This window comes from Shewanella intestini, from assembly GCF_018221465.1.
Taxonomy (GTDB): Bacteria; Pseudomonadota; Gammaproteobacteria; order Enterobacterales; family Shewanellaceae; genus Shewanella; species Shewanella intestini.
In genome coordinates this window covers 576,716-634,386 of sequence record NZ_JAAIKR010000001.1, presented here as the reverse complement: position 1 = coordinate 634,386, position 57,671 = coordinate 576,716, and the positions used below count along the sequence as shown (strand labels likewise).

The window sequence follows — 57,671 nt, the reverse complement described above, 5'->3', positions numbered from 1 at the left end:
CCAGCAGTCCCTTGCTTTTTGGTTGGCCTTAATGCCAGCAAAAAGTCTACCTTTTAGTAATAAATAGTCATCAATTACTGCTATTTGTTGCATGTTAAAGTGTTGGATATAATCCAACCCAGCTTGATATTGACCAGATAACCATAAATATTGACTACACGCTAACGCCTTATTATTAAATGAACTCGGCGGCTGCTGCTGACAATATCCAGCAAAGTCATATGCCTTGATGTTACCCAGTAAAAATTGATAGTCCCCAAATAACGGTTTTGTTGCTTTTGATTGTGCTAATAAACCTGCAATGACGTTTGCTGATACCGCTTTAGAATTATTATTTAAGCCTAAGTTACTTCTAGCTAATATTTGCCATGCAGTTTGATTAATAGGATCGATACTTAGCCATTGCTGGGCACTGTGTTTAGCTTGTGCCCATTTTTCAAGATCAAGTTGACTATAAGTAATTAATTGCCACCATTGGCTACTAATATGTTGAGCTGAAATTGATGCTTTGGTCAGTAATAAATCAATAACCTTAGAGTATTGATCAAGTTGATAATAAGCATATGCCTGCATATATTTTATTTGATTACGCTGCTCTAAAGTGAGCTGAGATAATGATAATAATTGGCCTAATGTATCGTGCACCTTATGGTATTGAGCTAATTCAATTTGAGAGTTAGCTAAATTCAATCCAATATCATAATGGTCAGGATACAAATCAAAGCCTTTTTGCCAGCAGCTCAATGCTTCGTTTTCTTGTTTATTACGCTCTAATGTTGTGCAGCCATATTGAAATACCAGTTCATGTGGGTGTTTTTTATTTAGTAATGGCGTCACGATTTTTAAAGCTGAGGTCACCTTGTCTTGCTCAAGGAATTGCGCGACGCGTTTTAATTGCTTTTTGTCAAAATTATTCATTCCTTGAGCAACACTTAGCTGCGACAAGCATGATAAAACGAGCAATATACCTAACTTAAATTTTGATAGTCTCATCTTGATTAATTCACTTTAAAGCTAATTGGTACATCAACATAAACTTGTACCGTTTCTCCAGAAAGCACTGCGGGTTTAAAACGCCATTTTCTGGCTGCTACCATCGCTGCATTATCAAAAATGGCTTTAGGTGTGGACTTCAATACTTCAGCGTGACTGACTGAACCATTTGCTTCGATAATCAGTCGTAATAAGACTTTGCCGCCTTGTTTATATTTACGACCTGCAGTGGGCATTTTCGGCTGAATGTATTTAACGATTTCAGGTGGTTGGTCAACGTCTTTGACACTGGCAATAACAGATCCTATCTGTGGTAATGCCATTGAATTGAGCTTTGGTGCTGGCGTTAATGGCAAATCAAATGCAATGTCGGCCAATTGATTTATTGGCGGCATTTTTACGCTAACAACAGCCAAAGGTTTTTGTGGTGATTGGCTTTTTTCGCTGCTATTAGAGTGTGTCACTTCGGTTTTTTTTACCACTTTGGGCATCGGCAATGTCATTTGCTCTGTTTTAGCTTGTTGCTGGTAATTAATTTTACTGTCATTTAGCCAACGCGGTAGATAGAAACAACATAAAACAGTAAATGCTATAGATATAACAATGCGAAGTGACCATATAGCAACTTGCTTAACAGAAATCTTAACCATTACTCTTTCTCAGTTGCCACTGAGCTAAACTCAATACCAGCTTGCTTGGCAATATCGAGAACTTTGATGGTGACACCTGTAGGACAATCAGTATCGGCAAGAATTAATAACTTAGCTTTAGGCATTTGTATTGCCATTTGCCGCAATTTTTCAGGTAAGTAATATATGTCTATTTCTTCTTTTTCTAGATATAACCGACCGGTTGTATCTAAAGTAATTATTATTGGAGTGCCATCGACGGCTCTTGCAGTATTCGATTGGGGTCTATTAATTTCCACAGCTGATTGCTGAATAAAATTAGTCGAAACAATAAAAAATATTAATAAAATAAACACCACATCGAGCATTGGCGTCATATTTATTTCAGGTTCTTTTTCCTGTCTAAAACGATCACTTAACATGTTTGATTCCAGTCGATTGTGAACATATCAACTCAATATCTGCTTTGTTTAATTTACGTTGCCAAACAAACCCCATCAAGGCACCACTTAAGCCGACAATCAAACCCGTTTGGGTCGTTACCATGGCTTTAGAGATCCCTGTAGAAATTAATGCTTGATCATGAAATCCCACACTCGCACCAACTTCAAACATATCTATCATGCCATTTACCGTACCCAATAAGCCTAACAATGGTGCAATTGTCGCCAACATTTTTACACATTGTAAATTAGCATATTGACGTTGCTGACAGTTTCTGAGTTCTAATTTAAATACCCTCTGCCCTAACCATTTATATTTAGGGTGATCAGTAATCAGTTTTTTGAATAGCGTTGAGTTAGGTAATTGCTGGTATCTATCAGCAAATATCGTTTGCGTTAACAGCCAAACCATCCACAGACTACAAGCAAACAATGGCCACATAACCAAGCCACCTTGCTCCGCAAACTGTAAAATCTGCTGCAGCCATTGCTTGATATATAATGCGATTGCATCAGTCGACATTTAACTCACCTTGGTCCAAATGTTGAGCTAATAACAACGAAGCTTGTCGCTCCATATCAAGGGATAATTTTTGCGCGCGGCGTTTTAATGGATAATGCAGTAGTAACAAAGGTAATGCCACAATTAACCCCGCTTGAGTGGTAATGAGCGCTTTACTTATGCCTTCCGATAATAATTTAGGATCGCTATTACCAAACTGTGTCAGGGATTGGAATGTTTCAATCATCCCAGAAACGGTACCTAACAACCCTAACATTGGCGCCATTGCCGCAAGTAAGGCAATAAAACCCAGACCGCGTTCAAATGCAGACATTTGTTTGAGCATTGCATTTTGTAGACGCTGATCCATTGACTCAATGTTACTGCTATTTGCAATTGCATCTGCGAGTGCTTTGGCCGATGGTGTACGTTTAATATTCTTAAGTTGTTGTTTTACTTGTGTTAGATTATTTTCATTTGCCATTGATGCTTGATTTGCAAGATATTCAGGCATCGGCCGCCAATAAAACAATAACGCCCCTCGCCAAATAATGATGATAAGCCCAAGTGCAGCAAGAATTAAGATAGGCCATAAAACTTCACCGCCCTTTTCAATCCATTGTGCTAACGTTTGTTGATGACCAACTGCCGACAACATTTCACCTTGACTTAAGTCCATAGGTAACAATGATGATGTTTGTTTAATCCATTGCGCCAGTTGTTTTGAGGTGGCACTTTTAGCAGGTATTACCGCTAAAGGCGTTGTCTCGCTCAGTTCAAGATAACCATAAGGTTTATCAGCAAGCACGGCCATTAAACCACCAACGACACTCACATTACGATTGCTAACAGAGCCATCAGCGGTAGCGACAACTGTATCATTGTTGGTTATTTTACCTGTTAGTTGCATATCATTAATGGCAAATTTTACGAGCTTATCCAACACGGGCACACTAGGGAAATCTTTATCAGCTATTGCCGCTAATAAAGCATCATTGCGTTTATCATTAACTAACCTTGTTGGTGCATGTTGCCATTGCGCAGATAGTGTCGTTAACCCTTTTTGGTAAGTGCCTTTAACGAGCTCTAAGTCATCAACAGCAGCCTTATATTGGACAGTTAAGTGCTGCTTTTTAGCTGTGAATTCAGTAATACTGGCATTTAACTGTTGTAACTGCTTCTGCTTGTCCTTTAAACGCCTTGCTAACTGGGCTTCATCGTTTTTTACCTGTGAAATTTCATTATGTAAACGCTCACGCCATTGCTTATTTTCAAGATTTAATTGCTTGGCATTGGCGGCAACCGTTTTATCAACTTGTTGATATTTTAAATCTTCTTTAGCTGCAGCTTGATTATTTGTCAGTTGTGTACTTGCAACAACAACACTTGAGCTACAGAGTAAAAAAAGCATCAATAAAGTTCGCATTATTTTTGCCCTTTTATAGGAAGGTTAACAATTTCAGCAATTTTTTTATTGGCAGAAATTGCTATTGCTTTGTCAAGATCGCCGCGCTCAGTTGCAGATAATGTGTGCCAAGTACGTGATCTTGTATCAAACCAGCCCTGACGTTTATTGTCAGGAGTCATGTAAAACCATCCTAATCGCCCTAAACGGAGTAAATTAACTTGTAGTACTTCACCATCAACCGTAATCACGTCCTGAGATACCTGCTTACCGTATCCGTAAGCGACTTCAATAAGCATCACATCCATCAATCTAGTAAATTTTTCAGCAACCGTTAGTTCACTGTTATCCATTGCGCTACGCAAAAAACCTAAGCGGCGCTTGCGTTCTTGATAATCAAATGGAATATCCTGAGCAATCTGATTTTCAATTGCTGCGTACCAAATTTCTAATTGTGGCTCTAACTGCATGGATAAGTTGTTAAGCGTTGCAATATCTTGATTGAGCTGAGCAACATCTTTTTTTAATGAAGCTAAATAACGTTGCTGCTTTTGAATTTGATATTCAGTCCAATATAGCTCACCAAGATCTTGCTGTTGTTTTGATAATGATTGGGCTTTTTGCTGTTGCCATTTGGCTGCTTGCTCACCTAATTCAACAGATTTGATAATAGGCGAGTCAATTTTCTGCAGCCAAGTTTGTGCTAATTTATCGACATGGTTGCCCTGTTTCTGCGTTTCATCAGCAACTGCCGTCACAGAGAAAACGCTACACACAACAAGGGCGATAACTGAAGTGGATTTGAACTTAAAGTCCATTAGCGCGTTCCTTTTTTGCGATTGCGATGCCAAAAAAAGTAAATTTGAAATAGTAAAGTCAAAATTAGCGCTACATAACAAATATAGAAATAGTTAACTATCGGATTATGCACGGCAATTATCTGCGCTTTAACCCCCTTTGACTCTTCGCCAAATCCAACGCTAAAGTCTGTCACCATAACGTAGAGGTTATCCACATTAAATGGCGCCATAAACTTGGCATTACCATGATAAGTCTTATCGTTAACCGTCACTGATAATTCAATATCATTATGCCTTGGGTCAAACTCTTTAAGATCGCGATGGGTAATACGCTTAAGCTTAGATTTACCATCTGCATTTGCGGTGATGTATGCCACATCATCACGGTAATTTATACGTGTTAAAGTAATCTTGTATTGGCCACTTTGAAAACTTTCACCTTCATGTAACATCACTTTGTCGTGTCCATGAATAAACACTAAATCAACGCCATGGAATAAGAACACCAACAAGGTCAATACGTGAATTGGCATCATCACAATGCGCGGGCTACGCCAACGTTTTTGCCGCCAAACGGGCATTAAATCACGCCAAATACACAACACGGTATTTACCGCTAACATGGCCATTAAACCAAATAAAACCAACAACCATAAACCCACAATAGGTGTGTTTATCAGCGTATCGCCCCATTGGGCCATCGGCAATTCATTTAAGGCACTAAACGCATTTCTAGATACTTGATAGTTATTAAGTAAAACCCCTACCCCAAACCATAATGACACTGAAGCGATTAATACAAATGCTAAACGCATTGAGTAAAGCCAATTTGTTTTCATGAAAATTTATACCCCAAAATCAAGAGGCAAATAAAACCGAGTAACACAGCTTTGCCCAAAGCTAAACGGCTAGCACTGTTAAACCAGGCTTTTGGTAAATGAAAAACTAAAACAAGTAACAAATAAGTCAAAGCAGAGACATAGAAATGTCCTGTCCAACCCCAACTTTTGCCCCAGCCTAAAAAGGCCCAAAAGTTACCCGCTACTTCTCCCACCAAAAATGCAGTACCTGCAAGCAGAGATAACATATGGCAATGATTATCTAAGTGATAATCTTTATTGCGTGATTGCAGTAAGTATCCGACACAAGCTGCGATTCCAAATCCCACAGCAACAGGGCGAGATAAGAAAAATAATTGCGACCAAATCGGTAATAGCATGGCGCTATTGCTTGTAGGAATATCGAATGTGTATTGATAACCCAAAAATACTGCAACGATGAAGCAAATAATTAGGGCAAATTTGAGCTGATATTGATCAGTAATTTTAAAAGGTAATAGGCTTAACAACATCATCAGTGATGATGAAAGTAAAAACATACTGTTGCTACTACCTTGAAATAATACATTGTTAACGTTAATTATCATTATTTGCGAAACACACGCACACAATAATCCCACAATCAATAATGATCCAAGCCAAAAATGCTTTGGCGGATTAGTGTTTTTTACTTGGGTTGAATCCATAACACGATTTCGCTTTCATGAGTTTTTATAATTAGACTACCCAGTTTATTGGGTAACAAAGTTCAGTAGTTTTTGTTGAATATCTTCATCTCTGCAGTCGATAACAAGTGGCTTATTAAGAGACCAATGACGGCAAACTTGGGTGACTAAATTAGGCCGAACCACCCAAATATGCCGCGTATTATCAACAGCGAGCAGCGGCGCAATAAGAGTGCCGAAGCCTTTGGCACCAAGTTCCATTGGCCCAATTTCATCAATAATGCAAACATCACCATCGGTATATTCTTCAGGCGCTAGTGCTTTATTACCTAATGCCATACCCTCTTTAGTGAATGTAAAGCGGGTACTTGTGTAACTATCTAATTTGTCGATGCGCTTACTAAACTCACAGCGTTCTTGTGTCGCAATATTAATAATCTCGCTGCTGCTACGTAGCCCATCTTTTATTTTTCCTGGGCACAAAATGCCTTTTGGTTTGATATTGATATCTAAACAGTGTTGGATTAATTCAGTTATTGCCGTTGTTTTACCAGAACCACTCTCACCAGTAACAATCGCAATTTTACTGTTTGAGTTCGTCAATATATTTTGCGGCATAAACATTTGTTGTTGCTCAATAGGATGAGCTGTAATTGGCAGACCATACAAACGACTGATATTTTCAGCCGTCATGACATCTTGTTTGCAACCAAAATCCAGCAGTTTGCCATGTTCCAACAACAAAACTTTATCAGCATAAATTTGTGCTAGATTGGGGTCATGCAAAATGGCAACGACCGCAGTATTAGATTCAGTACAGCTGCGTTTGACTTGCGATAAAATTTGAAAGCGGTTGCGATAATCAAGATGGTTTGTTGGCTCATCAAGCAATAGCAACTTTTGACTTTGCAGCAAGGCTCGCGCTAACAACACTAATTGCCGCTCGCCTCCCGATAAATGGTTATAATCACTTTTTGCTAAGCCCCCAATATCCAAGATTTTCATGACATTTCTGGCATCTTCAATATCTTGTGCTGATGGCGAATCAAAAGTTGACAAATATGGCGTCTTGCCCATAACCACCATTTCTAAAGCGCTAAAAGCAAAAGCGGTTTCTTGTTGCTGAGGAACTAAGGCCATTTGCTGGGCAATTTCAATCCGATTCATGGATTTTATATTGTGTTTACCAAGCAAAACTTCGCCACTATCTGGTTTATTTAATCCAGCGAGGCAGTGCATAAGCGTGGTTTTACCTGCGCCATTAGCACCTAAAATAGCCAAAAATTCTCCCGGATGAAGCTCAAAGCTAAGATCCTTAATTAGCTGTTTGGTGCCAACGCTATAACAAAGGTTTTTAACTGATAGCATTAGTAATGACCCCCCTGTCTAAAGCGAAAGAGTAAAAATGCAAACAATGGCGCACCGACTAAAGAAGTAACGATGCCGATAGGAATTTCAATAGAAAGACTTGCTCTAGCCACAGAGTCGGCTAATAGTAAAAATAACGCCCCTATAATGGTTGCAAGTGGTACTAATTTTATATTGTTTGCGCCTGTGAAAGTGCGCACCATGTGAGGAACAACAAGACCTATCCACGCAACTTGGCCTACGGTAGCCACACAAGAAGCGACAATAAATGAGCTGATAATAATTAGGATTAACCGTAATTTTTCGGGTTCAATGCCCAAACTTTGGCTTTGCTGATCGCCAAGACAGAGCACATTGAGACGATATCGTAATGAATGAATGACTCCATACCCCAGTAGAACTGGAACACTTAATTGAAATACCGTACTCCAACTACTGGTAGACATTGATCCCATAAGCCAAAATATAATTGCAGGAAGCTCACCATATGGATCAGCGAGTGCCTTCATCATCGTCAGCCCTGCACTAAATAATGAACCAACAATAATCCCTGTCATGATCATGAGTAAAAGACTATTACTACCAAAGCGTTTGGCCATCAACATAGCTGCGGTTGCCGCTGACAAACCAAAAATAAATGCCAGCGCTTGCACCATGAACCAGCCACTACCAGGTAAAAGTAATCCCAATGCAGCACCAAACATACAACCTGACGCAACACCTAAAATATCAGGTGAAACCAAAGGATTACGAAATACGCCCTGATAAACAGCACCGGAAACAGCAAGCCCTGCCCCAACTAAAAGTGCCGTTAATAGACGCGGAAAGCGGATTAAGATTAACACCCGCTCAGCTTGGTTAAGTTCATCTGTAACCGTGCCGTTTTTAATTAAGCCATACAGTACGCTTGGCAGTTTTTGAAAAGCACTAAGCACATCGGTAACTGAAATAGAAAAACGTCCCGCAAATACTCCCACGGTGATGACAATAAACACCATGATCAACCAGCCGATAGTTGTATAAAGCTTTTTAGCTTGCATATTTGGCGCTTTGACGGTGTTAACAGCTAGGGACATGTTGCTGACTCTTGCATTGGGGACAAACAAGCATTGCCAAAGGCAACACGATAGTAATTGGCTGTTTCAGCATCAACGTCTATATCCTTAAAACGCTCAGGATAAGCATGTGCCGCAATATATAAGGCACCAATAGTTGCCATTGGTGATGGCATATCCCAAAAACTCCCTGCAGGCAGGCGAATTTGTGGTAATGATGATAGTGAAGACACTAAGGTGTCAGCTAATTGTTCATCCACCTTGGTCGAATTATTCGTTTCACGTATTAATAGCTGAGGTTGCCAAAGCATTAATTGTTCAGAGTTTATTTTTGGATAAAAACCAGCAATATCTTTTGCAACATTATCCACTCCAGCTAAGGTCATTAACTCATGTTGAAACATTTGTTTACTGGCTGTGCGATATAAATCTGAACTATTAACGTAATAAGCTTTAATCCGCTCAGCTTTTGTTAAGCCTGCTAACCTTGATTCAATTATTTTCTTAATGCGCGCATTTTCAGTTTGAATAACCTTGGCTTTCGCTTGAGTTCCCGTCGCTTTAGCAATCAATTGCAGGACTTGATCGGCTTCGGCAAACGATTCAGGCTGCATAACAATACAAGGTATGCCTAACCCAGCTAAGCGATCTGCTAAGCGATAACCATCTTTTTTACCATGAATTAAAACTAGATCAGGCTGTAAGCCTATGATGGACTCAAGATTATTACCTGCTGAGCGACTGCCAACAAAAACAGGTTTTTGATTTTCAAGCATTTTAACTAAAAAAGGCGAAAACTGAACGTTGCCGCCAACACCAACTAACTTATCTGCAAGACCAAGACTTAATGAAAATAAGTTTGCAGGGGTAAAGGTCGTCACAATACGCTCAGCTGGCTTTGGCAGCACAACTGAGCGACCTTGCCCATCAACTAAGTGTATTGGACTCGCCAATACACTTGTCGATAAACACAGCACAATGACAACAGTTTTAATAAGACTGTTTAGCATTGTTGCCCCTTAGAAACGATATTTTAATCCAACTTCATATGAACGACCTTCATTAGGCTGACCATAGCCTTGATAGAAAGACTCATCAAGTAAGTTATTAAGATTGAAATATGCGCTTAATTCAGGTGTAAAGTTCTTTTTCAAGCCAATATCGACAGTTAACATCTCAGATTCCCACTCGTCATCATCAACATTAATCAACACATCTGTGCGATAGCGCACACGAAGGTTACTGTCCATATCTAACCAAGGTTGATACCAATTTAAGATACCTGTTAATGAATTTTCTGGCGTATCACGGAAATAATCAGACTCACGGCCATCACTCTTATTACGGGCATGGGTATAACTATAATTCATTGAGAAACTTACATTTTCTGACAGTTGGCTAGAAGTGCTTAACTCAATACCATACATTGCACTTTTACCAATATTTTGGTTAAGCTGAATTTTTCCGTGTGGATCAGTGGGATCAGGAATATAAACTTCTTCAATTCTATCAGTAACATCATGATAGAAAACACTGATATCGACATTATTAAGTAAATCAATATCTAAATCATTTTTCCAACCTAATGTATAGCTAGTATTGCGTTCTGGTTTTAGATCATGTCTTGCGCCAGTATCGTCATACATTTCAGAGAAGGTTGCAAAACGGGTTTTTTGGGCAATCGAACTGTAAAGCATACCTGCATTATCGAAGATGTAGCTCACACCAACCATTGGATCTAATGTATCAGAACCATCTCTACCTGTTTTAAGTTTATCTTTTGCATCTTCTTTAACCGTTTGGTCATGATAAGCAATGCCAGCGACCACATTCAAACCACCAAAGGTCATGGTGTTTTCAGCAGCAAAACTTAACGTATTAAGTTCTGAACGTTTGTAAGGATATGAATCACTAGAATCAAAGTAAGCGACATTTTTCTTCTTATGGACATCATTTTTATAACTAACAGATAAACTTAAACTGTTCCAATCAGCTAGTGTCATGTCTGTAAATACAGTTCCACCAGTGGTGTAATCGTTAAATGAGCTTACAGCCAATTTTTCGTTTTTTTCTGGTGTATCAAATGATTCATAACTGTCTTTATGCATATGGTGATACGCTAAAGCTCTAAATTGCAGCCAATCGTTAACTTTATGGCGACCGCTTAAATCGATACCACTATCTTTATATTCTGAAATGTTTGCAAAACTTGAGAAATCATCGAATACCTTGTTATTGCGAGTATTGTAAGGTAGTCCTCTTTCTGTATCTAAATTAAACACACTGGCAAAGAATTCTGAGTTCTCATTGGTATAACCACCACGTAACCAGACATTGGTAGATTCATAAGATGAGTTGTTACGATCGCCGCCATCTTCTACAACAAGATGTTTTGGAAGATGACCATGGTGGTCTTTTACATATGACTCTACAGGTTCAAAATCGTTAGACATTCTGTATGAATCACGTTTTTGGTGTTCAACTGAACCCAGCAAACTAAATCCATTTTTGCCCATACTTATTGAAGCAGATTGATGACTTTTACCATTTTGACCAATAGAAGCATTGACTTCACCGCCTATGCCCTCTTGACCTTTTTTAGTAATAATATTGACCACACCACCCATACCATTAGGACCATAAAGCACTGACGACGCGCCTTTAGTCACATCAATGCGTGAAATGATATTGGCTGGAATTTGGTTTAAATCGAGCTGACCATAGTTGGTTTCATAATATGGCACACCATCAAGCAAAATAAGCACTTTATCTTGCTCAAAACCTTGAATGGTTATAAATTTCTCGCCTTTACTTGACTGAGCAACATGCACGCCAGGAACATAGTCAAGTGCATCCGCCACTGTCTTTGCCCCAATCATGGCAATTTTTTCAGCAGAAATTGAGTTGTTCATTGAAATATCTTTAACGCCTGTGTCGTCAGATACTACGATTTCACCGAGTTTAAACACATCATCGGCCGCAAAGGCACTGTGACAAGACATTACGCCATATATGATTACAGCAAGTTTTGTTTTCGTTAATTTAACCATTTGACCCTCAACATGGGCAGCACATTTATCGCACAAGATGCAATAGACTTATATTAGTGCTGCATATATTACTGAAATCAATAAAGTCAGCGATCAATAACGAATTAACTTTAGATAAGGCTCAAAAAAATAATTTTATGGGAAACATGCAATACTGCAATTGGCGTTAATTTCAGCATCATAGGACATTTTGTCCAACTGCAGTGCCTAAACAATGTTTTTTCGGTGTTATACAAGTGCTATTTACGTTAACAGCCCTTATATATTATTCGCTATCATTAAAGTAGATAAATTGTTTTTATATTCGATTAAGCCAGATTCTTTAGCAATAAAACGATAATCAAGTCCGTGTTGAGGTGCGTATGGTCAGTCGCGATCATTTTCCAGTGATGGGCGCCATGGCAAATGTTGCGCCAATGCACGTTCGTTTTCAGCAACAACGTCAATTACTACAATGGCAACAGTCACCGAAATATTGGCAACAAAATATCGCGCCGCATTATCAACAGTTGTATGTCCTTGGTGGATTTGGTTCACGCGGCATTAGCTCTGCACCATTAGTCGCTGAGTCATTAGCCGCCATGATGACAGGCGAATTATCACCTTTAGGAATGACGTTACAAACGCTATTAAGCCCGAATAGAATGTGGATGCGTAAGCTGCTTAAAGGCAAAGCTATCTAGCAACCTTAATCGTTTAGAGGGGTTAGCAAACTAAAACCGCAGCAAAAAATATTGCTGCGGTTTGGTATTTAAGTCGCACAGTTAGTTCAACAAATTAGTTTTGCTCTAGCAATGCAATCAATTCTTTTTTAAAGCTATCACCCAATTTAGGGTCATGCAGTCCGTATTCGACAAAGGCTTTCATATAACCCATTTTGTCGCCACAATCGTGTGACTTTCCGGTCATATTAAAGGCTTCAACTTCATCAGATTCAATCAGCATATCAATAGCATCTGTAAGCTGAATTTCATCTCCAGCACCGGGCATGGTCTTAGCTAATAAGTCCCACACTTTGGCCGATAAGACATAACGCCCTACCACAGCGAGATTTGAAGGCGCATCTTCCACTTTTGGCTTTTCAACCATTTTAACAATTTTCGTTGAATGCCCTGGTAGTAAATCTTCACCCGCGCAATCAGCAATACCGTATTTATTCACCTCTTCTTGGGCCACAGGTGCTACCATAATTTGACTTGCTTGAGCGGCTTTATATCTGCTGATCATGGACGCTAAGTTTTCAGTGCGTTGATCGGCGCTATAACTGTCTAATATCACGTCTGGCAACACCACCGCAAACGGACTATCACCAATACAAGGTTTGGCACACAATACCGCATGGCCTAACCCTTTTGCTTCACCTTGACGCACATGCATGATGGTGACATTTTTAGGGCAAATAGATTTTACTTCATGCAGTAATTGCCGTTTTACCCGTTTTTCAAGGGTGGTTTCTAGTTCATAAGACACATCAAAGTGGTTTTCAATGGCATTTTTACTGGCATGAGTTACTAACACTATTTCAGTCACTCCCGCACTCACACATTCATCAACAATGTATTGAATAAGCGGTTTGTCCACTAATGGCAGCATCTCTTTAGGAATGGCTTTTGTAGCAGGTAACATCCTTGTACCTAATCCGGCGACGGGAATAACTACTTTCATGTCGTGTCCTTTACTCTGTTATTTATTCAAAATATTAATTAAAGGAAGCATAGCATAGCCATTTTAAAAGTGACGATAACCACCACCCAAAAGCGTTAGAAACCAATCACTAGCTCAATTTTTTACTTATTTTCCTTGACATCTCGGTAGATTAAAACCTTCAAATTTCACGATTGTCACAAGTTGATTAATCAACTTGTGCGGCCGTTGTTGAATTTAATCAAACCAGTGCTTGCTCAATATCTGCAATAATATCGTTGATATCTTCAAGTCCCACTGAAATTCTTAACAGATTATCACTTATGCCAGCCTCCGCGCGTGCTTGTGGCGTATATGGCGAATGTGTCATCGATGCGGGATGTTGGATAAGCGTTTCAGCATCACCTAGACTCACTGCAATAGTGAGTAAGGTTAAACGGTTAACAAAATCAATTGCATGCTGTAAATCACCTATTAATTCAAATGCTAATACGCCGCCAGCCCGTTTCATTTGGCGGCCAATAAACCGATGCCCCTGATGAGAGCTCAACGCAGGATAAAACACCTTAGCAATCGCTTGGTTGGCTTGTAAATATTGTGCGAGCTGTTCGGCGTTATCGCAGTGACGTTGTAAACGCACATCTAAGGTCTTCATCCCGCGCAGAATTAACCATGCATCGTGGGGCGAAATCACCCCGCCAAAGTCCTTCAATATTTCATATTTTAAGCGGGTCATATGCTCGCGATTACCGCAAACGATGCCTGCGATGACATCACCGTGGCCATTTAGATACTTAGTTGCACTGTGAATCACCATGTCAACGCCTAAAGCTAATGGCTGTTGCAGTAATGGCGTCATAAAGGTGTTATCAACAATAGACACAAGATCATATTGCTTTGCTATTGCGACAATCGCGCGGATATCAAATACATCAAGGTGAGGATTAACCGGGGTTTCACAAAAGATCACCTTGGTTGTTGGCTCAATTGCAGCAGTAACGGCTGGCATATTATTAAAGTCAACCAAGGTGCTGCGGATCCCAAGTCTATTTAATTGGGTGGTTATTAATGCAAAACTGCAGCCGTAAATCGCGTTTGACGCCACAATATGGTCGCCTGCTTGCAAATGAGTCAGCAAAGCACTTGATACCGCTGCCATACCAGATGCAGTAGCGGCGGCGTCTTCTGCGCCTTCAAGCAATGCCATTTTACGTTCTAACTCTGCGGTGGTGGGATTCCCTAAGCGGGTGTAAATATAACCTGGCTGATCGCCGGCAAAACGCGCACCACCTTGCTCAGCATTATCAAATGCAAAGGTGGCACTTTGATGCAAAGGTGTCACTAATGCGCCATGCTCATTGGCTTGGTGCCCACCATGAATGGCTAATGTTGACGCGTGTAACTTGTTATAGACAGGTAATTCAGCGTGTTCGGCTGCAGACGACGGTAGTGTTTTAGATTCCATGCTCATTGGATTGACTCAACTTAATCTTGTTATTTTACGTTGTGTAAACAACATACCGTTGCAGTGCCAATAACCAAGTTTTCGTGGTTAAATAATCACCCCTCTATTTGTAAAAACATTGTTACAATCATTTTGTTACCGCCAGATACGTCACCATTACATTAACGTTGCAGGCTAAAACCACTCACCCACTCATACCAAAAACGTAAAAAATCGTTAACCACGCATCGTACAAATCAGCGTAGTAGCGTGTTGCTTCACAAGCTTATTGCGCCTGAAAACTTAGCGTATGCAATACATGCCCTGGCAAGAGTGGTGTGTGCTGCTGTTTAACATATTGCTCAAAACCACTGCGATAAAAATCCGATAACGGATGCCCAGACTGTCCGCCTGGTAAAGTTAAAATGGCGTTTTTTTCTAATCCTGGTTGCACAATAAAACGCTGCGACGCACCGAAACTTTTGCCCTGTACCGCTGGCATAAATGTATCGCCAAAACCTGCTTGGGTGGGCATGTCTAACCAATGGCTTAATAGCGGCATCGACTTTGAAAACGGATGTTGCACCGTCAACGCGTTAACTTTACCCCACGCTAAGTCGCGTAATTGTCCGTTACTACTATGTTGCTTGAGTAACTTGGTTTTACTTGCTTGATAAGCATTTAAGCTAAGTTGCTCCCAACTGCTAACATCATTGGGAAGCCAATCTTGTGGCTGCTGTGCTAACAACTGCCAAATCGCAGGCTCTAAATAGCGCATCACTGGCGACAAACTCAGTTGGTGGGCTTGCAATGCCGTTTCAAGCGGTGCAAACACTTGTTCAAGTAACGTTTGTCTAAAGTGGCGCACTAAGGTGTAACCAACGGAATCGGCACAAGCACATTGTTGCCATTGGCGTAAATAACGTAAGTCTTCTCTCATCGTGTCACTATGTTGTTCAAGCTGAGTCACTAAAAACCGATGCCATGGCAATAGAAATGTGGCTTGATTGTCTAGTTGCAGTTGATAAAAATCGTGTTCGTTAAAACGCTGCTGGCTAAACATCGCTTGCTGTATTTGCTGCGCCCTTGCCCCTAAAGCATACCCACCATCACCCAAGCGTTGATTATCTTGTGTCGACACTACTCGCGAGTTTGCCGTCCAAATGCGCTGTGAACTGGGGTTTATTTGATAAGGGATATGTGTGGTTAACTGTTGCCAATCTTGTTGCTGGTATTGTTTAAGATCCACGGCAATGTCGCTAGGGTCATCTCGGCGACTTATCGCCCCAGCCAGTGTCCACATAATGGCACCAGACTTATCCGCGGCGACAATATTTTGAACTGGCATACCAAATTCACTCACCCATTGTTTTACTTGTTGCACATCTTTTGCCTGCTCAAGCTTTAACAGTGACATATCCACGGCATAATCTTGATGGCCAACCCAAGATAACGCGTACTTATGACCATCAATTTGGCGCACAGGCCCAACAGCGGACATTTCTAACTCATAAATATATGTCGTGGTTTTGGCGTTAATCGGCTCTTTTATGATGGTTGTCGCTTCACCGTCAACATTCACCCAGTCTGCAGTATCAATATAAGCGTTGGTGAATCCCCATGCGACATAGTTATTACTGCCAACCACAATGGCGGGCGTACCGGGCAAACTCACCCCCGTAACTTGGACATGGTTTGTTGAGGACGTGGTATTGGTTAGGGAGTCGCTGAGGTAATTTAACTGAGCTCGGTACCAAATAATGGGCACCGAAAAGGATAAATGCATGTCATCTGACACCATCGCATGACCGTTATGGGTTAATTTGTCAGTTACCGCCCAATTATTACTACCCACTTCTTGAGGCATTTTGATAGTACTCACTTTAGCTTGAGCAATTTGCGATGCAGTTAAAGCCGGAATGGCATGCGGTTGTAACTCAAACTCACTGCCATCAAGTGCCGCTTGGTATGGGCTTGGCTGCAGAATAAAATTCACCATTGGCTGACCAAACTCAAGCTGCAATTGAGTTAAGGTTAAGTCTCGCTTTAAGGTATTCCCTTGCAGGTCTAAGTACATGCTGTAAATCACCAACAAACTGTCATCCAGTTGCCACGGTTGCGGGCGATTGTTGGTAAATAAATATTCAAACGAAGGGAGTATTTGTGCTTGTAACGCCGCATTCACGCCGTTGCGATAGTGAACGAGTATGGCTTTATCAGCTGCTGGAAGCGTGTCTACGATGGCTTTAGCACGTTGACGTAACTGGTGGAATCGACGTGATTTATCCAGCTCAAGTGCTTTGTCACCAAACAGTTCAGATAATTCCCCAGCCGCATTACGGCGCAGCAAATCCATCTGAAAAAATCGATCTTGTCCGTGGGCATAACCTAAACCATAAGCGGCATCTAAACGATTTTCGGCACTGATGATTGCCGTGCCTAACTGGTCACGTTCAATGCGCATATCTTTACTAATAGCGTTGGTTTTATAGTGTGCGCTGAGCTTGGGCAAACTTAAACTAATGCTGACGTACAGTCCAATTAACCCAACGATAACTAAACTACAACTGAGGATAAGGCTGCGCTTACCCCATTTGGCAATGTTTTTCAGGCTCATTAGACAAGCTCTTATTATTTAATAGGCGCTTTATCATAGCGTTTGTTACTAAAAGGTTAAACACCTTATTATCAAACGCCGTTTAATGAACTGTCGCAAGTTAATTTAACTGACATGCAGTCTTATCATTAACATAAGGCTGTGGTTTTGTTTGGGAATTAAAAGACTATTCGCTTGCTTGCAATGACTTAGCAAGCCTCTCCATCCCCTGTTCTATTGATACAATAGCTTGGTATCCAAAATCGGTTTTGGCAGCGCTGATATTAAAATAATGGCTAGTTGATAATTGCTTAGCCACAAAGCGCGTCATAATGGGCTCTTGTTGTTTACCTGCTAAACGATACACAGTTTCAAGCAGACTACCGACAGCGTAAGCCAACTTAGCCGGCACACGTTTATTCACTTGCGGCAAACCTTTACAAGCAAGAATGCGGTTGAGCATCTGCGCCATAGTAATCGGCTCATCATTACTTAAAAAGTAGGCTTTACCGGCACATTTTGCCTGTTGCGTTAACTCAAGTGCAGCTTGAAGGTGACCAAAAGCGGCATTATCAACATAAATGGTATCAACCAATTTATCTTGTTTTCCTACCAACTTAAGCCTACCAGCCTGAGCTCTGGCAATCACTCTTGGGACTAAATGCGGATCGTTTGGCCCCCAGATTAAATGGGGACGCAGCGCCGTGACTTTTAACGTGTCGTTATTGGCCTTAAGCATCAGTTGCTCTGCAATGGCTTTTGACTCGGCGTAATAGTTTAAATATTCACTGGCATAAGGCGCTGATTCATCAATGCCATTTTCATCTACACCGGCAAAGGTCACGCTTGGGGTGCTGGTATAAACTAAATACTCAACGCCCAATGTTTTACACGCAGCGATGATATTTTTAGCGCCATCAACATTAGGTGAGTAATAGCTTTGTTTCGAGCCCCAGACACCGGCTTTAGAAGCCACATGGAACACCGCATCACAACCTATCATGGCCTGCTCAACATCGGCTAGCTGACTAATATCACCTTGGTGCATCTCAACACCTAACTGCGTCAATTGCGGATAATGCCCCCGTGCTAAACCAACAACATCAATGCCAGCAGCTAATAAGCGCTCACAAATGGCTTTACCTAAAAAACCGCCCGCACCTGTTACTAGCACTTTTGATAGCTTTTGCTTAAGCGCAATTAAGGTTTGTTGCTCAAGCGCAGTCATTTGGTTCAGTGTTATCTGCTGCATTAACATTCTTTCCATTGTTTTTGGGCCCACACAGCGAGTTTCTCACGGAAGATTTTAGCGTTATGTCTTACATCTACCGGAAAGTCTGGATGAATTAAAAAGCGCTCAATGCCCGTGGTAATGTCATGTGCTTGGCCAAGGGCAATAAGTTGTTGGTACAAGCTTTTCGCATCGCGGCAACTGTTAGGGTGAGTTAATTCAATACACACTAATGGCAGGGTTTGACCATTAACGTTAACGCCCACTAATGCCGAGCGTTTAACTTGCGGATGGGTATTATAAATTCGTTCACAAGGGATTGAAAAAAAGCGCTTACTCACTTGCTTTTGTGTACCGCCTTGGGCTGTGGTGACAAGGCCATCCACTAAATGGCCTTTACGGCCGCACATCCATAATCTGCCAATGTCATCTATATAACCCACATCACCCATACGATGACGCATAATATCGCCGTCAGCAATTTTTGCCATTTCAGTGGCTTTAGGACGCTGATAATAGGCTTGGCTTGCCATTGGACTGCTGACAACAATCTCACCAATTTCGCCTTGAGCCAGCGTCTTTGCCTTTGACCATGTGTTAACTTGGCCATCATCAATGGCAATGATATCAACCTTTACACCGGCAATGGGTTGCCCCACACAAATGCCTGCACCACTGTCAGTTAATGACACGGTATCCATTAAGGCATTACTGCCAATCATACTAATGGGTAATGACTCTGTTGCGCCATAAGAGTTAAACACTTCAACATCTTGATTAAGCATTTGGCTAAATAACTCAATTGATGCGATGGTTGCCGGTGCACCAGCTGAAATGACCCGTTTAATTGAGGTTAATTTATGCCCTGCCTGCGCGCCATTAACCCCAGCTTGGCCTAAACGGTCAAGCAATGCTGGGTTAACAAACATATTGCTACATTGATACTTTTCAATGGCGGCAAATAAGTGCTCAGGTTTTGCAGTAATCGGTTTACTGGCATCCATGTCAGGCACAATAGATGCCATACCTAATGCTGGGCCAAACAATGAAAATAACGGGAACGTGGCTAAATCGCGCTCGCCGGGTTTAATCGCGTAGTCTTCGCGTAAGGCATTAATTTGCCCTTCAAACATACTATGACTATAAACCACGCCTTTGGGTGTACCCGTGCTGCCGCTGGTAAATAAAATCGCTGCCATTTGCTGAGCCGCTAAATAAGTCATCGGGTAGCTTGGTTCATTCGCGTCAATCTCAACCTGTGCTAGCACTGCCTCACCTAATGCCACTATCGATTCTAAACTGATCGCGCCGCTTAACCAGCGCTGCACAGCACCACCACCGACATTTATCACTTTAGTGACACTGCCTTTACCCCAGCCTAATATGCGCCGAGCAATATGTGCTTTAGGAATGCCAATAAAGGCATCGGGCTCTGATTCGGCAAAGCATTGCTTGAGATTTTTGATCCCCATACCAGGGTCAACTAAGATCGGTACAATGCCGGCTTTAAACAATGCAAACGTTAACGAAAAAAACGCAATGCTTGGCGTGACCATCAGCACCGCTTTCATGCCTTTGTGAATCCCAAATTGGTTTAATCCATGGGCGATTACATTTGATTGATGCTCTAATTGGGCAAAATCTAATTCATGGTATTGATAGTCGCCTTGAGTTGTTGCTTGCTGCACCGCAACGGCTAACTCGTGGGGATGGTGAATAGCGGCATGGGTTAAATGACGACAAATATTGGCATCTAACACCGCTTGGGTAGGATTGTTGGTTAATGTCATATGAGATTCACTTTGTTGGCGGTTATCCATTACTTGGACAAGCAATCAATACGGCAATATAAAATTTGGCTTAAATAAAAAGGCTCCTAAGAGCCTTAATTATTGTGTCATGCTGCCCTTATGGGTGCTTACTGATAAACGTTTTAATCAACCCAATAACGTCATCACTAGCATCTTCAAGAATATAGTGACCGCAATCAGGGAATTCGTGAAATTCAGCATAAGGCATTTTATCTTTCCACTGTGCGTAAAAATGCTCATCAAACACAAAGTCTTGTAAACCAAAACACACCATGGTGGGTGTTTGTTGAAACTTGGCCAAACTGGCTGATATTTCAGTGACTAAATCGTAGTTACGATGCGCCGGTTTTAATGGAATATCTTGCACAAAACGCAGGGTAGAAATACGGTTAGCCCAATTATTAAATGGCGCAACGTATGCTTTGCGGGTGGCTTTATCCATGGGTTTGCGTTTTACGCCCACATAAGAGGCCGCTGAAGCAAACGCATTGAATCCGCGTACTAAAATCGTGCCAAGTAACGTGTCACGGCATATCCATAATGCCCAAGGAAATGGCTTAGATTTTGGTAAATGAAACGCTGCGGTGTTTAAAAACACTAAACGTTTAATTCGCTCAGGATAACGCGCGGCAAACCCTGTACCAATCATCCCGCCCCAATCATGAACCACTAAAGTAATATTTTCGGTCACGCCTAAGCTATCTAGCAGGGTTTCAAGGTCATCAATGCGTTGCTTTAAGGTGTAATCGTAATTAGCATCATTGGGTTTATCAGACATGCCACAGCCAATATGATCAGGCACAATACATTGATGGTTGCCGGCTAATGCACTTACAAGGTTACGGTAATAAAAGCTCCAACTAGGGTTACCGTGAACCATGACCACCGGCTCACCTTCGCCTTCATTGAGGTAATGCATTTTATTGCCATTCAAATCTAAATAATGCTGCTCAAATGGCATTAACTTTTCTAACATGATGTCCCTAAATTCTTCTCATTATTTTGTAAAGACACGCTCTACTCAAGCGCTAACAATTACCACTTAATACCCAGCATCATGCAGTTTAAGCCACTGCCTATACCTAAAAAGCTCACCTGATCACCTGCGTGAATAAAGCCATTATCGTGAGCTAATGCTGCAGTAACAGGCAGCGAAACCGTACCCATATTGCCAAGTGATTCATAGGTTGGATATTCTTTTTCATGAGGAATATTTAACGCATTGAGCACTTGCTTACGATTAGATGAGCCTACTTGATGACAAATAACTTTATCAACTTGTTCAACGACCCAATCGCGCTGAGTTAAGAAGTGTTGCCAAGTATGCTTAGCTAAATCCACCCCCTCTTTAAGCAATGTCACCGCATCAGTGCGCATAAATTCGCGATACAACATGTGACCGGCTTCTTGTAGGCCCCATTGACACAGCTGATGATGTTCAGGAGCAGAAAGGTGACTTGCTCCTAGTAATTGATGTTGGCGTTGGGTGGTTAACGGTAAGCTGCCATCGGTTAAAATCACTGCCACTGCACCAGAACCACCTGTAAGTGTGGCTAATGACTGAGCAAAGTTTTGCATTGTCGGTTCAGCCAACATGTGCTCAATCGTGGCATCGACAATGTCGCGCGCAGACTCACATGAGACAACCATTCCAGCTTTGATTTGGCCCAATTCTATGCGATTAGCAATATCTAACATACCTGACAATACGCCCAAGCATGCGTTGCTTATATCGTATATCGCGGTATCTTTTGATACACCCAGCTCAGCTGCTATGCGGCATGCTGTTGCAGGTTCATGTTGATCACGACATACGCCGGTATAAACAACCGCGCCAAGTTCGCTAACATTAATACCGGTTTCTGCTACAGCCTTTTTTGCTGCCGCAATTGCGCCGTCAGACAAACGATGCCCTTTAGGCCACCAACGGCGTTCTTTTATTCCTGTTAATGCAGCAAGTTGCCCCATTGGAATACGAAATTTTTGATACAGCGGTGCTAAACGATTTTCAAGATCACTGCTCGACACTACTTGCGGTGCTAGCTCATACGCTAGGCTATTAATAAAGACGCGGGAATATTTCATTAAACCGTATTTTTCGCTTAACTGAAGCCACAATTACATGGCATTTCATAGTGGAATTTCAATAACCCGCCATTTGAACAAGATTAGCCTCAAGATTCAATCAAAAACCGAGGAAAACCCAAGAGATTTGTCATATTTTTTAACTCACGGCATGAATACAACTGAATATAGACAGTTGATTTAGACTGCAATGGACAAAATAAAATAAATGAAACAATAACTTAATAACAAATCATCAACAAATGCCGGTTTATTTGCGTTTTGTCGCCTGAATAAGGCTATTGCGCGGCGTAATGTTAGGCGAACAAAAATCATACACCTGCACCTGATAGCCATGCTCAATTAAATAACACACTCTATCGAGCACTAACCAATGCTCTAGCATGCGCCGGAAAACATGTGCAACGAGGTCAATTCGTCGAGTCAGCCGTTGTCGAACTAGCCCCTGTTCAAGGTAATCATGCCAGTCAATATCAGCAGTTAACACCAAGCCTTTACAGTTAGCTGCCCAATGGCAAAAGTCACTAAACTCACCACTTAATTGGCTACGTTTAACACTCGGAATCGGTAAATAATGCGGATTATCGCTAATATCTCGTTGTAGGCTGTCAAAACCTAAACGCCAAGCAATTTCTTGATGACGCAATTGTTGCTGTTTTTTATTAGCAATAACACTTTGCTGCAAAGGTAATTGCAAATCATGCTTAGCCAGCTTAAGCGTTTGCTTTTGGCCAATAGCGGATAACGGTTGATAAACCTCGTCTTGAATCAAATGATAACAGCAAGGTGATATCGACACCGCTTGAGTATCGGCATCCACCACATGACGTAATAAATGAATATGTAAGTCACCGCAAGCATGTAATGCCACGGCATGCTGCTGACAATCTAATGGATTTTGACGTAAAGCAAAGACATCTGCACACTCGAATGTTTGCGGTAATTGCCATTGTTTGGCAAAGGTTATTCCGGCATCACATAATGATTGTTGCCATTCAAGACTATGCACACTCACTTGCTTCGTTTTAGCCAAATACCGCCCAAGATGGCCTTTACCTGCGCACCATTCAAAAAATGGCAGCTCGCTATCCACATGTTGTGCAAACGCACTAATTTGTTGCCACTTACGTCCCTTTATCGTGGCGCTAAAATGTGGCAGTTCAACGCTATCAAGCCATTGAGAGTCAAGTTGTGCTTTAGATCCAAAGCGTGCCGTGAGCAATTGGTTTAATCTCTTTTGCTGCGCGTCATCAAGGTTACAATCGCGTGCTAGCGCGGGCAAAAGCGTATCAACTAACCGCTGCTGATGACTATCTAACTCGTCAATATCTGCGTCATTAAGTTGCCATAATTTTTCAGCTAAATGGGTAAACGATGTCTCCCAAGGTAAGCTTTTGCAATCAAAAGCTTTTACTTGCCATAGCGCACGATATTGCTCCAAATAAGTGGTTAACAATGCAAACTGAGATTGATAGTCGCTTTTATTGGTCAATTCGGTATCCAGTCGTGATATATATTCATATTAAAGATCAGGCCCAACAGGGTACTCACCTGATCAACATACAAATTTAGCGGTCATGTTAACGCGCAGACCACCATACACCTGATTGATATGATGCAAAGTGAGGTTTATCAAAAATCATCATCTAATTCAGCTTTACCGCTTGGGTTAAAACCGTGCTAACCTAGCCGCAAACGTCAATTAGCGCGTAAAAAACAACAGTGTCCATACCTCCAACAGTTAAAAGGAAATAACTATGCAGTCCCCGTGTGTTGCTAGATGCGGTTTGAATGATGATGATTATTGTATGGGCTGTTACCGCCATATTGATGAAATCGTTGCTTGGTCAAAAGCCAATGAACAGCAGCAACAGCAAATTGTCGCCGCCCTACCCGCGCGAAAAAGCCAGTTTGAAGGCGACAGCAACACCCAAATATTAAGCCGCGACAAATGGTTGGCAGCCCAAGCTAAAATCACCCGCAGCGTGTAAAATACCTGTCAATAAAAAAGCCAGCCCATGGCTGACTTTCAATGACCTTGGCTAACAACTACTTTTTCATCATCGACTTTAAGTCAGCAAACGGATTATACGTTGCCGCTTCTTGCTTCGCTTCAGTGGTATTGCCGTAGCGAATTAACTCTTCAAAACGTGAATGTTCGTTGTCGTGGCAATACAAACATAATAATTCCCAATTGCTGCCATCAGAGGGGTTGTTATCATGGTTATGATCAACATGGTGAACAGTTAATTCACTGAGGTTTTTATGGGTAAATTCGCGAGTACAACGACCGCAAATCCACGGGTATAACTTCAGCGCTTGTTCACGGTAACCTTTTTCACGGCTCGCTTTATACTCACGTGCTTGTGCAAGCACTTTATCTAATTTACTGGGTGTGCCTGACATGTGTTTTCTCTTTGATGTTGATATACATTTGCCCCAAGGATAAGCGCTGTTATCACTTGGAGCAATGCTTTAACCTACATTCGTGAAACAAGTTAAATGATGTAACCTAGATTGACGCGTTTTACATCAATCTAAGAGCGTTAATCAACGCGGCTGATTTAATTGTGCGCAATGTCTTTTGAGCTTGAAATCCCAGCGGTTAAGTTAAAGCGCATAGCTTCTTCAAACGACCACTGCACTTCAATTAAGTCTTCTCGTTTCACTAAACTGGTGACCCCAGCCATTTGGTAGCTTAACTGAAATAATACCGGCACCCAGTCACCATCTGGCAACGCATCGGTTAATGGCGCAGGCGTGTTATCTCCCATAATAAAGCCAACAATATAGCTCCCATTGGCCTGTTTAATCAGCACAGTTTGTTGATTTTTAGGTTTGTTGTCATTGTTCATCAATGCCGCAATATCACGAATACTGCCATATACGGATTTAAACAACGGGAACTTCATTAATTGACGCTCTACCCAACTGTATAACCACACAATGGGACTCACGGAAAATAATAATCCTGCGATAAAAATAATTACCGCCACTAACGTAAAGCCAGCGCCAATAAAAATCGGTTTGACACCTAATGACTCAAGCAATAAGCGCCCAAGCCCATCAAGGGAAATAAACAATGACCAAAACAACCAGATAGATAGCACCATAGGGAGCAGGTTCATCAATCCGCGGGTTAAGGTTTTTTTCATAACGTTCCTATTTTCACTGCCAATATATGCAGCTAATAATTCTAAAATTGATATTAAACATAATGACCAAAAGCCAAACAAATTCGCGCGCAAATGGCGCATTAGATGATAGAGACTAACCGTTAGTGATTAAACGTTAACAGCTTAGCGGCTGATTAACTGTCAATATTCACACAATAAGGGACTCTTCACTGGTTAAAGGCTTTGCTAGCTACGCGCAAATAAAACCTGCTCATTAATCTACCTAGGTGGTTTTAGTTAATTGATGACGGCGAATAAATTCCAGCAGCAAACCGGCAATCAACCCAACGGCGGTATTAAACAACAAGCACATTAACGCGGTGGTAAAAATCACAAAAATACAATACGGTTTGCCATCAATAAAGCGTTTAGACCAAGCTAATTGAATCCCTGCAATAGCAAGTAATGCACCTAATAATGCCATTGGAATTAACGACAATAAATTCGCCATGCCTTGACCCCAACACAATGCAATCGCAATGCAAGTAACACCAAATATCAACGGCGCAACATAACTGCGCGCACCAAAGTAATATTGCACCGCAAAACCACCCGCGCCATGACACATTGCCATGCCGCCAAAAGGCGCCAGCAATAAGTTAGCCCAACCTGAGCTAATCGCAAACCGTTTTGGCACTAACTTGGCTTCATCTTCAGGGAATTTACTTGTCGCTAACGCAGAAACCACAATCACCGCATTCGTTAACGTCAATGCCAATTGTGGTAACACTAATAATAACGCTGCTTGACTCCACTCATCGACATTGGGCCAAGATAAATGCCATGGATAAACCTGATTGAATTCGAAACTCGCTTGCGCGCCATGGACCATTTGCCAAACAATGCCCAGCCCTAAAACCGCTGGCATCATCAAAAACGGCAGAGGTAAAAAGCGGCTGCACAATAACAAGACCAACCCAGCGATGCCGATAACCCAAGTTTCTGAAATCATCACCCCACCAATCCAAATTAGCTGTAAACCAATCGCCAATTGAATACCGATGCTAATCGTTGGTGAAATTTGTTTTGCTAACCAACCAATGGCCCCTGTGTAGGCCAACACAAGCAGTATGATACCGATAAGCATCGCACTTGCTTGGAGCATCCCGGGAGAAAAACCTTCAGCAATAACCAAGGCTGAAATCACTTTCATTGGCTGAGTTGGAATTGGCCGTTTATAAAACCAAGCGGTAAATAAAGCAAAACAACCAAAACCCAAAAAGACCCCTTGCGGAGAAAATTGGTTTAATGCAATTAGCCCCAACACTAAGGGCAAAAATGTCCCTAAATCAGCAAATGCTCCGCTTATTTCACCAGAGAATGTATTAATGTGTCGAAGTTGATGCTGCTGACATCTCATATAGCTTGCCGTAATAACAGAATAGCTGACTAAAGCAAGTACAATGCCAAAGATTAAGGTGTGATCTAGTTCAAATAAATTCAACCAATATTGACAATATGAGCCAATATTTAGCCAACAGCAAATCACAAACGTGACATTTTGACACATATAAAAATAAATTTCGGGACAATTTATCCCAAACCACTGTCATAGCGGGCTCAAAGGTTAATCACTGGCGATGAATAAACCGCCTTTTCAGCATAATCTAGATCACTAAAGTGCTTATTTTTATCTCGTTTGGTTACACGCTAACGGCTATCAAATTACGATGATAATGATTGCCCCACAGGCACAAGAAAGCGACTGCACAAGTTTTTTTCATCTGCAGTCGCCAGTATTTGATTGCAATTATATATGCACTTTTTCGCGTTCTGTTATCCATGGCTATTATTAATATCGGCCACACAACGGGCAAATAATATTCATAATGCTACCCATTACGCAAACACCAAACCGTTAATTAATAATGTCTTTTTCCATCTCTTCATAACTTGTGTGACGCACATCTTTACCTTTTACGTAATAAATAATGTACTCACAAATATTTTTACAACGGTCACCTACGCGTTCAACCGCTCGCGCTGCCCACAACACATCTAATACCCCTGGAATTGAGCGAGGGTCTTCCATCATGTAAGTCATTAACTGACGGATAATACCTTCATATTCACGGTCTAATTTGGCATCTTCTTTATGTAAGGCAAAGGCTTTTTCAACATCCATGCGTGCCAAAGCATCTAATGTTGCATGTAAAGTACGGGTAGCATGTCGCCCCATGCTTTCAATACTCACAAGTAACGGCTCTTGGCTTTTGGCTCGTTTATCTACTGCGGCTTTAGCAATACGTACACAAGCATCGCCAATGCGTTCAAGGTCGCTAATGGTTTTAGAAATCGTAATAATTAAGCGTAAATCACTCGCCGCAGGTTGGCGCTTAGCAATAATGCGGGTACATTCTTCATCAATGGCCACTTCCATGCCGTTGACTTTATGATCCCCCTCAATCACCGTTCGAGCCAAATCAGCATCTAAGCCTGCAAGTGCATCCAATGACTGCTCTAACTGACGTTCGACTAACCCCCCCATGGCTAACACACGGTTACGAATGTCTTCTAGCTCAGCATTAAACTGACCCGAAATGTGCTTATTGGTATTTAACTTTTCCATGATTGTACTTACCTTAACTTGTCAATTTGGGTAACAGTGGCTTAACCGTAGCGACCGGTGATGTAATCTTCGGTTTTACGCTTTTTCGGTGTGGTAAAAATGGTGTTGGTGTTGGCATACTCAACTAGCTCGCCCATGTACATGAACGCAGTTTGGTCTGATACCCGCGCCGCTTGTTGCATGTTGTGCGTCACAATCACCACGGTGTACTTTTCTTTTAACTCAGTAATCAACTCTTCAATGGTTAAGGTTGAAATAGGGTCAAGTGCCGAGGTGGGTTCATCAAGGAGTAATACTTCAGGCTCAATGGCAATGGCGCGAGCAATCACCAAGCGTTGTTGCTGACCACCAGATAAGCCAAACGCATTGTCATGGAGGCGATCTTTCACTTCATCCCAAATTGCTGCGCCACGAAGCGAGCGCTCTGCCGCTTCATCTAGTTCACGACGATTATTCAATCCTTGTAATCGTAAGCCATAAACGACGTTTTCATAAATTGATTTAGGGAATGGATTCGGGCGCTGAAACACCATACCAACGTTGCGACGTAAGCTAGCAACATCAACTTTTTTGTCATAAATATTTTGCCCATGAAGCAAAATTTCACCGCCAATTTTACAGGTATCAACTAAGTCATTCATGCGGTTAATACACCGCAATAATGTAGATTTACCACACCCTGACGGACCAATAAACGCGGTAACTTGTTTTTTAGGGATCTTCATCGACACATCAAACAACGCTTGTTTGTCTGCGTAACTGAGGTCTAAGTTACGGATCTCTAATGCGGTATCTTGTGCTGGCAAGTTAGCTAAATCCACGGTTTGCAATTGGTTTGCAGTTCTGTCTATCGAAATCATTTGTTTATCCTTTAGATATCGCCATTTAATGTTCTAGCGAACGGAATTTTTCACGTAAGTGGTTACGCACGCTAATCGCAGTCAAGTTAAGCGCAACAATTACAGAGACTAATAAGAATGAAGTAGCATAAACCAAGGGTCTGGCAGCTTCGACGTTAGGGCTTTGAAAGCCAACGTCATAAATATGGAAGCCTAAGTGCATGAATTTACGTTCTAAATGCACAAATGGGAAATTCATATCAATGGGTAATGTCGGAGCCAGTTTAACCACACCTACCAACATAAGCGGCGCAACTTCACCTGCGGCACGCGCCACGGCTAATATCAATCCGGTCATAATCGCCGGACTTGCCATTGGGATCACGATGCGCCATAAGGTTTCAGCTTTGGTCGCACCTAACGCTAAACTGCCTTGGCGCACCGCACTTGGGATCCGGCTTAAGCCTTCTTCCGTAGATACAATCACTACCGGTAAGGTTAAAATTGCTAAAGTTAACGCTGACCAAATGACCCCTGGCGAACCAAATGTTGGCGCGGGTAATGCTTCGGGGTAAAACAATTGATCAATAGAGCCACCGAGCATATACACAAAAAAGCCTAAACCAAATACCCCATAAACAATGGATGGCACCCCTGCTAAGTTGATCACTGCAATGCGGATCATCTTCGTAATCGGGCCTTTTTTAGCGTATTCATGCAAATAAATAGCTGCAATCACCCCAAATGGAGTCACGATAACCGCCATTAGCATCACCATAAATACCGTGCCAAAAATGGCAGGAAATACGCCCCCTTCCGTGTTGGCTTCACGTGGGTCATCATTAACAAAGTGGCCTAAACCCGAAAACCAGTGGCCAATCTTAGCCAACAAGCTCAAATGGTTAACGTAGGTGACATCTAAGATGCTATTTAAGTTAAGCGTCACTTCTTGGCCGCGCATGTCGCGGATCACCACAGAATCACGCGCTGCTTGGTCACGTAGATCAAATAACGCGTTTTCTAGTAGTAAATACTCATCGTTTAATTGTTTCGCTTGTTGGTCAAAATCGGCTTTGGCTTGAGCGGTTAACTTGCCATCGAGTTCAAACTTGCGCGCTTTTAAACGCAAACGCTCTAATGAGTAGTTAATGGAACCAATGTCGCTTTTTTGCAATGATAACGCTTGAGAGCTTAAATCAACGGCGCGCTCAATTTGCGCAGTTAACGCAGTTTCAATGTTGTCATCTGTTAGTGCAATGCGTTTACCATCGTTAATCACTGCCACCGGATAACCATAAAAATTGCCGTTTTTAGTACGCTCAAACTTTGCAATTCCAGCAGGTGTTGAGCGACTGACAATATCAGTTGCTAATATCCAGCGAAAATCTAAACCGACAAATTCACGGTTTCCTGTTTTCACTAAATAACGCTCGACAAACTCACCAGGATGTTGGTTAAAAGTATGCCCCGCTGAAATTAAACGCTCAGTGGGTACTTGCTCACGATCATAAATTTCGCCAATTAGCGTGCTTTTTTCACCGCGATTATTTTCAAGTTGCCACTGGTAAATATCAGCCGGCCAAAAATAGCTTAAGCCACGCCATGCGATTAACAGCAACAAACCCAATACGGCAATCAAACTAATACTAACCGCACCACCGGTCATCCAAATCCATGGAGAACCTGATTTAAACCACTTACCCATTGTATAAACCTCGCAAAACCAATGGTGAAATGCTAATTAAAAATGTCATCTTGTGTTCCTACAATGAGCTGTAACGATCGCGTAAACGTTGACGAACAACTTCAGCAATGGTGTTAAAGAAGAAGGTAAACACAAACAACACAAATGCCGCTAAAAACAACACACGATAATGCGAGCTACCAATGGCCGACTCTGGCATTTCCACAGCAATGTTCGCTGCCAATGTGCGCATCCCTTCAAACACACTCCATTCCATAATGGCGGTATTACCCGTTGCCATTAATACAATCATGGTTTCCCCTACTGCACGGCCTGTTCCCATCATTATTGCGGAGAAAATACCCGGACTTGCGGTAAGTAATACAACCCGAGTTAAGGTTTGCCAATTAGTTGCACCAAGTGCCAAGCTGCCATTTGACAAATGACGCGGCACAGAGAATATTGCATCTTCTGCAATAGAGAAAATGGTTGGAATAACGGCAAAACCCATCGCGATTCCGACAACCAATGCATTACGTTGGTCAAAGGTAATCCCTAAATCATTAGTAATAAATTGGCGGGTATTACCATCGAACAAGGCCATCTCAACCACAGGACTCATGGTGAATGCAAACCAACCAACAAATAAGATGACTGGCACGAGCATTAATTCTTGGTAGGTTTCAGGCAGACGTTGTTTCCATTTGGCAGGCATACAGTGCCATGCAAACGCGGTTAACAAGATAGACAATGGCAACATGATAAGTAGCATGACAATGCCGGGTAAGTGGTCTTCAATCAGCGGCGCTAGCCATAATCCGGCAAGGAAACCTAAAATAACTGTTGGCAACGCTTCCATTATTTCAATGGTAGGTTTAACGATATTGCGCACTTTCGGCGTCATAAAATAAGCGGTGTATATTGCCCCTGAAATAGCCAACGGGATGGCAAATAACATGGCATAAAACGCCGCTTTCATGGTGCCAAAGGCCAGTGGCATGAGGCTTAATTTGGCTTCAAAATCATCAGAACCTGACGTTGATTGCCATACATATTGTGGTTCAGGGTAACCTTCATACCAAACCTTTTCCCACAAAGCACTCCAAGACACTTCAGGGTGGCTGTTATCAACGGCAAATAAATGTAATTTATTACCCGCATCAACAATTAACCCATTTGAGCGTGGACTAAAACTCATGGTCGTGGCATTAGCAATATCAAACTTTTGGTCAAGTAAATTACGCTCGCTGGTGCTATACAGCAGAGTCAGCTCACCGCTAGCGCTTAATGTGGCAAAACTTTTACGGTAAAACTCAGTGGTCATAACACTCACAGGCGCAACATCGGGAAAGTCGCGTATTTTTTGATACAAACGGCCTTTATCGCTATTTACCTGAAAATATTGGCTGATATAACCGTTGTCGTAACTGACTAAAATTGAACTGGCACCAGCTAATAACTCAACATTCACCACTTTTGACTGCGCTTCTTTCACATCTAAGACTTGCAGTAACTCAACTTCATCGGCGTAACGAATGTCATAGATAAAGATTTTATTTTTGGCCATTAGCATTAACTGACGATGGTCTGGGGTTAACAATGCTTGATTAACCTGCTCAGGCGCGTCATTTATCGCAACTTGAGCAGCATGCCATTGGATCTCTTCGGTCATCATGTTTTCTTCGCCAACTTGGCGATTTAAATACCATTGACCCGATTCAGTTTGATAAGCAAAACTCATTTTGTCAGCGCTATAACCAAAGACTAAATCGAAAATCCCCCCCTTTGGGTTTATCACTAATGGCGTATCACCGAGCAAATTACGCACACGCGGGGTAATTAACCGCTGATTATTAGGGTATGTGAGCGTAAACTCAATGCCATAGGCTTTAACTTCACCATTGCTTAATCCTAAAGCAAAACGTTGTTCACTCGGTGCTGATTGCGCGCTACTGGTCACGCTAACGCCATCAGGAAGTGCAGGCTGCACGGTTGAAATTAACTGGCCTGTAATCGCCGAATAAAAATCAACCGTTCCTTGTTTTGACACTCGATACAACACTTCATTTTGTTCGTCACTTCCCACCATCAATGTCGGTGAATCACTGTGTTGTAATGCGATTTCAGTCACCGGCTCAATACTTGCCCCGTCAAAAATAGGCTTAATCACATAAAGCAGGTAGAAAAAGATTAACAGCAACGCCACGAACACCATTGTGCCGCCAACCGTAACCCCAATCTCTGCTGCTTTATCCTTAAATGCCCTACGGGTAGAGTGTCCATCTACGAGAAGGTTATTAGTCGCCGAACCAGGCTTTGTTACCTGACTTTCCATTTCCAACCTCTAAAATTAATCATTACATTAAGCGCTTTTCAACTGCACTTTACTGTGTTACCAATAACTAAATATGACATTACTTAGTTAATTCAATAAATAACCTCAGTTTATCAGTTGGGGATTATATGACGCTAAGATGACAGTAGTGTTACAGTGTATAAAAATGTGACTGAAGGAGTGCCTTGATGAAGCGTTACATAATCACCCTGCAAGCCCCTGATAGAAAAGGATTAGTTGAACAAATAGCCAATGTAATTAGTCGCCATAATGGCAATTGGCTTGATTCAGAAATGCGTCATTTTGATGGTTTGTTTGCCGCCTTGTTGCAAATAGAAGCGCCAGTAGAAAATTGGGACGACATCACCGATGCATTAGCGTGCATTGACGATTTATCTTTAACCTCTTCAGCGGCCCTTTTAACAAACAAGCCCTCCTACCAATTGAACTACCAAATGGTCGCCAATGACCGTCCAGGATTAGTGTTAGAAATATCAAACCAACTGCATCAAATTGGGATCAATATTGAAAAATTAAGTAGCCAATTTGAACCTGCAAGTCACAGTGGTATTCCGCTGTTTAAAGCTCACTTTCAAATTAGCGCGACGACACAGATTAACGAAGATGACGTTGAACAAGCCTTATACGCACTGGGCGCAGACGTATTGGTTGATAAAATGAGTTAACGCTTTATAAATGAAGGCAATACTTACCCGTGATACAACAGCTATGCTAAACAAATAAAACACAGCTTGGTTTGCATTTTAAATTTTATCGGGGTAATTAAAGTCACTTTTAATGAGGTGAAAATAACACAGCTTAATACTGAGAGTTCAATATTAAGCTGTTTAAATACTGCAGTATAAATAGCGATATTTAATTTAACCGTTGTGGTTATTTTACTTGGCTAAAGAAAGTCTGGTAATCCTCTAAATGCCAATTAGCGATAATTTTGCCATTTTCAACTTGATAAATATCAACCGCAGGGAAATCAATCACTTGGTTATGACCTTGCTGCTCACCTAACGTGCCACTGAAATGACCTTTAAAGCGATAACGCACCGTGGCATATTTACCTGTGATAAGTAAATGTTCAACGCTGACATGCAAATCAGGCACGGCTTGTCTAAAGGCTTTTGATGCGGCTAATACACCTTCAATTCCGGCCTTACGTCCTTTAGGAGGGGTTTTATCAACAAAGTTTTTTGCTAATGCCAAACGAGCAAACTTAGCTTCACCTGTATTCCAAAAATTGGCATAGTTCATCGCAGCCAGCTTCACTTGTGCAGCTGATACACCTTGATTGTCTGCATAAATTTCAGGGCTGATTGACGCCGCGCTAGCAACATGGAAGAGTGCCATTACAGATAAGCTAACGAGTAACAATACTTTTTTAAACATACTTATATCCAACTGTGAATGAGTAATGGTGTTAATTTATCATTCACATAAAAAAAGAATATAAGCCAATTAGTGAAATCATTATTTCGATAAATGTGAATACTGCCGACAGTTATTGACTTAAACTCACCACTATGGCGAATATGATACCCCCTGTAGTAATACTCATATGACATTGTTAAATACGTTTTTGGCTGGCATCATTAATCATGTGATAAACCGCCTCCTTATCAAAATAACAGGCTGTTTTTCATTTACTAATTCAGTGCAGCGGTTCGTTCCCTCCCCCCTTTTACCTAACGGGTGACAACAATTATCTCAGGGCGAGCTAACTGCCTATCTCCCCCACCAATGTGATACCAGATGAAATTGGCCTCTTTGTAATGACTTCAACGCTCTCAATGACATACCTGACATTTTAAGCGACGTAGTTAACGCTAGTGAAATGCGGTGATAATGTTAGCGCTATGGCCGGTATATCAGCAGCGATAATGAAGATAAAAATCAGTCATGATTTAACATCAAATCAGTCAATATTTTATGCGACAACTTGTTATTATGTTGTCTCACTATTTTTTGTGAAAAAAACAATTGCGGTAATTCATACGCCACTAAAATGGCAATACCTAAATAGCACAGTGAGTACCCCATCGCGATACCCGTGATACTGATCATCAAAATAAACAGTTCAATCGCAAACAGTAAATATTTGCCTAAGTAGCAATGATGAACCCCGCCTAAAAACAGCCAATTAAATGCGGCATAGGTGTCAGGATCTTTTAATTGTTGGCTTTGTCGTTGATAAAACTGCTTACGCTGCTCATTAGGCAAGTCGTTCACTTGCTGCCTTAGGCGTTCTTCACTTTGTTCTAGCACTTGCAGTGAGTCAAATAAACGCATTAAGGCACCTCATCATGTATTTTTTCAACCAAGTCAGGCTGATTACAACGCTTAATTCTTGCGAGTCCTAAATGCCAGCCTTTGAGCGCACCATATTTTTCAATACATTGCTTGGTATATTCAGAGCAACTTGGTTCAAAATTGCAGTCAATATTAAGCAATTTCTTAGCACCACCTTTAGACTGATAAAAGCAAATCAACTTTATCGACGTGCTTGCAAACAAACTTAACGCCCTAAAGTTATGATCACCGCTTCTCGTTGCCAAAACAACATAAAGCGTTTTTGTTCAACAACCTGAAACACAACCTGCCAACCATCTTGCGCATATTTATTTAACTCGGCTTCCATTTTTTGAATCGGCAAACCACTGGCACCCAAAAAGATTGTGCCACAGCCGCCTTCAACAATATGAACCACTTTATACTCAGAAAACTTACTCATCACTCAAACCATTATTACCTTAAAAAAAAGCATGCTACCCCCATGAATAGGCGGGTTCAAACTGACTGTGCGTTAATATGACAAACACCGCACATTCTCATCCTGGCTTGTAATATAGCTGGAGTGACTATGGACAAGTTCCTAAAGCCACCGCTATGAGTATAAAGACACTCGGCGCTATTTTTATAACCCTGTTTAACAAGTTACGCCAAGGGAATTATTCAATTCCCCCCCACAACAGGTTACTATGAACACTACAATTATTGGTTTTGAGCTCAGGTTATTTAAGGCTCTACCACGTAAAATGGACGCATTATGTTAGGCACATTATCAAAACTAAAAACCAGCTTAAATGCACACAATGAAGTGCAATATCAACTACCTGTCGGTGACAATTTAGTTGACCTCAATCCATACATAGGTAAAACCCTTAGCTTAAATCACACTGGTAATATTTATTGCTGCAGCTGCGGCAAGAAAACCAAAAAGAGTTACTCACAAGGCCACTGCTTTGTATGTATGAAAAAGCTCGCCAGTTGTGACATGTGCATTATGAAGCCAGAAACGTGTCATTTTGACCAAGGGACTTGCCGTGAGCCACAATGGGCGCAAAATCATTGTTTTGTTCCCCATTACGTGTATTTGTCCAATACATCAGGCATAAAAGTTGGCATTACTCGCAATAATCAAATTCCTACTCGTTGGATTGATCAAGGTGCAACTCAAGGGTTGCCGATATTTAAAGTGGCAACACGTAAGTTATCTGGTTTAATTGAGATTGAACTGGCCAAATTTATTAACGACAAAACCCACTGGCAAGCCATGTTAAAAGGTCACAATGATGATATTGACCTTGTTGCTAAGGCCAATATCTTGATTCCACAAATTGAGCAAAAGCTTAATGAGATTGCCGCCCAATTTGACGACGTGGTTATAGAACGCCTTGATGAAAATATCCAAGCGATTATTTATCCTATTGAGCAATTCCCTGTAAAAGTGAAATCTCACAATTTTGATAAAGTGCCACTGGTCACGGGTATTTTACAAGGGATAAAAGGCCAGTATTTACTCTTTGATACCGGGGTGATTAATATTCGTAAATTCGGCTCTTACGAAATCGAAATCGTCGAATAAGCCTCACTAACGTAAATATTGACCATAAAAAACCACGTATCCATACGTGGTTTTTTATGGCAGATTTTACCCAACTAAAGCGACAATCATCCTTCAAACTATTGTCGCTTCTGGGTTATTTAAACGGACTTACGCCTTAACAATAACCAATAACAGCCCATTGGCACTAGCATTTATTGCACTGCAGGTAACGGCGTTAACATCAGCTGCGTTAATGTAGCAAAACGCTCATCTCTATCGGCTACATGTTTTCCTGGCTCGGTAAAACCTTGAGCCAATGTTTGCCACGTTGCCACTTGAGACTGCGGTTTAAATAACGCCACTAACACTGAACCTTTTTCAAACTTTTTATCCACTCCAATGGTAGATAATCCCGGCACTAAACCCACTTTTTGTAAAATTTCGCTGTCACTAATTTCAGACTCTAGCGCCATTGCAAACCCAACATACATATCAGGTTGTTCTTCAACACCTACAAATTGATAGCCTTTTTGCTCTAAAGTCGACTGTAATGCACTGCGCATATGTTCTTGTAATTGAGCATCATTCATTTTGTTAGCGGTGCGAATGGTCAACAATGTTGGATGCCATGCCACACGTTTTACATGTGCCTCAACATAATTTGCATCACCGGCGACCACCATCGTCAGCCGTTTGGTCTGGGCGTTATTTTCTTGAGGGGTATGAGTACATGCCATCATTAATAAGGTGGTGAGCACAATCAATACACTTCGAGCAATAGTGGCCATAAAATATTGTTCCTTTTTATATACATAACGAACAAACCGCCACATACTGTCGACGGGCAATAGCCACCGATTTATCTCTAATGGCTTACCTCATGTTGCCACATTAAGCTTAATTAATGCCATTTGTTTATAAGAAAAAGCTTATTTTTCGACAATCAACACTCTCCATCCATAGCCCGCCTTTGCATTCGTCAGTACAATAGAACTCTCAATCGTTTATTTTCAAGGTTTGTCATGGAGTTAATCGCGCCTATCGCATTATTTGCATTTACCTCAGCAGTCACCCCCGGCCCCAATAATATAATGCTAATGTCATCTGGACTGAATTTTGGCATAAAACGCAGTTTGCCGCATATGCTAGGAATTTGTATAGGTTTCCCTCTAATGGTGCTCGCCGTGGGCTTAGGTTTAAGTGCCATCTTTGTTACTTTCCCTGTTTTACATACGGTGATTAAAGTCATTGGGGTGGTTTATCTACTTTATCTAGCTTGGTTAATCGCTAACAGCAGCAATAAAATGGAAAGTAAGAACAGCAGCAAGCCTTTTAGCTTTATTCAAGCGGTTGCCTTTCAATGGGTGAATCCTAAGGGGTGGATAATGGCGGTCGGGGCAATGGCCACCTTTACAACAATAAATGCACCTTTAACACCGCAAGTTATTACCATTGCATTAGTATTTTTATCTGTTGCACTTCCCTGTGCAGGTGTATGGTTGGGCTTTGGGGTGGCATTAAAGAAACTACTTAAAGATCAACGTCAGCAGCGTATTTTTAATGTCCTAATGGCACTGTTATTAGTGGCATCTATTGTGCCAATGGTACTCCCTGCTAATTAACCTATTTGCAGTTAAGTTAACTTTATAAACCAAGCTCGACCTCAATCAATAAAAACAATAACAAGCAGGAACCTTATGTCACAACCATCACCATGGGTCACCGAGACTGAAAACTGGGTTAAATCAGTCATTATGAAATACAACATTTGCCCATTTGCCCGCCGTGAAATCGAGCGAAAAAGCATTCGTTACCATGCCATTGAGCAAACTCAAATTAAGCAGGTATTAAAAGCATTTATTTTAGAGTGTTTGTATTTAGATGAGCACCCAGAGGTAGAAACTACGTTAGTTATATTGCCGCGTGGTTTTGAAGGGTTTTATGCCTATTTAGACTTGGTTGATTTAGCAACTGACTTGCTTGATGCCCAAGGCTATGAAGGGGTTTATCAGTTAGCCAGTTTTCATCCTGATTATTGTTTTGACGGCGAACCGCAGCAAAGTGCCAGTAATTTTACCAATCGCTCGCCTTACCCTACGATTCATATTATCCGCGAAGCCAGCATGGAACTCGCCTTAGCCCAATATGATGAACCTGAAACAATACCAGAGCGAAATATTGCCTTTGCTGAGCGTAAAGGCAGTGCGTTTTTCGTCAAACTATTGCAGCAATGTCGCCAATCGTCTTAAATTAAGGTCACTCAACAACGCCCACTGATTTAATTTAATCCAACTAAACTTAACTAAATTGAATCAAAGACAACCAAATACAAACACTGAAATAACTGTTTAGTCAGGGTAAAGATCAACACTGAGCTTTACTCTGGATAAACACATATTGCTAACCCCGCTTTGACTTATTTACCCCGCCTTCATTTAATCAGCTTTTCAAAAACGCAAATACAGTATGACGGTTGTTAGTGTTAACAATGATCGCTGTGTCAATAGCCTATTGACACAGCCAAGAAAAATACCACCAGTGTAAATATCAACATTAAAGCCGCAGCAATCATGTTTAACAATAGAATTTGAACAATCGTTACTAAACATCTTGAGCAATCGTTCAGGTTAACGTAAATTACTCGCCATTGAAGACATCTTTCATTCTTAAGCGACGACTATTACCGCTTAATCAATACAAATGTTTATTGATTAAGCGGTATTAAATTCAAAGGGTTTTCTAATGACCGCGACAACAATTTTATTTGATATTAATGAAACAGTGCTCGACTTAAGCGGTCTAAAACCACAATTTACTCAAGTATTTGCTTCTGAAGATGCCATATCGTTATGGTTTGCTAAATTACTGCATACTTCAGCAGTTTGCATTACAACCGGAGTGCGCAGTGACTTTGCTACCCTATGCAATACTTGCCTTGAGAGCATTGCAGCCCATTTCCAAGTTAGTTTAACGGCCAGTGAACGTGCACAATTATTAGCAGGGTTTGCCAGCTTATCGCCACATGACGATATAAAACCAGCTTTAGCAAAATTACGCGCTAATGGCTTTAAAACAGTGGCATTTTCAAACTCATCTTCGGAGTTAATTGCCACCCAAATTCGCAATGCCAAACTCAATGACTATTTTGATGACATCGTTTCAGTTGAAGCCACAGGTAGTTTTAAACCAAACCCAGATGTATACCACTATGTCAGCCAACATTTAAAGACCGATTGTAATCAGTTACGCTTAGTGGCAACTCATGACTGGGACACCCATGGCGCGTTATCTCAAGGTATGCAAGCGGCCTATATTGCCCGCCGCCCAGCGCCTTATAACCCGCTGTATTTACAAGTAGATATTCAAGGCACCACGATGATGGAAATCGTAGACAGCATTATTGCCACAAAATAACCGCTTAAAAATATTAGGCTTTTTTAACCCCTTTAATGCTGTAAATTAACGGTGTGGGCAGGCCATGAAACAAGTGTTGATATCGCGGCGCTTGCATTTCATCGCTTTGCTCACACGGGGTTAACCCAGCAAAGCAATCATATGGGCTGTAATCATATTCATGCACGCTTTCAATGCTAATACCAGCCTTTATTAATGCATTAATCACCTGACTAATCGGGTGTGACCAAGTCATTTCAGTGGTCTCGGTAGCATGATTATTTTCAGTGTATGTTGGCGCAACTTCAACATTGGCGGTGGGGTGATTAAAGTACGAATAGCCGTCAAACACATCATGAAATGGATGAAACTCCGCCATATAAAATACCCCACCCGTTTTTAAATGCGCTGCAACAGTTTGCGCCCAACGATCAATATCTGGCAACCAACACAACACGCCGTAAGAGGTAAACACAATATCGAAAGGTTCTTGAATATGTTCAGTGCTGTCGTACACGTCACTGCAAATAAATTCGGCGCTTAGCTGGCTCTGCTTGGCTAACTCATTTGCTTGATTAATTGCTTTGGGAGATAAGTCAATGCCTGTCACTTGCGCGCCTAAACGCGCCCAAGATAACGTGTCTAAACCAAAATGGCATTGCAGGTGCAGCAAACGTTTGCCAGTGACGGGTAGTAACGCGGTTAACTCAAGCTCATTTAAGCTGTTTTTACCGTTTTTAAAGGCTGCAACATCATAAAATGTGGATGCAACATGGGTGGCCACCTTACTGTCCCATGATTGACGGTTAACCGTTAAGTAGTCCTGCTGATGGGTATCTGACATACGTTATCCATTCGTGATGCAATGTTTCGGTACAATACCATGTTGCTATTGTGCTAAAAAGTATTGAGCATGGAATATCGTGCGCAGTCATTTAGCCTTACTAATGTGCTAAAAAAAGGGCTTTCAGTTTGTGCACGCCAACGCCAACTAATCAACAGATGACAGCGTCAGCCAAGCTAAAAAGGAGCAAGTCACACTCAATCTTCGCACAACAAAAAACGCCTAATAAAAAACCAGTAACGGCCTGTTACTGGTTTTTTAGGTTAGCCACCGCGTGCTAATTGTACGCGCCACGTTATGGTTTTAAGGGATACGTTCAATCATCTGCAAATGCACCACAACATTTATGACTTTGAAGATAAAATAAACTTACTCACTTGCTCGTTCATGTCCGTAGCGTCGTTATGTAGGCTCATATTCAAATCCGATATTTTATTGGCCGCTTCTTGAGTATTGACATAAATATCACTGATCTTCATTGCATTACGACTCACCTCTTCGGCAACGGCACTTTGTTCGTGTGTCGCTGCAGCAATTTGCTCATTCATACTGTCTATTTCACGAACTAAAGTCACAATTTCAGTTAACACTTCACCAGCATGTTCAGCTTCAGTCACACTGGCATTGGCTTGATTTTGTCCACGAGACATCGCTTTTACTGCCACAATTGCGCCGGATTTTAACCTGTCTGTCATGCCTTTAATGTCTTCAGTTGAGGTTTGCGCGCGTTGCGCTAAAGTACGTACTTCATCGGCCACTACCGCAAAGCCGCGCCCTTGCTCACCAGCCCGCGCCGCTTCAATGGCTGCGTTTAAGGCCAATAAATTGGTTTGCTCAGCAATAGCGCTTATAACATCTAGAATAGACACAATTGAGCGAATGTCGTTATCGAGTTGCTCAATAGATTTACCCGCTTGAGTAATTTCATTATGTAACGTACCAATCGCTTCGCTAGTTTGGGTAACATCAACATTACCCGCTTGTGCTGAAGTGTTAGCTTTTGCAGAGACTTCAGCCGTGCTTACTGCATGCTGGGCAATGTCATTTACAGTGGCACTCATTTCAGTCATAGCTGATGCCACTTGCTCAACCTCACTGTAACCGTTATCAACATCTTGTTTGAGTGAAAGAGTTAATTGATTAACTTGCTCAACCACTGTTAATAATGATGCCGAGGTATGTTTTACCTTACTAATAATGCCCTCAAAGTCATCCATCATTAAGTTAAACGCGCGGGCTAAGTGACCAAACTCATCGTCATAATGTTGCTGTAGTCGAATCGACATATCAGCATGTTCACCGGCATATACCACTTGCTCTTGAATATGCTGCAAGCTGTTATGTAGGTATCGTGATAGGCCAATACTCATCAAAAGCACAAATGGGATCAGTAGCACTAAAAATGAAATAGCCACATACATTTGAGTTTGTGCTCGAGACAACTCAGTTTCTGTGTGGTTAATTAAATCGGTTGCCAATTGTTGCTCAAATGCGGTTAACACACCGATTCGGTCTGTTGAGGTTTGAAACCATTTTTCAGGGCTTTGTGCTTGAATGTCTGCGCTGTTTTGCTCAAAGGCAATTTGACGTAAACGCTGCACTGCACGCACTTCTGAACCAGACATAATACCATCGAATTGACGATTCATTTGCTCAGAAGCACTGGCTTTAAAGCGCTCAGCATACGTATTTTGTTCAGAGACCAAGGTAATAAATTTACGATAAGCATTGGGTTTAAAACCTGCTTGTCCAAAGGTTGTGCTTAAAACTGCACGTTCAATACCTGCACGCTCTTTAAGCTGCAAAAAAGCACCAAAGGCTTTTATTTTAATACTTAACTCACTGTTTTGACTTTCTTGTGCAGCACTGTCAACAAGTGATAGCAAGGTGGTATTCATTTTGGTGTAATAAGCGACTTCGTCAGCGACTGAAACGGTTAGGTTGTCTACTTGATGACGCATATTACTGAGATTTTGTAAGGCGCGATTGACGTCTTCCAGTTTGACAGTTAAATCTCTTGGTAATACCGAGTCTTTAATAAATGCGCGATAGTTGCCCACTTGCTGGTCGGTCATGATCCGCTGTTGGGGTAATGTATTGGCAAATGAACGCCCTTGAGAACCAATAAAACCCGCACTCATACCGCGCTCTTTTTGCAGCTCGTGCACTAATGCCCCATTAACGACGGATAAGTTACTTAAGGTTAATACGGTATGTAATTGATTTTGACTTTGGTATTTATTGTCGACAAACATGCCACCATAAACGATAAAAGCAAATAAGGGAGGTAAAATCATTAAGGCTAACTTCTTAGGCATACTAAGATTGCCAATCCACTGCAGACGCATGAATAATTCCTTTAACGTAACGAGGTAATAAATGATGTCAGTATAGTCTTTACAATAAAATCAACAAATTTCGTTTAAACCAAACAAAGTTCATAAATGACCAATAGTAATTTAACAGTACGTTACCATAAGGTTATTGCGAGAAAAATACACTGAATCTATTTGTTAGCGACGGATCATAATAATAAAAAAAACCCCTACTACTTAAGAGATAGGGGCTTTTACAACAGTAAAGTAACATAGCAATTATATTTAACTAATGTATCTTTTATGTTAAAAATTGTGTTATCTATTCAGATAATTAACCTTCAATGCCTTTGCTCGCAAGAAACTCATCGTAAGTGCCTTTAAAATCAACCACCCCTTTAGGCGATATTTCAATAATACGTGTGGCCAACGATGACACAAATGCACGGTCATGCGACACAAACATCAATGTGCCTTCATACATTTCTAAGGCGTTATTTAAAGACTCAATTGATTCCATGTCCATATGGTTTGTTGGTTCATCAAGTAGCAAAATATTTGGTTTTTGCATGATGAGTTTACCAAAGTACATCCGGCCCTTTTCACCACCCGATAACACTTTAACTGACTTTTTAATATCGTCAGAACCAAACAACATTCGACCTAAAATGCCGCGTACCGATTGGTCATCATCTTCTGGTTTACGCCATTGACTCATCCAATCAAACAAGGTCATATCATTAGCAAAATCAGCTTCGTGATCCTGTGCATAATAACCAATGTTTGAATTTTCAGACCATTGAATGGTGCCTGAATCTTGAGGGATATCATGTACGAGTGTACGTAATAGGGTTGTTTTACCCACGCCGTTTTCACCCAAAATTGCGACACGCTCACCCACTTCAACCATTAAGTCTAGTTTGGTAAATAGTGGCTCATCAAAACCTTTGGTTAATTGCTCAACCACTAAAGAATTACGGAATAATTTCTTTTCTTGTTCAAAGCGAATAAATGGATTAACGCGGCTTGAAGCTTTAATTTCTTCAAGTTTGATTTTATCCATTTGTTTAGCACGAGAGGTAGCTTGTTTTGCTTTAGATGCGTTAGCAGAAAAACGCGCTACGAAGCCTTGAAGTTCAGCAATTTGAGCTTTTTTCTTCGCATTATCAGACTGTAAACGTTCACGTGCTTGTTGCGCAGCCATCATATATTCGTCGTAGTTACCCGGATAAACCCGCAACTCACCGTAATCAATGTCAGCCATATGAGTACAAACTGAGTTTAAGAAGTAACGGTCATGCGAGATGATGATCATGGTACTATTACGGCTATTTAGCATTTCTTGTAACCAACGAATGGTGTCGATGTCCAAGTTGTTGGTTGGTTCGTCAAGTAACAAAATATCAGGGTCAGAGAACAGTGCTTGCGCTAACAATACCCGTAATTTGAAACCCGGGGCAATTTCGCTCATTAAGCCAAAGTGTTGCTCAACGCCAATCCCTACCCCCATTAATAAATCACCCGCTCGAGATTCAGCGGTATAACCGTCCATCTCAGCAAATTCCATTTCAAGCTCAGCAACTTTAATGCCTTCTTCTTCAGTCATTTCTGGTAAAGAATAAATGCGGTCACGTTCTTGTTTTACTTCCCATAATTCACGGTGTCCCATGATCACGGTATCGACGACTGAGAATGCTTCATAAGCAAACTGGTCTTGATTCAATTTACCAAAACGTTCGCCGGGATCAATTGACACATTACCACTGGTAGGCTCAAGCTCACCGGTAAGGATTTTCATGAAAGTTGATTTACCACATCCATTTGCACCAATCAGACCGTAACGATTACCGCCGCCAAATTTAACGGAGATATTCTCAAAAAGTGGCTTGCTGCCAAACTGCATGGTGATGTTGTTGCTGTATATCACTAAAATTTCCTTTATTTACACTGGGTACTTAAACATTTAGGGGGTAATAAGCATCGCGATTAGGCATACGCTTAGTGTTTCTTGAACAAAATTGTGGGGCATTGTACATGAGATGCTGCACTTTTTATAGGACGCAAGTGATTCAACCATTGAATAATTTGCGCTTATGTTCACGACAATATTGACTATTTATTGTTCTTTTTAGCATTAAAATCACAATCACATTGCCAATTTGGCTAAGTGGATACAACCCCGTTCGGTACAGGTTGTCTGTTTTACACGCATTAGCCGCTTCCCCTGATACTCAAGCCATTATTGGATGTGTCATCGACCATAAACAACACGTCACCCCGTTGGTAAATACTCATTTTAGCGCGCCGCTTTAGCACAAAGAGTATTTATTTTGCTTGAAGAAGCATCAGCGGCATGGTCCATTTTAGGCTAACAGACCATGATTCAAGCTCAACAAGCCACCACATTTTTGTGAAAAATGCCAACAACCCAGCCTCAACAAGCTTTGCACTAGGACAGATACATGACATTGCCAAACACGATAAAAGAAATGCAATAAATTGAGCAGAAAAAATTAAGCCGTAAATTGATAGCGTTTTTTAATGGCTCTAAACAAACATCGTGTTGTTAGGTATTATTAATGACGCTTGATAACAGCAAAGCATGTTGGGACAAGGTGTGGCTAAGTGTTGTTAACACTCAACATGGAAAAACTTGCTTTAGTATGAAACATGTTTAAGCCGCTAACAATTGGCTATAAAAACTAAAATGGGGGTTACTTGGCTTGTTTTAAGGTTAATTTACCTTTGTCTAATTGGTATTCTTTACTGACTAATTGGCTGCGAATATGACTGTCGTGACACACGAGTACCATCGGTAGAGACAGCTGGGATAAGGTATCAATTAACACCTGAGTATGGTGTTGATCTAAATCATTGGTGGGTTCGTCAAGAATTAACACTTTGGGTTGCATAGCCAACACTGTGGCTAAGGCGACAATCCGTTTTTGCCCCCCTGAAAGCTGGTAAGAAATCGCATTTTCTAAATGGGAAATATTCAGTTGCCTTAACGTATTTCTAGCAATCACCAATGCTTGCGCTTGGCTTACGCCTTGGTTTAACGGCCCAAAACACACATCTTCAATTACCGTTGGACAAAATAACTGATCATTAGGATCTTGAAACACTAAGCCAATTTGGGTGCGAAACGCTGCAAAGTCAGCCTCTTTTGCACAACGCTGATTAAATAAACGCACTTCACCGGCTTTCACTTTTTTCAATCCCATCATGATCGCAAACAAGGTGCTTTTACCACTGCCATTTGCTCCTGTAATGGCAACTCTTTCATGCTCATGCAGCGCAAAGCTCAAGTCATCAGCAATCGCACTGCCATCAGCTAATTGGTATTGAATATGATTGAGTTCAATTAACGGATTTGATAATGCCATGATGTCATCTCTAAAAATTGCACAGTGAATTAAATAACAGCTTATAAAGCCGTCAATAATGGATACGCGGTGATCACAGCTAATACCAACAAGTAACCACTAAAAACAAGGCGTTGCTGTCGATTAATATTGGACTTTTGTTTTATCAAAAATTGACCATTAAAGCCGCGGCATTTCATCGCCTGTAAAATGCGTTCGGCGCGATCAAATGAGCGAACCACTAACATCCCCAACAAATATCCATAAGAGCGCCATGTATGTAATGAATTGCAGGGCTTAAAGCCGCGTACTAACATCGCTTGTCTTAGGCGCGTAAACTCATGATGCAACACACCAATGTACCTCACGGTAAATTGCATCAAAATTGAAAATCGTCTTGGCAGACCCAAGTCATGCAAAGCTTGGCTAAATACCGTCGAATCCATGCCTGCAGTTAATGACATCACTGCGAGCATTACAATGTTGGCTTTGATAATAATGATCAGCGCCATTTCACAACCGGCAACCGACACCGCAAAGCCAGCAATGGTAAATAACACCTCACCTTGCACGCTAAATGGAATTAATAGCACAGTAAAAACCACGATAACGTCCATGGCCATTAATCGCTTAAACGAATAGCCAAAGCGTAAGCCACTGCAACGCCAAAAATAGCCCGCATACAAACAAAGCCCAGCTAACGTGACACTGGCCGATGACAATACGGTTGCTAAGGCGATCAACACAAACAGCAACACCTTTAATTTAGGCGCTAAACGGATAGGCTTAGTGAGCGAGTGTTTTGCCACTAATAAGTTATCTATCATACTCGGCGTTGTCTCATCATTGACCACAAGCCAAACAAACCAGCAATATAACCTAAGCCGCCAATAATATCGCGAAAGCGAATTTCAGCTTCAAATGCATCGAGCTGTTTTCGCAAAGGAATAATAGCTTGAGCAATCGCTGCGCGTGTTTGCGCCTGACATTGGTTCACTTCAGTTGATGAAGCCGCTGAGCTATCAGCATTAGTTACCGCACTAAGTGTATCCAATGATGGGAGGCTCACGACAGCCGCTGAATCAAAAGAGCTAGGCGTTGGAGTAGGAATTGAAGTTGAAGCAGTAGAATTGCCACTGCTATTGAGTTGATGACTAGACGTTGCAGTTGCGCGGCTCACTGGGCCAAACTCTTGAGCATCAATACTGAATGTCGCTTGATGCCCAGGCCCGGCATTAGCCTTTAACTGGTAACTTTTGGCATCAAGTCCATCAAAATGAAACTCACCTTTACGATTAGTGGTGGTCACTGCCAAGGTTTGCTGAGCGTCAAGCAGGCTAATTTTTGCCTGCTGGGCTTTGATACCGCCAGAAAAATACACTTCACCAACAATGGCTTGACCATTAACCCAAGCAAATATTTTTACGCGATGGGCATAACACGGATTAATCATACATACCGATAACAGCAAGCTTAACCACCCGTATTTAGTCATGATGCTGTACCCCATTTAACACTTCAGGTTTTACCTTATTGATAAACACAATCACAAAGCTGGCAATAATTCCCTCTAAGGCAGCCAACGGCAGGTTGGCAATAAAGACCGCGTTAGCTGTGCTAACAAACGCATCACCAGATAAATACAGCGACAACGACACCAAGGTGCCAGTTAACACAATCGCGCTACTGCCAGCCAAAAAACCCAGCACTCTTGGCGATATTTTATTGCGTAATGGCCGTAACAGAAGGCCTATTACCACTGCAGGCAGCGCCATATTTAGGCAATTAACGCCTAATACGACAATGCCACCAAAACTAAAGAACACCGCTTGAAGGATAAGCGCAATTAATATCACCGGAAACGCAACCCAACCTAACAACAAACCAATAATGCCACTAAAAACCAAATGAACACTGGACGGCCCTAATGGGAAATGGATTAAAGACGCCACAAAAAAGCACGCCGATAAAACTGCTGCAAACGGTATTTGCGCATCTTGCAATTTGCGTAATCCAATTGCTGTACCGATTGCGCTCAACGCAATGCCCACCACCAATACAGGAGTCGAAAGTACCCCGTCTGCTATATGCATTGTTGGCCTCTGTCTGTTATCAATTTCAGTTTCAATCTCACTTAGTGCATATCGTTAACTTGCAGCCATATCACCCCATCTTGCTCATGGGGATATGCCTTGCCGTTCACATTCACCGTACTGCCATCTTCGACAACAGCAGCAAGCCCCCACCAACCTTGATGCGGCAAACCAACACTAAACTCACCCGCATCATTGGTATACACCACTAATGACGCCCAGGCATCCGAGGGCAGCTTCACCTCGCCGCGATTAAAATATTCCATTTCAATGGGCACATTTTTGGCTGGTTTGCCATGCAATAGCACTCGGCCACTAAAGACACTGTTAGTCCATAACGCAAAGGGCTGGGTCAACGGAATAATTTCAACTGGGGTATGTAATGCTTGTTGCCAAGCACTTTTGGCAGCAAAAGCATCGACAAACACCTTTGCGTGTTGGGTGATCACCACTTGTTCGTTAACATCAAAATACGGAGCTTGGCTGGCGTAAAACGCATAAGTGCCGGGACGTTTTACCGTAAAAGGTAAACGCCAGCTTTGTTTGCCTTGATAAGTCTCTGCGGTTAATTGTTTGCTTAAATCCACCTTTTTGCCATTAAGCATATAACCGACAGACTCAGGCCGCGCTAAATCCATCACCGGCCCTTGGGTAGCTGGATGAGTAAAACGTAGCGGTAGGGTTAGTTGAGGATTATCACCAACATCAATCACTTGTTTTTGCGGAAAATAAGTAAGAAAGTGCGCGCTTGCTGGTTGACTATAAAAACCAAAACTACAAGCCATAAGGCTAATTAACCACATCGTTATCATGATGAGCGACCATCCATTCACTTTCAATCAGCATGTATATTGAGCCAATCAATACCCAAAAATAATCTGCCAATTTAAAGTTTAAAAATTCATAAAATAAAGGTAGGAATAAATAGCTAATTTTACTGATGAAGCCGAGATTAAATGCATGATTTCCAACATGTACATCAGTTGCTATTAGCAACCTTTATGATACTAAACAGCGGCAGTTCACTTCATTAATTTAAGTTAATCAATTGGATGCCATATCAGCCCTTGAAGCTGATACCGATTATCATTTCAGTAACGCCGATTTTATGAAGGTTTATTGTGCTCACGAGTTTTAGCAAGCCACTTTACTGTTAAGGTCAAAGTAAGCCGAACGCTGCTGTTTCAATAAAGGAGAAGCAAAGGTGGGTGTATCGATTGTGGCAACTAAATAAGCTCAAAAACGTTGGCTTAGATAAACCAAGTAACAGCGCAGGAACAAGAGATGATGTAGCTCACCAAGCAACAAATAAGCTTGCTTGGTGAGTAATATAGACTTATTAATCAAGATGTTAGTCGCTATATTTACCGCTTAATGCTGGGTAATCAGTGTAACCTAATTCATTACCGCCAAATAAGGTTGCACCATCAAGTTCTGCCAGTTCGGCTTGCGTTTCAAGACGCTCAACCAGATCCGGGTTAGACACAAACGGACGACCAAAGGCAACCAAGTCAGCATAGCCTTTTGTCAACATTTCATCAGCGCGGGCCTTGGTATAACTGCCTGCTACGATAATGGTGTTAGTAAATAATTTACGTAATTCAATGCGGAAACTTTCAGGAATAACCGGCGCATCGTCCCAATCGGCTTCAGATAAATGCATGTAAGCGATATCTCGATCTTGTAACGCTTTTGATGCTTGTAAAATTGTTGGCACAATTTCTGGGCAATTCATGTCTTTAAACGTAATAAATGGCGCTAAACGAACGCCCACTTTATCAGCGCCAATGGCTTCAATCACGGCATCAACGACTTCTAATAAAAAGCGCATTCTATTTTCGCTTGAACCGCCGTATTTATCGCTGCGTTTATTAGAGTTTGTTCTCAAGAATTGGTCAATGAGATAGCCGTTACCACCATGAATTTCAACACCATCAAAGCCCGCTTCTACTGCGCGTTTTGCCGATATTGCAAAGTCATTAATCACTCGGTCAATATCACCTTGGGTCATTTCACGCGGTTGTAGGCAATCGACCATTTCGCCATTGCCGTTTTCATCACAAATCCACACTTTCGTTTCAATGGGTGCCAATGCTGAAGGCGCAATGGGGAGTTCACCCTTTTGGAATGTTGGGTGTGATACTCGTCCTACATGCCATAACTGACAAAACATGGCAGCGCCTTGATCACGAACCGTTTTTGTCACCTGTTGCCAACCTTTCACCTGTGCATCAGTGTACACTCCAGGGGTGAAAGAATAGCCTTGAGCATCATCAGACACTTGGGTGGCTTCTGAGATAATTAACCCAGCGCTTGCACGTTGCTTATAATAAGTGGCCATCATCTCATTGGGGATGTTACCAGGCTGGCTAGTACGGGCACGAGTCATTGGAGCCATGACTACGCGGTTTTGTAAATCCAAGTTTTTAAGTGTTGTTTTCTGAAATAATGTTTTCATGGTAGGTATTCACTTTCATCGTTTGCCAGTAATGCTAAACATTATATTTATTCATATAATTTTGATAATAAGCCAATATATAAAAACATCATGCTGAAATAGTGAATAATAAACGGGACGCTCATTGTTATAACAAATAAGCCCCATTTATCCACTTCCATGGTTAAATGGGGCTTGATTAACCATCATTGAAAGAGGCCGTTAAGCGTTAACACTGCACTCACTTTGCAATATTGATTGTTATTGGGTTACAACGTTAGGCTGCGGATGCATAATCTGCTCACGTTGTTTTTTTATCGTCTTCATAAGGGGATTCGTGCGGCCACTTAGATACATGATTGGCATTAAGTGGGACTAACATCGGCCATTCATTTTGGGTTTAGGTTGACTTCATTGGTACATAAACGAATTAACACCATTACAGCTGCATGCAGCAGCTAACAACGTAGCGCAAAATAGTATGGCGGAACAACGCATGCTCGGTGGTCATTATGTTGTCTTCATTGAATCATAACTTATGCGTTAAACATGTGGAAAACGGGGTAACGTCACGCACCGCGCGAGTGGTTACTTCAATCGAGTAACACCAATTAGCACCGCAATTGCACCACCAACCATCCCCGCCCAAGCTTCCATTGGCGCATCGCCACTTAACGCGCGGGTAAGTTGTGAACTGGTTGAGTCGTAAATATTGTATCCCCAAAGCGCCAAAGCGGCACCAACAACAATTAAGATAATGCCAATAATTTTACCGTTCATATTTACTCCCTAAACTGTTAAATAAGCTTTTTATTCAATTACGTTTTTATTTCTGCAAGTCAATTGACGCTGAACATAAAAACATAAATTTCACCGCTAGCGTCAAATAGATGTATCTGACTGTAAACACTATTGTGTTGGAATTAAACCATCCGCAGCAGATATTTAGCTAAAACGATGCTTTTAATGTCAGGTAATGACCATTTGTATATGCTAATAACGCGCAGGTACAAAAAGCGCTTATAACCCTTTTTGATATTGCTGCGCAGTAGTTTGACCGAGCAATTGTTGTAAGTGCGCGATTGCTCTGTTGTCGCCTGCCAATAATTGCTCAAACAATACAATCAGGTTGCGTTTATCTAGCAACGGTTTATCCCCTGCCCCAATATTGGTTAAGTCAATCATAAAGCCGTCGAACAATTCGGTGAGTTCATCAACAATATCGGTGTTTAAAAACGGATGTTGGTAATAAATACTCGGATAACCTGCTTTTTGCTTATCAATGGCAAAACGCTCACCTTTAAGGTTGGTCATACTGGCTGACTTATCACATGATAGCATGCAGCCATTATCAATACGGGGTTTATCACAGCCGACGGTTTGCTGGAAAAAGCATTGGCGACTCGCCATTAAAAATATCGGATGATAAATGCTGTACCACAGTTTAAAGCCAGCAGGACGGGCAATGTATTTCATTTGCTGATAATTGATTTCATTAGACAAAAATGCCCCATGACAATCAAAATGTTGCTTAAGCGCTTGTAGAGTGTAAGAGTTGGTCGTGTTTAAAAACGGCCCCGCTAGCCATTTAATCCCCAGCTCAAACGCGCGGTAAGCAATGCCGGTATTGTTAGTCACAATTAAACTTGGCTTGGTTTGCTCTAATAATTGCACTGCAGCGTCATAATCTTTCCCTATCAATACTGCTGGGAACCAAGGAATGAGCCGAGGATGCTGATTAAACAACTCAACAAACTCAGTGCTGCCGCGTTTATAAGCATCGGGCAGTTTAAAGTACACATCGCCTTGGGTGTCATTTAATAACGCTACGTCAGCAATATCATTGATTAATATGGCAAGTTTTGGGGCGCTACTGTCGCCAGCTGCGACAGTTTTTGGCTCGCTACGCAGTTTAGGTAAAATCACCTCAGCAACCGATTTTTGACCGTGTGCTAATGTCAACACCAGCTGTTTTCGCATACGGGTTAATTCACTAAACGGGATGTTTAAGCCGCTCTCGAGTTCAGTTAATTCAAGCGCTGATAAGTCATATTCCTCGTTATGTAGGCTTTTAAAGCGCTTTTCAAGCACACTTTCATCAATGGCTTTGTCATCGCTTGCCACTAAGTTATTGCGCGAATGAATTTCAAATACCCGCTCAACTAATTGAGTTTGGCCGACCACAATATCTTGCGTAGTTACCGTTAAGATTAGCGGTTTTCCTAACTGACCAGAAAATGTCAGTTTCAGCGGCAGTTTACCAATGCTAATTTGGCTAACTCGCGCATCCACTTGGGTTTGAATTTGGGCTTTTTCTGCTTTTAAGTTCAGCTGTGCTTGTTCAATTTGCACCACCGCTATGGTGTCAGCGGTATCCTTGATTAAACGGTTGGTTAAATGCGTTTTTGAGTGATCGCGTGGATTGTCGATAAACATCGACTGATTTAAATCACCCTTAATAAAACCGTTACTCAAATCACGGTTAAAGACCTTATATAATCGCTCACCGTCTTCGACTAATTCACCCGTTTTAACATAGCCGTCAATTTGCTTACGAAAGCTATCAATCACGGTGTGCACATAAGGTGCACCTTTAATTCGCCCTTCTACTTTAAATGAATACACGCCAGCTTTTATCAGCGCAGGTAAGTCAAAAAAAGCTGAGTTGTCTTTTACATTTAACGGGAAATTATTGCCCGTGGCGGTGGTTTCATATTGTTCACGGCACGCTTGACTACAGCGGCCACGATTACCTGAATTACCGTCGGTGGCAGAGGTTGAGTAACACAACCCGGAAAAAGCCACACATAACGAGCCATGTACAAACACTTCGGTATCAATGTCGTGTTCGCGACTAACCGCCGTCATAGCCGTAATTTCACGCAAATTTAATTCACGCGATAAATTAACCCGCGCAACCCCAAGGCGTTTTAAAAATGGAATTTGACCACGGTTATGAGTCGTTAGCTGCGTTGAAGCATGAACCGTAAGCGTAGGAAAATATGTCTTTAATAAATGCAACATACCTAAGTCTTGCACGATAACACCGTCAAGCTTGGTATTGGCCAGTTTGCTTAGTAAGCGCATAAGCGAGCGGATTTCGCTCTCTAAAATAACAATATTTAAGGTGAGAAAAATTTCACACTGGTATTGATGGGCAAACCTAATCACCCCGATGAGTTCTTCAAATGACAGATTAGCGGCGCGGTTGCGCGCATTAAAGTTATTCAACCCACAATAAACGGCATTTGCGCCCGCTAAAACGGCTGCTTTAATGGCGTTGATATCACCGCCTGGTGCTAATAATTCTATCTTTGGAGACATGGTTTATTCTTAGTAAGCAAATAATCGGAGGGGGATGTTACCTTGAAGTGTGATTGATGAATATCGAAAATTCACTTATTTGGGCATTTATCGGCCACTTTTTGAACGGGTGATAATAAATACAACGGCTTAGCAGACTGCTAATCATCTGTGACACAGCTTAGGTGCGATAGCCGTTATCGCACCGCTGTCATTGCGATTAATTAACCTTGGGTTAATAAATAATCTAAGCCGCCAATAATTGCTGCCACTTGCGCATCATTACATTCTTGCTCAGTCACTTTCGGGCTGTCTGGATACACTTCAGTTGTGGTGTTGTATTGATTGTTGGTCATCCCTGCGCATAAGCCAAGCTTTTTCGTGGGGTAGTTAATCACCCCAAATTGCTCAATATCTACGCCAATAAGCTGGCCGTCATCATCTGGGGCAATGTGCGTGATTTTGGCTACCGAATCATTAATTGCTTTTTGAAACTCTGGCACCGGATTTTCGCTGTCTCCCACCAAGTAAAAACCATCAGGGATCACCCCTTTTTGATACTCTTTGCCATCTCGGGCTGATAATGCGGGCCTAAACTCTAACTCATCGGTGTCGGTTGTTTCGTGTAAGTCAAAGTGAGCAAAAACCGTATTATTGACTTGTTGCTCAAGTAGCGCCATTAACGCCGCAGACTCTTCAGCTGGGCTGTTGGCATAAAAAGAGCGATTAGGGTCAATCGCTTTCGGATTCCAGCGGTTAATGGTTTCATATCCCCACGGACTAACACAGGGCGCAATAATAAAGTTGAAGTGACTGAGGTAATCAGCCGCATTATGCAATAAAAATTGAATCGCCCCTTGCACACCACTGGTTTCATAACCGTGCACCCCGCCGGTAATGAGTACTGTGCGCTTATTGTTGTCCCAATTAACGCTTTTAAATGCAATCAATGGATAACGAGCACTGTCATAGCTTAATGCGCCATAGTCAATCCGTGTAAATTGCGCACTTACTTGGCCAAGTTTGGCGAGCACTTGCTGCTGGTAACTGCGCTTAACAGTAATTTGTTGTAACCATGTTTGCTTGTGTTGTTCATTCCAAGGTTGTCCGGCAATACCGATATTGGAAAATGGCATCTTAAATCCTTATTAATTTTAGTTGTTATTATTTTGATAAAAATGGCAAACGACACTTGCTAGAAAACCAATTAATCACCCCAATTTGCTGGGTTTGAGTGAGGCCAAAGTAGACACATATCCACGGCGAGATAAGTAAAAACCAAGGCAACGCCGTGGTTGGGCTACCTGAAAACAATAAAAATAAAAAACCGCTATAAATCACTAGTACCCCTGCAATACCAACAATTAACAGGGTTCTTCTTACAATGGTTTCAAGTGTTGCGATGGTCACAATGTCGTCCTTTTCAATCTTATGCGGTCATAATCTATGCTTTGCGTTTGCACTAGGTTGCCATTGAACAGCCATTGCGGCAATACAACCATTTTCATCAGTACCATAAATGACATAAAAATAGCTCACCACAAAGCATATTTACAAAATATGTCTAACCAACAGTCACCGAAACAAAGCCTGAGGCGATGATAACAAAAAGCCGAGCAATGCTCGGCTATTTTCAGTAACAAAACTTAACGCTTATAAACGCAATCCGCCGTCTATTTCAAACACACGGCCATTTACATAGTCGTTTTCAATAATAAAACGCACGGTTGAAGCAATTTCACTGCTTTGACCTAAACGGCCAACAGGCACCATTTTCTCCATACGCTCAAGTGCTTCTGGTTTCATTGCGGCGGTCATTTCGGTAGCAATGACGCCGGGTGCAACAGCAACGCTACGAATGTTATAACGCGCAAGCTCTTTCGCCCAACCCACTGACATTGCTGCCACGCCTGCTTTTGAGGCAGAGTAGTTTGATTGGCCCATATTACCTGCTCTGGCCACGCTTGAAATATTAATAATAACGCCTTGGTTATTACCTTCAATCATAGCTGCTGCGGCTTCACGTCCACACAAAAAGCTGCCGGTTAAATTGACATTAATCACCGACTGGAACTGCTCATAAGACATGCGGTTAGTGACTTTACCGTCTTTGGCTTTAATCATTAAGCCGTCACGTAAAATACCGGCATTGTTGACCAATACATCAACCGCACCAAGGTCTTCGCGAATATATTGAAAGCCAGCAACAACATCTTCTTCGTCGGTAATATCTAAGGCATAACCTTGTACTTCTGTCGCCGCGCCAATATCAGCACATGCGCGCTCAAGCTTATCTTGGTCAACGTCAATTAACGCCAACTTTGCCCCTTGCGCAGCAAAATCATGTGCCATTGCGAGTCCTAATCCACCCGCGCCGCCAGTAATAACGACAACCTTACCTTTTAATTCCATTATGGGATCCTTTTAAATTACTTTTGCTTGGCAAATTGCTCAAAAATGCTTGAGAAGTCTAATCGCCCATGTCCTTGTTTGGCATGGTTAACATACAAGCTACGCGCTAATGCACCCATTGGCGTACTTGAATTAGAAGCCAGCGCGGCCTGCTGCGATAAACCTAAATCTTTTACCATCAAGTCGACCATAAAGCCGCCTTGGTATTGATTTGACGATGGTACTGCTGCCATGACATCTGGGCAGGGATTATATTTGTCTAACGTCCAGTTACCACCACTGCTCACTTTCATAATGTCAGACAACACTTTCGGGTCTAAACCGTTATCAATTCCCAACTGCAAAGATTCACTGGTGCCGACCATCAGCACAGAAAGCAGCATGTTATTACAAATCTTAGCAATTTGTCCCGCACCAACTGCACCAGCGTGGAAAATATTTGCTCCCATCACTGTTAATACGGTTTGTGCTTTGGAATAGGCGGTGTCGCTACCGCCACAAATGAAGG

At 41.6% G+C, this 57,671-nt stretch carries 54 protein-coding genes (2 of these 54 running past the window's edge); 7 read left to right on the top strand and 47 right to left on the bottom strand.

What is annotated here, in order from left to right:
- The 12 genes from G3R48_RS02745 to G3R48_RS02690 form a co-directional block, all read right to left on the bottom strand.
- Positions 1-918: the 5' portion of a tetratricopeptide repeat protein gene (locus tag G3R48_RS02745; protein ID WP_153660544.1), read on the bottom strand. The gene continues 231 nt to the left of window position 1, outside the view; the window shows 918 of its 1,149 coding nt (coding positions 1-918); the start codon lies at positions 916-918; its stop codon lies beyond the left edge, outside the window.
- Positions 919-998: 80 nt separating this feature from the next.
- Entirely contained in the window at positions 999-1,643 is a 645-nt protein-coding gene (locus G3R48_RS02740; RefSeq protein WP_153660546.1) for an energy transducer TonB, read from the bottom strand.
- Positions 1,643-2,044 carry an ExbD/TolR family protein gene (locus G3R48_RS02735; RefSeq protein ID WP_153660548.1) on the bottom strand — a complete coding sequence of 134 codons (402 nt, stop codon included), beginning with the start codon at positions 2,042-2,044 and terminating at the stop codon, positions 1,643-1,645. The genes G3R48_RS02740 and G3R48_RS02735 overlap by 1 nt, the downstream gene beginning before the upstream one ends.
- Positions 2,034-2,588 carry a MotA/TolQ/ExbB proton channel family protein gene (locus G3R48_RS02730; RefSeq protein ID WP_153660550.1) on the bottom strand — a complete coding sequence of 185 codons (555 nt, stop codon included), beginning with the start codon at positions 2,586-2,588 and terminating at the stop codon, positions 2,034-2,036. The genes G3R48_RS02735 and G3R48_RS02730 overlap by 11 nt, the downstream gene beginning before the upstream one ends.
- The gene (locus G3R48_RS02725; protein ID WP_153660552.1) at positions 2,578-3,993 is read right to left on the bottom strand and encodes a MotA/TolQ/ExbB proton channel family protein; all 1,416 of its coding nucleotides are present in this window, start codon (positions 3,991-3,993) and stop codon (positions 2,578-2,580) included. Before G3R48_RS02725 ends, G3R48_RS02730 begins: the two co-directional genes overlap by 11 nt.
- On the bottom strand, positions 3,993-4,790 hold the full coding sequence (locus G3R48_RS02720; RefSeq protein ID WP_153660554.1) for a DUF3450 domain-containing protein: 798 nt from the start codon (positions 4,788-4,790) through the stop codon (positions 3,993-3,995). The genes G3R48_RS02725 and G3R48_RS02720 overlap by 1 nt, the downstream gene beginning before the upstream one ends.
- Complete coding sequence (locus tag G3R48_RS02715) at positions 4,790-5,611, bottom strand: hypothetical protein (RefSeq protein ID WP_153660556.1); 822 nt, start codon at positions 5,609-5,611, stop codon at positions 4,790-4,792. Before G3R48_RS02715 ends, G3R48_RS02720 begins: the two co-directional genes overlap by 1 nt.
- Entirely contained in the window at positions 5,608-6,150 is a 543-nt protein-coding gene (locus G3R48_RS02710; RefSeq protein WP_153660557.1) for a hypothetical protein, read from the bottom strand. The genes G3R48_RS02715 and G3R48_RS02710 overlap by 4 nt, the downstream gene beginning before the upstream one ends.
- 192 nt (positions 6,151-6,342) lie before the next feature.
- Positions 6,343-7,644: an ATP-binding cassette domain-containing protein gene (locus tag G3R48_RS02705; protein ID WP_153660559.1), complete on the bottom strand. Its 1,302-nt coding sequence runs from the start codon at positions 7,642-7,644 to the stop codon at positions 6,343-6,345.
- Positions 7,644-8,720 (bottom strand): FecCD family ABC transporter permease, encoded by a 1,077-nt coding sequence (locus G3R48_RS02700; RefSeq protein ID WP_228497276.1) that lies wholly within the window; start codon positions 8,718-8,720, stop codon positions 7,644-7,646. Before G3R48_RS02700 ends, G3R48_RS02705 begins: the two co-directional genes overlap by 1 nt.
- Positions 8,711-9,709, bottom strand: coding sequence for an ABC transporter substrate-binding protein (locus G3R48_RS02695; protein WP_153660561.1), 999 nt, complete (start codon positions 9,707-9,709; stop codon positions 8,711-8,713). Before G3R48_RS02695 ends, G3R48_RS02700 begins: the two co-directional genes overlap by 10 nt.
- 9 nt (positions 9,710-9,718) lie before the next feature.
- Positions 9,719-11,701: a TonB-dependent receptor plug domain-containing protein gene (locus G3R48_RS02690; protein ID WP_228497278.1), complete on the bottom strand. Its 1,983-nt coding sequence runs from the start codon at positions 11,699-11,701 to the stop codon at positions 9,719-9,721.
- Positions 11,702-12,111: 410 nt separating this feature from the next.
- Between G3R48_RS02690 and G3R48_RS02685 the strand changes: the two genes are divergently transcribed.
- The gene (locus G3R48_RS02685) at positions 12,112-12,432 is read left to right on the top strand and encodes a hypothetical protein (RefSeq protein ID WP_153660565.1); all 321 of its coding nucleotides are present in this window, start codon (positions 12,112-12,114) and stop codon (positions 12,430-12,432) included.
- A gap of 94 nt (positions 12,433-12,526) precedes the next feature.
- Here G3R48_RS02685 and galU read toward each other — a convergent pair whose 3' ends face one another.
- From galU to G3R48_RS02645, 8 genes are all read right to left on the bottom strand, one after another.
- Complete coding sequence (galU, locus tag G3R48_RS02680) at positions 12,527-13,414, bottom strand: UTP--glucose-1-phosphate uridylyltransferase GalU (RefSeq protein WP_153660567.1); 888 nt, start codon at positions 13,412-13,414, stop codon at positions 12,527-12,529.
- Between the two features lie 220 nt (positions 13,415-13,634).
- Entirely contained in the window at positions 13,635-14,858 is a 1,224-nt protein-coding gene (locus tag G3R48_RS02675) for a trans-sulfuration enzyme family protein (protein WP_153662018.1), read from the bottom strand.
- A 265-nt stretch (positions 14,859-15,123) separates the two neighbouring features.
- Positions 15,124-17,454: a penicillin acylase family protein gene (locus tag G3R48_RS02670; protein ID WP_153660569.1), complete on the bottom strand. Its 2,331-nt coding sequence runs from the start codon at positions 17,452-17,454 to the stop codon at positions 15,124-15,126.
- A 166-nt stretch (positions 17,455-17,620) separates the two neighbouring features.
- Positions 17,621-18,685, bottom strand: coding sequence for a 2-alkyl-3-oxoalkanoate reductase (oleD, locus tag G3R48_RS02665; protein ID WP_228497280.1), 1,065 nt, complete (start codon positions 18,683-18,685; stop codon positions 17,621-17,623).
- Positions 18,685-20,454, bottom strand: a complete 1,770-nt coding sequence (gene oleC, locus G3R48_RS02660) for an olefin beta-lactone synthetase (protein WP_153660574.1) — start codon at positions 20,452-20,454, stop codon at positions 18,685-18,687. The genes oleD and oleC overlap by 1 nt, the downstream gene beginning before the upstream one ends.
- 118 nt (positions 20,455-20,572) lie before the next feature.
- Entirely contained in the window at positions 20,573-21,451 is an 879-nt protein-coding gene (locus G3R48_RS02655; RefSeq protein WP_153660576.1) for an alpha/beta fold hydrolase, read from the bottom strand.
- Positions 21,452-21,510: 59 nt separating this feature from the next.
- Positions 21,511-22,560, bottom strand: a complete 1,050-nt coding sequence (locus G3R48_RS02650; protein WP_153660578.1) for a 3-oxoacyl-ACP synthase III — start codon at positions 22,558-22,560, stop codon at positions 21,511-21,513.
- A gap of 250 nt (positions 22,561-22,810) precedes the next feature.
- Positions 22,811-24,052: a methyltransferase gene (locus tag G3R48_RS02645; protein ID WP_153660580.1), complete on the bottom strand. Its 1,242-nt coding sequence runs from the start codon at positions 24,050-24,052 to the stop codon at positions 22,811-22,813.
- Between the two features lie 265 nt (positions 24,053-24,317).
- On the opposite strand from G3R48_RS02645, the gene G3R48_RS02640 reads away from it, so the two are divergent.
- A complete protein-coding gene (locus G3R48_RS02640) occupies positions 24,318-24,551 on the top strand; it encodes a DUF1289 domain-containing protein (RefSeq protein ID WP_153660582.1) in 234 nt (77 codons plus the stop codon).
- Positions 24,552-24,609: 58 nt separating this feature from the next.
- On the opposite strand, the gene G3R48_RS02635 is transcribed toward G3R48_RS02640, so the two are convergent.
- The 7 genes from G3R48_RS02635 to G3R48_RS02605 all read right to left on the bottom strand — a co-directional run bounded on the left by G3R48_RS02635 (position 24,610) and on the right by G3R48_RS02605 (position 33,163).
- Positions 24,610-24,966: a YajD family HNH nuclease gene (locus tag G3R48_RS02635; RefSeq protein ID WP_153660584.1), complete on the bottom strand. Its 357-nt coding sequence runs from the start codon at positions 24,964-24,966 to the stop codon at positions 24,610-24,612.
- 158 nt (positions 24,967-25,124) lie between these two features.
- Complete coding sequence (locus tag G3R48_RS02630; RefSeq protein ID WP_153660586.1) at positions 25,125-25,715, bottom strand: DUF502 domain-containing protein; 591 nt, start codon at positions 25,713-25,715, stop codon at positions 25,125-25,127.
- 244 nt (positions 25,716-25,959) lie between these two features.
- Positions 25,960-27,096, bottom strand: a complete 1,137-nt coding sequence (locus G3R48_RS02625; protein WP_153660588.1) for a putative sulfate/molybdate transporter — start codon at positions 27,094-27,096, stop codon at positions 25,960-25,962.
- 498 nt (positions 27,097-27,594) lie between these two features.
- Positions 27,595-28,305, bottom strand: coding sequence for a phosphate signaling complex protein PhoU (gene phoU, locus G3R48_RS02620; protein ID WP_153660590.1), 711 nt, complete (start codon positions 28,303-28,305; stop codon positions 27,595-27,597).
- 41 nt (positions 28,306-28,346) lie between these two features.
- Positions 28,347-29,165, bottom strand: a complete 819-nt coding sequence (gene pstB / locus G3R48_RS02615) for a phosphate ABC transporter ATP-binding protein PstB (RefSeq protein ID WP_153660592.1) — start codon at positions 29,163-29,165, stop codon at positions 28,347-28,349.
- 25 nt (positions 29,166-29,190) lie between these two features.
- Positions 29,191-30,849, bottom strand: coding sequence for a phosphate ABC transporter permease PstA (gene pstA / locus G3R48_RS02610; protein ID WP_153660594.1), 1,659 nt, complete (start codon positions 30,847-30,849; stop codon positions 29,191-29,193).
- Positions 30,850-30,907: 58 nt separating this feature from the next.
- On the bottom strand, positions 30,908-33,163 hold the full coding sequence (locus G3R48_RS02605; protein WP_153660596.1) for an ABC transporter permease subunit: 2,256 nt from the start codon (positions 33,161-33,163) through the stop codon (positions 30,908-30,910).
- A gap of 188 nt (positions 33,164-33,351) precedes the next feature.
- Between G3R48_RS02605 and G3R48_RS02600 the strand changes: the two genes are divergently transcribed.
- Positions 33,352-33,849 (top strand): glycine cleavage system transcriptional repressor, encoded by a 498-nt coding sequence (locus G3R48_RS02600; protein ID WP_153660598.1) that lies wholly within the window; start codon positions 33,352-33,354, stop codon positions 33,847-33,849.
- A 208-nt stretch (positions 33,850-34,057) separates the two neighbouring features.
- Here the strand turns inward: G3R48_RS02600 and G3R48_RS02595 are convergent, their stop codons facing one another.
- The 4 genes from G3R48_RS02595 to G3R48_RS02580 form a co-directional block, all read right to left on the bottom strand.
- Positions 34,058-34,564: an ester cyclase gene (locus tag G3R48_RS02595; protein WP_153660600.1), complete on the bottom strand. Its 507-nt coding sequence runs from the start codon at positions 34,562-34,564 to the stop codon at positions 34,058-34,060.
- 504 nt (positions 34,565-35,068) lie between these two features.
- Positions 35,069-35,464, bottom strand: a complete 396-nt coding sequence (locus G3R48_RS02590) for a hypothetical protein (protein WP_153660602.1) — start codon at positions 35,462-35,464, stop codon at positions 35,069-35,071.
- Entirely contained in the window at positions 35,464-35,664 is a 201-nt protein-coding gene (gene yidD, locus G3R48_RS02585; RefSeq protein ID WP_267253681.1) for a membrane protein insertion efficiency factor YidD, read from the bottom strand. The genes G3R48_RS02590 and yidD overlap by 1 nt, the downstream gene beginning before the upstream one ends.
- Before the next feature lie 26 nt (positions 35,665-35,690).
- Positions 35,691-35,906 carry a DUF4177 domain-containing protein gene (locus tag G3R48_RS02580; protein ID WP_153660606.1) on the bottom strand — a complete coding sequence of 72 codons (216 nt, stop codon included), beginning with the start codon at positions 35,904-35,906 and terminating at the stop codon, positions 35,691-35,693.
- Between the two features lie 315 nt (positions 35,907-36,221).
- On the opposite strand from G3R48_RS02580, the gene G3R48_RS02575 reads away from it, so the two are divergent.
- Positions 36,222-37,040, top strand: coding sequence for a DUF2797 domain-containing protein (locus tag G3R48_RS02575; RefSeq protein ID WP_153660608.1), 819 nt, complete (start codon positions 36,222-36,224; stop codon positions 37,038-37,040).
- Between the two features lie 173 nt (positions 37,041-37,213).
- On the opposite strand, the gene G3R48_RS02570 is transcribed toward G3R48_RS02575, so the two are convergent.
- Entirely contained in the window at positions 37,214-37,789 is a 576-nt protein-coding gene (locus tag G3R48_RS02570) for a DUF4136 domain-containing protein (RefSeq protein WP_194823818.1), read from the bottom strand.
- A 234-nt stretch (positions 37,790-38,023) separates the two neighbouring features.
- On the opposite strand from G3R48_RS02570, the gene G3R48_RS02565 reads away from it, so the two are divergent.
- The 3 genes from G3R48_RS02565 (at position 38,024) to G3R48_RS02555 (ending at position 40,415) form a co-directional block, all read left to right on the top strand.
- Positions 38,024-38,623 (top strand): LysE family translocator, encoded by a 600-nt coding sequence (locus G3R48_RS02565; protein ID WP_153660612.1) that lies wholly within the window; start codon positions 38,024-38,026, stop codon positions 38,621-38,623.
- A gap of 75 nt (positions 38,624-38,698) precedes the next feature.
- Entirely contained in the window at positions 38,699-39,250 is a 552-nt protein-coding gene (locus G3R48_RS02560) for a DUF1415 domain-containing protein (protein WP_153660614.1), read from the top strand.
- A 493-nt stretch (positions 39,251-39,743) separates the two neighbouring features.
- Positions 39,744-40,415, top strand: coding sequence for a haloacid dehalogenase type II (locus tag G3R48_RS02555; protein ID WP_153660616.1), 672 nt, complete (start codon positions 39,744-39,746; stop codon positions 40,413-40,415).
- A 13-nt stretch (positions 40,416-40,428) separates the two neighbouring features.
- On the opposite strand, the gene G3R48_RS02550 is transcribed toward G3R48_RS02555, so the two are convergent.
- The 15 genes from G3R48_RS02550 to mmsB all read right to left on the bottom strand — a co-directional run.
- Entirely contained in the window at positions 40,429-41,238 is an 810-nt protein-coding gene (locus tag G3R48_RS02550) for a class I SAM-dependent methyltransferase (protein ID WP_153660618.1), read from the bottom strand.
- Positions 41,239-41,582: 344 nt separating this feature from the next.
- The gene (locus tag G3R48_RS02545) at positions 41,583-43,586 is read right to left on the bottom strand and encodes a methyl-accepting chemotaxis protein (RefSeq protein WP_153660620.1); all 2,004 of its coding nucleotides are present in this window, start codon (positions 43,584-43,586) and stop codon (positions 41,583-41,585) included.
- Positions 43,587-43,887: 301 nt separating this feature from the next.
- Positions 43,888-45,480, bottom strand: coding sequence for an ABC-F family ATPase (locus tag G3R48_RS02540; RefSeq protein ID WP_212593184.1), 1,593 nt, complete (start codon positions 45,478-45,480; stop codon positions 43,888-43,890).
- Between the two features lie 787 nt (positions 45,481-46,267).
- Positions 46,268-46,939 (bottom strand): energy-coupling factor ABC transporter ATP-binding protein, encoded by a 672-nt coding sequence (locus G3R48_RS02535; protein ID WP_153660622.1) that lies wholly within the window; start codon positions 46,937-46,939, stop codon positions 46,268-46,270.
- Between the two features lie 41 nt (positions 46,940-46,980).
- Positions 46,981-47,745 (bottom strand): energy-coupling factor transporter transmembrane component T family protein, encoded by a 765-nt coding sequence (locus G3R48_RS02530; protein WP_153660624.1) that lies wholly within the window; start codon positions 47,743-47,745, stop codon positions 46,981-46,983.
- The gene (locus G3R48_RS02525) at positions 47,742-48,413 is read right to left on the bottom strand and encodes a hypothetical protein (RefSeq protein ID WP_153660626.1); all 672 of its coding nucleotides are present in this window, start codon (positions 48,411-48,413) and stop codon (positions 47,742-47,744) included. Before G3R48_RS02525 ends, G3R48_RS02530 begins: the two co-directional genes overlap by 4 nt.
- Complete coding sequence (gene cbiM / locus G3R48_RS02520; RefSeq protein ID WP_153660628.1) at positions 48,406-49,011, bottom strand: cobalt transporter CbiM; 606 nt, start codon at positions 49,009-49,011, stop codon at positions 48,406-48,408. The genes G3R48_RS02525 and cbiM overlap by 8 nt, the downstream gene beginning before the upstream one ends.
- 41 nt (positions 49,012-49,052) lie before the next feature.
- Positions 49,053-49,823, bottom strand: coding sequence for a DUF4198 domain-containing protein (locus tag G3R48_RS02515; RefSeq protein WP_153660631.1), 771 nt, complete (start codon positions 49,821-49,823; stop codon positions 49,053-49,055).
- Positions 49,824-50,362: 539 nt separating this feature from the next.
- On the bottom strand, positions 50,363-51,469 hold the full coding sequence (locus G3R48_RS02510) for an alkene reductase (RefSeq protein WP_153660633.1): 1,107 nt from the start codon (positions 51,467-51,469) through the stop codon (positions 50,363-50,365).
- Between the two features lie 567 nt (positions 51,470-52,036).
- Positions 52,037-52,228 carry a DUF3185 family protein gene (locus G3R48_RS02505; protein WP_153660635.1) on the bottom strand — a complete coding sequence of 64 codons (192 nt, stop codon included), beginning with the start codon at positions 52,226-52,228 and terminating at the stop codon, positions 52,037-52,039.
- 240 nt (positions 52,229-52,468) lie between these two features.
- Positions 52,469-54,772 carry a peptidase U32 family protein gene (locus tag G3R48_RS02500; protein ID WP_153660637.1) on the bottom strand — a complete coding sequence of 768 codons (2,304 nt, stop codon included), beginning with the start codon at positions 54,770-54,772 and terminating at the stop codon, positions 52,469-52,471.
- A 203-nt stretch (positions 54,773-54,975) separates the two neighbouring features.
- The gene (locus G3R48_RS02495) at positions 54,976-55,887 is read right to left on the bottom strand and encodes a M14 family metallopeptidase (protein ID WP_153660639.1); all 912 of its coding nucleotides are present in this window, start codon (positions 55,885-55,887) and stop codon (positions 54,976-54,978) included.
- Positions 55,888-55,915: 28 nt separating this feature from the next.
- Positions 55,916-56,155: a hypothetical protein gene (locus tag G3R48_RS02490; RefSeq protein WP_212593196.1), complete on the bottom strand. Its 240-nt coding sequence runs from the start codon at positions 56,153-56,155 to the stop codon at positions 55,916-55,918.
- A 249-nt stretch (positions 56,156-56,404) separates the two neighbouring features.
- Positions 56,405-57,163: an SDR family oxidoreductase gene (locus tag G3R48_RS02485; RefSeq protein WP_153660641.1), complete on the bottom strand. Its 759-nt coding sequence runs from the start codon at positions 57,161-57,163 to the stop codon at positions 56,405-56,407.
- 17 nt (positions 57,164-57,180) lie between these two features.
- Positions 57,181-57,671, bottom strand: partial view of a 3-hydroxyisobutyrate dehydrogenase gene (mmsB, locus tag G3R48_RS02480; protein WP_153660643.1) — the 3' portion only. It continues 409 nt past the right edge of the window; the window shows 491 of its 900 coding nt (coding positions 410-900); the start codon falls outside the window, past its right edge; the stop codon is at positions 57,181-57,183.

Coding starts and splice junctions, on each gene's coding strand:
- G3R48_RS02720 (WP_153660554.1), bottom strand. CDS start 4,790: ATGGACTTTAAGTTCAAATCCACTTCAGTTATCGCCCTTGTTGTGTGT.
- G3R48_RS02510 (WP_153660633.1), bottom strand. CDS start 51,469: ATGAAAACATTATTTCAGAAAACAACACTTAAAAACTTGGATTTACAA.
- G3R48_RS02535 (WP_153660622.1), bottom strand. CDS start 46,939: ATGGCATTATCAAATCCGTTAATTGAACTCAATCATATTCAATACCAA.
- G3R48_RS02595 (WP_153660600.1), bottom strand. CDS start 34,564: ATGTTTAAAAAAGTATTGTTACTCGTTAGCTTATCTGTAATGGCACTC.
- G3R48_RS02630 (WP_153660586.1), bottom strand. CDS start 25,715: ATGAAAAAAACCTTAACCCGCGGATTGATGAACCTGCTCCCTATGGTG.
- pstA (WP_153660594.1), bottom strand. CDS start 30,849: ATGGGTAAGTGGTTTAAATCAGGTTCTCCATGGATTTGGATGACCGGT.
- G3R48_RS02695 (WP_153660561.1), bottom strand. CDS start 9,709: ATGCTAAACAGTCTTATTAAAACTGTTGTCATTGTGCTGTGTTTATCG.
- G3R48_RS02625 (WP_153660588.1), bottom strand. CDS start 27,096: ATGAGATGTCAGCAGCATCAACTTCGACACATTAATACATTCTCTGGT.
- G3R48_RS02685 (WP_153660565.1), top strand. CDS start 12,112: ATGGTCAGTCGCGATCATTTTCCAGTGATGGGCGCCATGGCAAATGTT.
- G3R48_RS02525 (WP_153660626.1), bottom strand. CDS start 48,413: ATGACTAAATACGGGTGGTTAAGCTTGCTGTTATCGGTATGTATGATT.
- G3R48_RS02735 (WP_153660548.1), bottom strand. CDS start 2,044: ATGTTAAGTGATCGTTTTAGACAGGAAAAAGAACCTGAAATAAATATG.
- G3R48_RS02505 (WP_153660635.1), bottom strand. CDS start 52,228: ATGAACGGTAAAATTATTGGCATTATCTTAATTGTTGTTGGTGCCGCT.
- cbiM (WP_153660628.1), bottom strand. CDS start 49,011: ATGCATATAGCAGACGGGGTACTTTCGACTCCTGTATTGGTGGTGGGC.
- G3R48_RS02565 (WP_153660612.1), top strand. CDS start 38,024: ATGGAGTTAATCGCGCCTATCGCATTATTTGCATTTACCTCAGCAGTC.
- phoU (WP_153660590.1), bottom strand. CDS start 28,305: ATGGAAAAGTTAAATACCAATAAGCACATTTCGGGTCAGTTTAATGCT.
- G3R48_RS02725 (WP_153660552.1), bottom strand. CDS start 3,993: ATGCGAACTTTATTGATGCTTTTTTTACTCTGTAGCTCAAGTGTTGTT.
- G3R48_RS02515 (WP_153660631.1), bottom strand. CDS start 49,823: ATGATAACGATGTGGTTAATTAGCCTTATGGCTTGTAGTTTTGGTTTT.
- oleD (WP_228497280.1), bottom strand. CDS start 18,685: ATGCAGCAGATAACACTGAACCAAATGACTGCGCTTGAGCAACAAACC.
- G3R48_RS02600 (WP_153660598.1), top strand. CDS start 33,352: ATGAAGCGTTACATAATCACCCTGCAAGCCCCTGATAGAAAAGGATTA.
- G3R48_RS02710 (WP_153660557.1), bottom strand. CDS start 6,150: ATGTTTTTACTTTCATCATCACTGATGATGTTGTTAAGCCTATTACCT.
- G3R48_RS02740 (WP_153660546.1), bottom strand. CDS start 1,643: ATGGTTAAGATTTCTGTTAAGCAAGTTGCTATATGGTCACTTCGCATT.
- G3R48_RS02550 (WP_153660618.1), bottom strand. CDS start 41,238: ATGTCAGATACCCATCAGCAGGACTACTTAACGGTTAACCGTCAATCA.
- G3R48_RS02580 (WP_153660606.1), bottom strand. CDS start 35,906: ATGAGTAAGTTTTCTGAGTATAAAGTGGTTCATATTGTTGAAGGCGGC.
- G3R48_RS02675 (WP_153662018.1), bottom strand. CDS start 14,858: ATGGAATCTAAAACACTACCGTCGTCTGCAGCCGAACACGCTGAATTA.
- G3R48_RS02485 (WP_153660641.1), bottom strand. CDS start 57,163: ATGGAATTAAAAGGTAAGGTTGTCGTTATTACTGGCGGCGCGGGTGGA.
- G3R48_RS02670 (WP_153660569.1), bottom strand. CDS start 17,454: ATGAGCCTGAAAAACATTGCCAAATGGGGTAAGCGCAGCCTTATCCTC.
- G3R48_RS02650 (WP_153660578.1), bottom strand. CDS start 22,560: ATGAAATATTCCCGCGTCTTTATTAATAGCCTAGCGTATGAGCTAGCA.
- G3R48_RS02705 (WP_153660559.1), bottom strand. CDS start 7,644: ATGCTATCAGTTAAAAACCTTTGTTATAGCGTTGGCACCAAACAGCTA.
- oleC (WP_153660574.1), bottom strand. CDS start 20,454: ATGACATTAACCAACAATCCTACCCAAGCGGTGTTAGATGCCAATATT.
- G3R48_RS02530 (WP_153660624.1), bottom strand. CDS start 47,745: ATGATAGATAACTTATTAGTGGCAAAACACTCGCTCACTAAGCCTATC.
- G3R48_RS02560 (WP_153660614.1), top strand. CDS start 38,699: ATGTCACAACCATCACCATGGGTCACCGAGACTGAAAACTGGGTTAAA.
- G3R48_RS02555 (WP_153660616.1), top strand. CDS start 39,744: ATGACCGCGACAACAATTTTATTTGATATTAATGAAACAGTGCTCGAC.
- G3R48_RS02605 (WP_153660596.1), bottom strand. CDS start 33,163: ATGGAAAGTCAGGTAACAAAGCCTGGTTCGGCGACTAATAACCTTCTC.
- pstB (WP_153660592.1), bottom strand. CDS start 29,165: ATGATTTCGATAGACAGAACTGCAAACCAATTGCAAACCGTGGATTTA.
- G3R48_RS02495 (WP_153660639.1), bottom strand. CDS start 55,887: ATGCCATTTTCCAATATCGGTATTGCCGGACAACCTTGGAATGAACAA.
- G3R48_RS02700 (WP_228497276.1), bottom strand. CDS start 8,720: ATGTCCCTAGCTGTTAACACCGTCAAAGCGCCAAATATGCAAGCTAAA.
- G3R48_RS02635 (WP_153660584.1), bottom strand. CDS start 24,966: ATGTCAGGCACACCCAGTAAATTAGATAAAGTGCTTGCACAAGCACGT.
- G3R48_RS02575 (WP_153660608.1), top strand. CDS start 36,222: ATGTTAGGCACATTATCAAAACTAAAAACCAGCTTAAATGCACACAAT.
- G3R48_RS02590 (WP_153660602.1), bottom strand. CDS start 35,464: ATGCGTTTATTTGACTCACTGCAAGTGCTAGAACAAAGTGAAGAACGC.
- G3R48_RS02500 (WP_153660637.1), bottom strand. CDS start 54,772: ATGTCTCCAAAGATAGAATTATTAGCACCAGGCGGTGATATCAACGCC.
- G3R48_RS02715 (WP_153660556.1), bottom strand. CDS start 5,611: ATGAAAACAAATTGGCTTTACTCAATGCGTTTAGCATTTGTATTAATC.
- G3R48_RS02545 (WP_153660620.1), bottom strand. CDS start 43,586: ATGCGTCTGCAGTGGATTGGCAATCTTAGTATGCCTAAGAAGTTAGCC.
- G3R48_RS02730 (WP_153660550.1), bottom strand. CDS start 2,588: ATGTCGACTGATGCAATCGCATTATATATCAAGCAATGGCTGCAGCAG.
- galU (WP_153660567.1), bottom strand. CDS start 13,414: ATGAAAGTAGTTATTCCCGTCGCCGGATTAGGTACAAGGATGTTACCT.
- G3R48_RS02655 (WP_153660576.1), bottom strand. CDS start 21,451: ATGTTAGAAAAGTTAATGCCATTTGAGCAGCATTATTTAGATTTGAAT.
- G3R48_RS02640 (WP_153660582.1), top strand. CDS start 24,318: ATGCAGTCCCCGTGTGTTGCTAGATGCGGTTTGAATGATGATGATTAT.
- G3R48_RS02690 (WP_228497278.1), bottom strand. CDS start 11,701: ATGTCTTGTCACAGTGCCTTTGCGGCCGATGATGTGTTTAAACTCGGT.
- G3R48_RS02570 (WP_194823818.1), bottom strand. CDS start 37,789: ATGGCCACTATTGCTCGAAGTGTATTGATTGTGCTCACCACCTTATTA.